We start from the raw sequence: 57,671 nt of genomic DNA on the forward strand, positions 1-57,671 counted from the left end.
TAATATCGCATGTAAACGGAATGAATAGGATAGCAGCCTCTTGGGAGTGCCTTGGGTGGATACGACCCAAGGTACCTTTTTTAGTGTACCCTACCATGACGCGAACGACACCCTCAGAGGACTGAAAACTACTTTGAAAATGAGTGCTTGGGTGGGTGTATCGCTTTGCGCTTGGGTTCGATGAAGGTCGTCCCGCCCGGATTCTTAATAGAGGTTGCGGAACGACCTTCAACTCACCTCTGCGCTGCAAAGCGATACAACCCACCCAAAAGATACTCCGTTGCATAAGGCAGCTTAAATCTCTCTTCCCGCACAAGAAACTTTTCATCCTCTGATGGCGCCGCTTGCGGTAGATACCCAACAAACCACAATTTTTTCAAAAGTAGGATCGAGGACACCATTGCAGGAAGGTCGTTTGTGTGCGACAATGGGTTGATAGAAATGAGTGTTATAGATTTGCTAGTTTGTTCCTCTTTTTTTTTGAGCGTGGACGTTTGCTATCATCATTGATAGGAAGACATAGTAAACATGAGACTATATTGAAATAAAGGGGTTCACTGATCGTGGGACGTTATTTTGGAACAGATGGTGTTCGCGGCGTTGCGAACACGGAACTGACTCCTGAATTAGCTTATCGTTTAGGACGCGCAGGGGCCTATGTGTTGACCCGTTCGCAGAAACATGCGCGCATTGTGGTAGGAAAAGATACACGCATCTCGGGGGATCTGCTCGAGTCTGCACTGATTGCGGGCATGCTGTCCGTGGGAGCGATTGCGATCCGGGTAGGTGTGGTCTCTACACCGGGAGTCGCTTATCTCACCCGTGCATTGGAGGCGGATGCGGGTGTGATGATTTCCGCTTCGCACAATCCAGTCGCCGATAACGGGATCAAGTTTTTCGGTGGCGACGGGTTCAAGCTGCTTGATTCTGTAGAAGAAGAGATCGAGAAGCTGCTGGATGCGGAAGTCGATACCCTTCCCCGTCCGACTGGGAAAGATGTGGGGCGGATCGAGGAACGCATCGACGCGGTGAAACTGTATACCGATTACTTAGGAAAGACTGTCAAAAACCGGTTTAACGGTTTGAAAATCGTCTTGGACTGCGCAAATGGAGCGGCTTCAGCGATCGCTCCACAAGTGTTCTGCAACCTTGGTGCAGAAGTGATCTCCATTCATGCGGAACCGAACGGGGTGAACATCAATGTCAAGTGTGGTTCGACTCATCCTGAAATCGTGCGTGAAGCTGTTCTAGCCAACAGGGCAGATCTGGGGCTTTCATTCGACGGGGATGCCGATCGGCTGATCGCGGTTGATGAGCAAGGTCATATCGTCGATGGTGACTATATCATGCTGATCTTGGCGAAAGCGTTGAAGGAAGCGGGCAAACTGACAGCAAACACGCTTGTGGCAACGGTGATGAGCAATTTCGGTTTTGTAAAGGCTGCGAAAGAACTGGGAATCGATCTGGTTCGCACGGCTGTCGGGGATCGCTATGTAATGGAAGCCATGATCAACGGGGGCTATGTCATCGGCGGAGAGCAATCCGGGCATATCATTTTACTCGATCACAATACGACAGGGGACGGTTTGTTGACAGCCGTTCAATTGGCATCGATCATGGTCGAGAAGAAACAACCGCTCTCGAAACTGCGCGAGATCATGCGTTCCTATCCCCAGGTGCTCGTTAACGTGCGGGTGGCTTCCAAAGAAGGCTGGGAGCAGAAACCGGCGATCCGGCAGGTCATCGCAGACGTGGAGGCGAAGCTCGGCAACGATGGCCGCGTACTGGTTCGTCCGTCGGGTACGGAGCCGTTGATTCGCGTGATGGCAGAAGGTTCGGATGAAGAATTGGTGCGCTCCTACGTAGAACAGATCGCGGAAGTCGTCCGCAGGGAACAAGGAGCGAGCTGATTCCAGCCGCTCCTTCCACTCCTCACTTGTGATGCATAAGATACCGATAAGGGGGTGATGTCAAGGAGAGGAGAATGTAAAGGGCAATCAGTGATGAATAAGACGAAATTGGAAATGGGAGAGAAAGGGGCTGTTTGGATCGAACGAACGAAAAGAACATGTTTACAAAGAAGGAGATGCAAGATTTGGAAGTTTTCGTATGAAGGATCGAAGTTTTTTCGGTCTAGCGCCAGGCCTGCGAGTGAGAGTCTTGCAGGTGACGCGGAGGAGGTTGGCGAATGTTCGGCGGGTGCCTCCCGGCGGTTTCCCCCTGCCGCAAGAGTTGTCTGAAAACCACTGGGTGACCGGTGGGACAAGGACGCTCAGGGGTCGATACGGAATGGGAACTCGCGCCACGTGTGTTTGTATAGGCAAGTCCGATGATGTGGGCGAGCGGGGTTTGTATTGCCTTTTTTCTTATGAAGTGAAGGGAACCGGATTTCAATCCATTTTAATAAGAACGGATCTTACGGCTTAAAAACGTGTTCTCCCGATGATTTGAACATCCTTTTGCAAGGATCGTTTGGAGGGAGTCACGTTTAGTACTCGGAATTCAACAAAAAACGAAAGGCGGCCTGTTTAGGAACGGTCTTGCGGCCGCTTAGACGCTTAAGGAGGATATACTTCTGTGTGTGGAATTGTTGGATATATCGGCTTTCGTCCAGCTCAGGACGTTTTGATCAAAGGGCTTAGCAAATTGGAGTATCGGGGATACGATTCGGCAGGTATTGCCGTTTTTGACAATGGTGACCTGCATGTGGAAAAATCAGTAGGCCGTTTGGCTGTATTGGAAGAACAAATTGATGGAACGATTCCTGGATTTCTGGGAATCGGCCATACACGCTGGGCAACCCATGGACGTCCTTCCGATGATAATGCACACCCACATACCGATTGCAGCGGAAGATTTGTCGTCGTGCATAACGGTATCATTGAAAACTATCTCAAGTTGCGGGAAGAATTGATCGCCAAAGGGCACACGTTCCAGTCGGAAACTGATACGGAAGTGGTCGCTCATTTGATCGAAGAACTGTATGACGGCGATCTCTTCAATACGACGATCCGTTTATTGGAGAAGATCGAAGGTGCTTACGCGCTCGGCATCATCGCAAGAGATGAACCGGATAAGCTCATCGCCGTGCGCAAAGCATCCCCACTCGTGATCGGTATCGGCGAAGGGGAGAATTTTATCGCTTCCGATATTCCTGCCATACTGGAATATACCCGCGAGACCTATATTCTCGATGACGGGGAAATGGCTGTGCTCACACGCGGCCAAGTGGACGTATACGATTTTGCCGGCAACAAGATTGACAAAGATATTTTCCATGTGACATGGGATACGGTAGCGGCAGAGAAGGGCGGCTATGAGCACTTCATGATCAAAGAGATTCATGAACAGCCGAAAGCGATTAAAGATACGTTAACTTCCCGGATCTCGGAAGACGGACAGCGGGTCGTCTTGAATGAAGTGTCACTCACAAAGGAACAGATGAAGGAGATCGACCGCATACACATCATTGCATGCGGCACCTCTTGGCATGCGGGTATCGTAGGGAAAGCGGCGATCGAACAATTGACTCGTGTCCCTGTCGATGTGGAAATCGCCTCTGAATACCGTTACAGCGACCCGATCATCACCGATAAAACACTCGTGATCGTGATTTCCCAATCGGGCGAAACTGCCGACACATTGGCAGCCATGCGCGAGGCGAAGCGTCTTGGATGTGCGCGCGTGCTCGCCATCACGAACGTGGTGGGTTCCACGATCGCCCGTGAAGCGGATGATGTGATCATCACTTGGGCAGGCCCGGAAATTTCGGTGGCTTCCACAAAGGCATACTCGACACAATTGATCGCTCTTTACCTGTTCGCATGCTACTTTGCACAGGAACGCGAAACCGAAGGGGCGAAGGAAGTACCGGAGATCCTGAATGCACTCAAGAACCTGCCCGCTCAGGCGGAAAAAGTCCTTCAGACCGCACCGGCGATCGAAGCGTTCGCTCGCGCATATGCCGACAAAGAAGATGCGTTCTTCATCGGCCGCGGTCTTGACTATGCCGTGTCGCTGGAAGGAGCGCTCAAACTCAAAGAGATCTCCTATATCCATGCGGAAGCGTATGCGGCTGGCGAGCTGAAGCACGGCACCTTGGCTTTGATCATCGAAGGTGTTCCCGTCATCGCCCTCGCCACACAAGATCATCTGTACGAGAAAATGATCTCCAATATCGTCGAAGTCAAAGCGCGCGGCGCTTACGTTCTCGCCCTCGCATGGCAAGGCGATCAAGAGATTGGCAAAACGGTCGACCAGGTGATCACCATCCCGCGCACCTTGCCGTTCCTGGCTCCCGTGCTTGCCGTGATTCCGTTGCAGTTGCTGGCCTACTATGCATCAGTAGCACGCGGCAACGACGTCGACAAGCCGCGGAATTTGGCAAAGAGCGTGACGGTGGAGTAAAGAAGAGAAATATGGGTGGAATTTTTGTGGTCCGTAACTACGTTTGATCCTGACGATAACTAATATTGAACCCGAATTGTAACTACATTTGATCCTAATATGTTCATCCCGTAGTGGCAGAAACCTTGCTACTACGGGATTTTTATTTTAACAACTCAGGATGGAGGTATATGATACAAACTGTCGAATCATGTATATAAAGTGCAAATTCTGCTTAGTGTACCCGTCAAATAAAAACGGTAAATAGTCAAATACCTTGTTCCCTGGCTAAATAAAACTGTTTCCTGAACACGAGTGAAAATCGGATTGAGTACCCGATACCGCTCGTGTTTTTCTTTTAGAGCAGGGAGAAAGCAGGATTTAGGGGTAAGGGATAAGGGGGCGAAAAGCAGGGATAAAAGCAGGGGTTAAATACAAGGGAGATAGGGCGAAAAGCCCGTCAAATCAAGGGTTTCAAGGGATAAGAGGGAGAGAAAACGTGGGGGAATGATTGAGAAAAAGCGGGAGAATAAGATTGAGAAAAGGCAGGAAGATGGACCCAAACCCCTTAACCCTTGACCCTTATACCTGCCTTTCCACGGAACGTTTTTATTTTCCTAAAAAAAGCGGGGAGTAGGGTAAAACAGGGGTAAGGGAAGGGGGATTCAGACACCGTTTTTATTTGACGACAGAAAATGGAAAAAATCAAGAATGCAGGTGGGACAAGGGATGAGGGGATGGGGGAGGGAAGGTCAGTGTACATTTATTTTTTATGCTTACAACTGGACAGGTCTTTTGGACCTTCCCTGCTTTAGCCGACGAAGTTAGCTGACGGGTAGGATGGCAGAGAAGTGCTTCACTCATCCCTCCTGAAATCCTCAGGATTAACCCCACTTGATTGGTTCCTCCGCTCTTGGCTTTCACCAAGATTAGGCCGTGATTCAATTGTTGATATGATCATACTCCTTATTCAAACAGTATGCACGAGCGTATTTTTCACAAAAAAGACTTATTTTTTACCTCAATCCGTAATTAGACATAATTAAAGATATTCAATCATACAGTATCTCATTTTTTGTTGTATCGCTATCATTGCGGGACGGTAACGAATGGTTGCGGCTGCAGATACTATTCGTTATAATAAACATAAATGAAAATATGGGGAGTGTTGGAGGAGCCTGTCACCTGAGGCTCCTTTTATATTTTTTACCAAAAAATAACGAGGGGGAAAACCATGCATTCTCATTCGGTTGACATTGCGGTTAACTTCCTTAGATCAATGCTTATTTTTCTTTTAACAGGAACTGTTGGAGGAAAAGTAGCTGAAAAAATACGAATTCCTGATGTCGTTCTTTACATTTTAATCGGGATACTGTTGTCTCCATCATGCCTAGGTATTATCGAAATGAAAGCTGATTCGCCATCTTATCAGGTTATCCTCCTGTTTGGAGCCTCATTTATTCTCTTTCATGGCGGGATGATTACACACCTAGACATACTGAAACAGGTGTGGCGCACGATTATACTCCTTTCTACCGTAGGTATGATTGTGACGGCGTTGGTTGTGAGCATTGCTGCCGTTTGGGTTTTCCATATTCCATTTCTACCGGCCTTATTATTGGGGGCTATTCTTGCATCCACAGATCCTGCAGCACTGGTTCCTATTTTCAATAAATTCCCAGTACGACACAAGGTCAGTCAGACTGTAATCACCGAGTCAGCCTTTACCGATGCGACAGGTGCAATCATGACGACTGTCGTTTTCTCCCTGCTTATGATCGGTGGAGGCAGTATCGAATGGGGAAGCATTGGACTCCAATTCGTACGACTTGCCATTGGCGGCATACTGGTCGGCAGCGTAATCGGATGGATCGCCGCCTTCCTCATATCGGAGAATGACCGCGGCCTTCTGCGTGAGTTCACGCCGATGGTCATAGTCATCACCGTGCTAGCCGCCTATCTCGTTGCGGAACGGATTCATGCCAGTGGCTTCATGAGTGTATTCGTGGCCGGGATAATGATCGGCAACGCCGCATGGTTCAAGTTGACCATTCTACCGAAGCAGGAGCATGCGGCACATGATTTCATTGAAGCGCTCGCCTTGAAACTACGGATGCTCATTTTTATCCTCCTGGGGAGCCAAGTTGATTTTAAGGTGCTTCAGGAATACGGATTGCAGAGCCTCCTGATCGTACTTATTTTCATGTTTGTCGCGCGCCCGCTCACCGTACTGCTTTGCCTCTTGCCGGATCGAAAGGCGAAATGGCAGAAGAATGAAGTTTTATTTATGTTCTGGACCCGTGAAACGGGAGTGATCGCGGCGGCTCTGGTTGGTATCGTAGCAAGTTCCGGCTTGTCGGAAGGCAAGTTAATGTCCGCGATCGTCTTTGTGGCGATTCTGTCGACCTTGCTATTACAGGCGAGTACCACACCAGCCGTCGCGAAGAATCTCCGCCTCCTGGAGGAAGAGCATTCGACAACAGTAAAAAACTAGAGTTCCTAAAAAGTAAGAGGATGCAGACGAGTTCAGGCACATCCTCTTACTTTATTTTCTGTGCTTGTACATTGCGTTCCAAGTGCAGCAATTCGCTGCGTGGTCGTTATTTGCTTTTTTTGGAGCAACAATTGGGTAAACTACATGGGATCACCAAGTGAAGGGAGAGCGTTTACGCGATGATGCATAGTCATTGGCTTCATCCTCTTCTCGTTATCACCGCTGTCGTGGCGATCCTGTTTGCCATCTTCAAATTTAGCGGTTTGAAGCGAATTATCATCGGACGGCCGTTGCGAATACTCCTATGGAAGAAACACTTCGTGCACTTGATGACCTTCAAGCGCAAGGTAAGATTCTCTATCCAGCGGTAAGCAATTGGGCAGCCTGGCAAATTGCCAAGGCATTAGGAATTTCTGCAAAAGAACAACTTGCTCGATTTGAATTAATACAACCAATGTATAACTTGGTGAAACGTCAAGCTGAGGTCGAAATTTTGCCCCTCGCCGTTTCCGAACAACTTGGAGTCATTTCCTATAGTCCTTTAGGAGGCGGACTCCTTACAGGAAAATATGGGGTGAATAAACGACCAGAGCAAGGACGGTTGGTTGAAGATAAAAGATATAAGGATCGCTATGCGGATGAAATGAATTTTATTGTAGCTGACCGATTTAACGCCTATGCTGCGAAACATGGCATACACCCCGCAACGCTTGCAGTTGCCTGGGTGATGTCCCATCCTGCAATTACAGCACCTATTATCGGGGCAAGAAATTTAGAACAGCTTGAGGATTCGCTCGCTGCTATCGATGTGGATATGACTCCACAATGGCGTGATGAAATATTGTTACTCCTGCGCCTGCAACGGACCGTACAGAAACGCTACTGCCGATGTGGACATGCCTCCATAACTGGATTGTCCAGCGGACACCCTTACGTGCCCGCTTTTCATGTCTAAAATCGCCGTACCTCTTGTTGAAATGAAGGAGGCATAAATTCAAGATTGCCAATGAGATGATTTGTATGAATATTCACTCCTCAGCAGCGGCTGTTGTGGTTGGGCAGGTTAGCGAAAGATGACTTGATTAACTGTGAGAGCCGATATTATAGATTCACCTTTAACAAAAATCCAGGGTGTTTGCCATGACATGAGATGGGAAGGCATTTTATTCGGTGTGCCCGGCATGGGCGTTGTCTATAGGGTGGAAGTCCCGAATGGCGAAGGTAGCAGTAGCCATAGCTCAAGGCAAGGGTGTCCGCCGCGAGGCGGAATCTGAAGGAAGCTGGCGGCAAACCTCCGGCCTGAGGAACACGAACTTCATATAAGGCTAGCGATCGTTGGATGAGTCTGCCGAACAAGACGAAGTCCTTGCTACCGAAGGCGATCGAGAGTAAATGAAGCAGGTAGATGGAGGGAAAGACAGCGCTCTTACCCGGGGAGGCCTGCCGGCGCGCCGATTCAATTGGTAACCCGTACCGCGAGGTACGGCTGAACCGGCAGGAGTCAGCAGAGGCCATAGTACCTATAAGGAGACGTCTAAACAGGGAAGGGCCGAACATGATTGTGAGGGTTGTTCATGGCTAGTTCGAGAGAAGAACAAAGAAAGCAGAAAATCCCGAAGGGGAGCTATCTTCAGGAGGAAGCAGTGAATCTGCGGGGGACTGGAGAAGCGCCGAGTTCTCCTCCGGCACGACCCAAGAACCAACCCGCGAAGTACGTCAGGATTTCCTGATGGAGCAAGTGGTAAACCGCGAGAATATGCTCATGGCCCTGCACCGTGTCGAGAGAAACAAAGGAGCGGCAGGAGTTGACGGAATGGAGATAAAATCCCTTCGACCATTCTTGCTCGACAACTGGACGCATATCCGAAACCAACTTCTCAACGGAACCTATCAACCGAAACCGGTCCGTCGAGTCGAAATCCCGAAACCAGACGGAGGAATACGGTTGCTAGGAATTCCAACGGTGCTGGACCGCTTGATCCAGCAGGCTCTTCTACAAGTCTTAACCCCGATCTTTGATCCCACGTTCTCGTCGCAGAGCTACGGCTTTCGCCCAGGGCGCAAAGCGCATATGGCCGTGAAACAAGCCCAGTCCTACATACGAGAAGGATACCGATATGTAGTAGACATGGACTTAGAGAAGTTCTTTGATCGAGTGAACCACGACATCCTTATGGCGAAGCTTGCGAGAAAGATCATGGACAAACGCATTCTACGACTGATTCGTCGTTACCTACAGGCGGGAGTGATGATCAACGGATGTTGTGTAGCGACCGAAGAGGGAACGCCGCAAGGCGGCCCATTAAGTCCGCTCCTCGCGAATGTCATGCTGGATGAACTTGATAAAGAACTGACAAAAAGAGGCCATCGATTTGTGCGCTACGCTGATGATTGTGCGCCACGAAGGCGTAGAGCTAGTTGAAAGCTCGAAGGCCATGCTTAATCGAAGATGAGGGTGGGCCCCTCGGAGCCGCCATGCAGGTGGAGGCTTCAAACCACCGTAAGCTGCTATGGTCAAAAGCCATGGTAGTGAGCGTTACGGAAAAGGCGTAGCATGACTTCGTCAGGTGTGTGCCAATGGAGACGAACACAAGTGAACCACTGATAAAGTGTCGAAAGCGTAAGGATGTCATCAAAACCGGGAGGGAGTCGTTAGCCCGGGATAAGTCTGGAGGATACCTGCTTACTGTCCAGATGGTGGCCGACATGGAGGTGGCGTGAACGTGGCACAGGCTTCGATTAGGAACGTGGGAACCTGCATTTCGATGTTAAGGGAAAACTCCAAGTGGAAGAAACGCAAGGACGAAAGTACCAATGCGATATGCAGGGGCGGAACAACCCGTAGTAGTCATGAAACTTCGTAATGGAAGCGGAGCGAAGGGGTTGTGTTATCCAGTTTTGAACAGTGGTCAACCGCAAGGGAGGAGCCAATGAGCAAAACAAAGTCTTACGAAATCTCCAAACATGTAGTACTCGAAGCGTTCCAAAGAGTAAAAGCCAACGGAGGAGCAGCCGGAGTAGACAACGTCAGCCTGGAGAAGTTCGAGTCAAATCTGAAAAATAACCTTTATAAGATTTGGAACAGAATGTCGTCCGGGAGCTACTTTCCACCCCCCGGTGAAGGCGGTAGAAATACCCAAGAAAACGGGAGGTACGCGCATTCTCGGAATACCCACTGTGGCGGACCGAGTAGCGCAAATGGTCGTTAAAATCCATTTCGAGCCGAAGGTGGAGCCACACTTTCACCCGGATTCCTATGGATATCGACCAGGAAAGTCGGCAGCAGATGCACTTGCAGTTACTCGAAAAAGATGTTGGAAGTATGATTGGGTGTTAGAATTTGACATCAAGGGGTTGTTCGACAACATTGACCACGAACTATTGATGAAGGCCGTCCGCAAACACACGGACAATCCATGGGTGATTCTCTACATTGAGAGATGGCTAAAGGCACCATTTGAGATGCCAGATGGAACCGTTGTGGAGCGGACAAAGGGCACACCGCAAGGCGGTGTAATAAGTCCTGTACTTGCAAATCTGTTTCTTCACTATGCGTTTGACAAATGGATGCGAAGATTAAGAATGTGCCTGCTAAAACAATGGAAGGAACCGAAGACAAGAAGAAGGAATCTGATTGCCCTAGGAATCCCAGAGGAGCAAGCGGTTCTGATAAGCGGATCACGAAAAGGTTACTGGAGACTCTCCAGGACACCGCAATTAAATAAAGCCCTTGGCCTCACCTATTGGCGGAAACAAGGACTTACAAGCTTAGTCGATAGACTTGACATACTTCGTTCCACAACATGAACCGCCGTATACCGAACGGTACGTACGGTGGTGTGAGGAGACGGGGGCTAGCCGCCCCCTCTTACTCGATTCCTATGGTCGTATTGCGCTCTCAGGCGCTTGATATCCTTTTTAGGTGAATAACCAAACATGCGGGAATATTCACGGCTGAATTGTGATGGACTTTCATAGCCTACCCGGAATGCGACATCAGCGGCATCTGTTGACTCGGATAATAACAGGCGTCGTGCTTCCTGCAGTCTCAGTTGTTTTTGGAACTGAATCGGGCTCATAGCGGTTACCTCTTTAAAGTGCCTATGAAGCGAAGAAACGCTCATATTCGCTATTTCTGCAAGCTCCTCGATCCGAAAAGACTTATCATAGTTATTCATGATGTATTCGATAACGTCTCTGATTCGATAGGCACTGCTTCCTTCTATTGCAATTTGTGCCAGCGTAACCCCATGCTGCCCTTGCAGAACTCTATAGAGAATTTCCTTCATGAACAGAGGCGCAAGTACCGGGATATCCTTTGGATTTTCCAGCAAACGAACTAACCTGAGTACCGCATCCAACAAAGATGACTCCATCCGGCTGACAAACATAGCTCGCTTAGCATTTTCTTTCGGTTCAACTCGAATTTCGGAATCACTTAAAACCTCTAAGATTTGACCCGGCGTAAATTCAAGTTTGAAACCCATATAAGGAACGTCGGAAGAGGCTTCCGTGACTTGGGCGATAACCGGCAAGTCAACGGATGCAACTAGGTAATCGGCAGGACTGTACTTAAAGCGCTCCTGTGCCAGCCATACCTCCTTCGCTCCTTGAACCACAATGCATAAAGACGGCTTGTAAACTCCGTAACTTGGTTCGGTCACATTCGAGTGACGCATGAAAAATAGAGACGGAATAGCAGTTGCGTGAACACCGTCCCGGACTGAATAACGATCAATGAGTTTGGCGAGCTCATCCTGCTGTTTATATATTCGTTCAGACACAAGATCCACCTCGTTTCTTCGTCCTTGATAGCTCGATTATAGTCCATATTCGTCTGTCGCATAAATGGTGGTGAGAGGATTAGGCAATCATTTGGGACGAATGGGATAACGGTCGCTTTTTCATTTGTTGCATAATAAGGATGCCCGAAGCTGTTCCATAAATTGATTTCCATGCATGTACATTATGTATAGACGGGTGGATATGGGAAAATCGATTCATGTGCATCCGAATCTTTCAATGTTAACAAGAAAGGATTGAGCTGTCTATTATGTGCAATATTCAGAAAAAAGCGATTATGACCCGTGCTCTAAGTGTCCCAAGTGCAAATGCACCATTTGAACGAACCACTATTGAGCGGAGAGAATTACGACCAGACGACGTCTTAATTGATATTAGGTTTTGTGGTATTTGCCACTCCGATATTCACAATGCACACAATGATTGGGGTACCGGAATCTTCCCAATGGTTCCTGGTCACGAAATTGCAGGAGTCGTCACAGCAGTAGGAGCGGAAGTTACAAAATTTTCTGTTGGTGATCGCGTTGGCGTTGGTTGCTTTGTTGACTCCTGCGGAGAATGCGAATACTGCCTCCGTGGTGAGGAGCAATTTTGTACGAAAGGCGTTGTCTTATCATATAATTCATTAGACTACGATGGTAATCTAACATACGGTGGTTATAGCCAGAAAATAGTTGTAAAAGAAAAGTTTGTTGTCCGCATTCCAGACAGTTTGGCTCTGGATGTTGCTAGCCCGCTATTGTGTGCAGGCATCACCACGTACTCTCCTTTGAAACACTGGAACGCCGGTCCTGGTAAAAAGGTTGCCATTGTGGGGATGGGAGGGCTTGGTCACCTAGCGATCCAATTTGCGCATGCCATGGGTGCTGAAGTAACTGTTTTGAGTCGGTCTATGAATAAGAAAGATGAAGCCCTCGGTTTCGGCGCAGATCATTACTTTGCAACCAGTGATCCCGATACATTCACTGCGTTGGCTGGTCGTTTTGACCTCATCTTAAACACAGTGTCAGCCAATCTTGATGTTGATGCGTACTTATCCATGCTTCGCGTGGATGGAACGCTTGTAAATGTCGGTGCACCAAACAAGTCAGATCAATACAATGTATTTTCCTTACTCATGGGTCGTCGTAGCATTGCAGGTTCACTCGTTGGTGGAATTCGGGAAACGCAAGAGATGCTCGATTTCGCCGCAGAGCACGGCATTACCCCTCAAATTGAGGTAATACGTGCTGACCAAGTCGACGAAGCCTATGAGCGTGTTCTCCGTAGCGATGTACGTTATCGATTCGTGATTGACATATCTACCTTGTAATATTCCCAACAACAGAGGATGTAAATGGGATAAAAATGAGTGACTTGACCCATGTTCTTTAAAAGACAGGAGGATTTCATATGCAAAAAGTAATTTTGAACAATGGTGTTGAGATGCCTATACTCGGCTTTGGTGTTTATCAGATTGAAGATGCAAAGGAATGTGAACAATGCGTTTATGACGCCATTATGACAGGCTATCGTCTGATTGATACCGCTGCCGCTTATCAAAATGAAGAAGCGGTTGGAAGAGCAATCAAACGGAGTGGCGTGCCAAGAGAGGAAATGTTTATTACTACAAAACTCTGGATTCAGGATGCTGGTTATGAGAGCACAAAGAAAGCATTTGCAAAATCACTGGAAAGATTACAATTGGATTATTTGGATTTGTATTTAATTCATCAGCCATTTGGTGATGTGTATGGATCTTGGCGTGCTATGGAGGAATTGTATCGCGAAGGAAAGATCAGGGCAATCGGAGTTAGTAACTTCCAGATGGATCGTCTGGTAGATTTGATGATACACAATGAAGTAATTCCTGCCGTAAACCAGATTGAAACGCACCCTTTCTGCCAGCAAATAGAAAGTTCTAAATTTATGAAAGATAACAATGTTCAGATAGAGTCGTGGGCACCTTTTGCTGAAGGAAGAAATAACATCTTCCAGAATGAAGTTTTAGTATCAATAGCTGAAAAGTATAATAAATCCGTTGCTCAGGTGATTTTACGTTGGTTGACACAAAGAGAAGTCGTTGTGATTCCAAAGTCTGTTCATAAAGAGAGAATCATCGAAAACTTTAATATCTTTGACTTTGAATTAAGCCAAGAGGATATGGAGAGGATTGCTACGTTAGATACGAAAAAGAGCTTGTTCTTTTCACATAACGATCCTGAAATCGTGAAATGGCTCTGTAACCGTAAATTTGATATGTAGTGCTCTTATACAACACAACGAAATGAAGTGCAGAGAAGAGGCAAGCCAATCAGGCTTGTTTTTTTACCCGATTTTGAAAGGGAGTTTTGAATTTGAGTAACGTTTTAATCCTTGGAGCAAACGGCGGAATCGCACGGATTATTTCTAAACGAAACGGATGTCCAGTTGACGCTTTATTTGCGTAACTCGCGCAGACTCAGAAACATGAATTCAAACCGCGTTCGAATCATCGAAGGCGATGTTATGGATATTGAAAAATTAAAAAAAGCCATGATTGGACAGGATGTTGTCTATGCCAATCTAGCTGGCAATCTGGAACCAATGGCAAAAAACATTGTGGAGGCAATGAACGCGACTGGCGCTAAACGGTTAATTTGGATCAGTTCAATGGGAATTTATGATGAAGTCCCAGGAGAAAAGTATGGAAGCATATTAGAACCATATCGAAGGTCAGCGGCTATCATTGAAGCCTCAGACCTCGACTATACGATTTTGAGACCCGGATGGTTTACCAATAAAGATGAAATTGATTACGAGACAACTCAGAAAGGCGAACTATTCAAAGGGCATGAAGTATCGCGTAAGAGTGTTGCAGCCTTGGTTGTTAAGTTAGCTACATCGCCCGAATTGGAAGTTCGTCGCAGCTTGGGAGTGAATAAACCTGTGCATTAATGATTGACGAATATGGGGAAGCCGATTCATGCAGATCCAAAGTTTACAGTGTTTGCAAGAAAGGAACGTGTTAACTATGCCAAACATTCAAGGGAAAGTTGTCATTATTACCGGTGCCTCTAGTGGGATTGGAGAAGCGACTGCAAAAGAACTTGCTTCGAAAGGCGCGAAGTTGGTTCTTGCAGCTCGTCGCGAAGATCGGTTGAAGAAACTGCAAGAAGAAATTCAAAACAAAAGAGGTCAAGCCATTTACAAAGTGACCGATGTGACTTCGTACGAGCAAGTGGAAGAGCTCGCTCAGTATGCTCTTAAAGAGTTTGGAAAAATCGATGTATTAGTCAACAATGCCGGAATCATGCCGCATTCGTTCCTTTATAAGAAAAAAGTGGATGACTGGAACCGAATGATTGACGTCAACATCAAAGGCGTTCTGTATGGCATTGCAGCTGTGCTTCCTTCGATGAGGGAACGGAAAGAAGGACATATTATCAACGTTTCTTCAGTAGCCGGACACGTGGTCGGCGCTGGAAGCACGGTGTATGCCGCAACGAAGTTTGCTGTGCGCGCAATTTCTGAAGGTCTGCGTAAAGAAGAGATTGGCAACAACATACGCTCAACGATCATCTCGCCTGGGGCGGTTGCTACGGAATTAACAAATTCAGTGACAGATCCGGACCTAAAACCTAGCATTGATGAAATTTATAAAGGTGCGATCGATGCCGACAGTATTGCTCGTGCCATTGCTTTTGCAATTGAACAACCATCTGACGTCGCGATTAACGAGATGATCATTCGTCCTACGCGTCAAGAGCGGTAATTTGGCTGTCAACAGAAAGGAAGATAAATCATGCAAAAACGTAAATTGGGAAAAAGTGGACTCGAAGTTTCTGCTATTGGGCTCGGTTGCATGGGAATGAGCTATGGTTATGGTCCTGCTTCGGACAAGAAAGAGATGATTTCGCTGATCCATGCGGCGATTGACCGTGGTGTTACTTTCTTCGACACCGCCGAAGTTTATGGTCCATATGTGAATGAGGAGTTGGTAGGAGAAGCTCTTGCCCCATTCAAGGGAAAGGTGGTCATCGCCACCAAATTCGGTATCAAAATGGTAAATGGCAAGCAGTTGCTTGACAGCAAGCCGAAGCACATTCGGCAGTCCGTCGAAGGCTCGCTCAAACGCCTAAAAGTCGAAGCCATAGACCTATACTACCAGCATCGGGTTGATCCGGAGGTGCCAATCGAAGAGGTAGCGGGAGTCGTGAAAGATCTGATCCAGGAAGGTAAGGTTAAGCATTGGGGGCTTTCGGAGGCAGGAGTGCAAACGATTCGCCGTGCACACGCAGTTCAGCCGCTCACTGCAGTTCAAAGTGAATACTCAATGATGTGGAGAAGCCCTGAAGAAGAACTGCTGCCTACTCTCGAGGAACTCGGAATCGGCTTCGTTCCATTCAGCCCGCTGGGCAAGGGCTTCCTTACCGGAACAATTGATAAGAATGCAACATTCGTTGAATCCGACTTCCGCAGCATTGTTCCTCGCTTCAAACCGGAGAATCTCGAAGCAAATCAAGTTTTGGTCGAACTGATAAAGAAGATTGCTGCAGGGAAAAACGCAACGCCGGCTCAAATCGCACTCGCATGGGTGCTTGCCCAGAAGCCATGGATTGTTCCGATTCCCGGCACGCGCAAATTGGAGCGCCTGGAAGAAAATCTTGGCGCAGTGGACGTTGTGCTGACTCCCGAGGAGCTAAGTGATTTGAACGACGCTCTCTCGAAAATCAAGATTTCGGGAGATCGCTATCCGGCAGGTTCAGAGTACGCAAATAGAACGGGTAAATAACGAGTAATCAGGTTTTGGTTGATTTATTTAAAGCGCGCTACTGTCGATGTGGACATAGATCCACAAGTGGATTGTCCAGCGGACGCCCAAAAGGTTGTCCGCTTTTCATTTGCAAAATCGTGAGGAGTGGGTTGGAGACAATGAGCAACACCTGGAAAATTTACATGCTAACCCTGATCAGCTTCTTGGTTGGCACATCACAATTCGTCATCGTAGGTATTTTGGACAAAGTTGCTGCTTCTGTCGACGTATCAGTATCGGCGGCGGGACAGTTAATCAGCGTATTCCAACGTAATCGGCACGCCAGTCGTCATGGTGGCGACGGCGATGAGACCACATACCGGGCCTTGCTCCACAGTACGACGTAGACGGTCTGCGAGACCCAATGAAGTTCATTGAGATTCTTGAATCCGCTCAATCTACTATTCTATGAAATGACGGGGAAGCTATTATGGAAAGGTTGTTAAAGTCCGAAAGAGACCACAAGTCAAAGTTCGTGGGTGAAGGCTCATAGATTCCTTTTCGTATCGAGTCCGATTGCCAGACTTCGTGAAATCCGTCAGGTGCTGGAGGCCAGCACCCGCTTCAGTCATTAGAGGTGAAAAAACAAGCGGTTCTAATTACAGATCCTCTCTAATAATAACCCCACTTGTTCTGCCATGACATGAGGTGGACAAGGCATTCCATTCGTGATCCACCATTCAACTACCCCTACGTAAGCCGTTCCCATAAATTGAAGAATAACATCTTCATTTAATCCTTCATTTTTTCCTTCTGTTATAGAATCCCCGGACAAATATCAATGATGTCCTCCATGATTTCCTTAAAGTCGTTCTCCCAACATACTGAGTCCGACAATCATCCGCGTAGTTGGATTCGGGAAGAGGTGTTATGTCTCATCCCGAACAGATACAGTCTTTCTTGCTTGTCTCAGTTTGTTTCGAATATAGGAAATCAGCAGCAACAATGAAGGAATGACTGTGAATAATAACGTCAAATAAAAAGGAATGCTTGTTTCGAGCAAATGTACCATGACTTGCAGATTAGGGAGCGACCAGAATGAGAACAAGGTTATTATTAAACCGTACGGAAGAACAAGAGACCGGTAATCGGAAAGGTTCAACCACTGGGCAGTTCCCAAGACTAAGGCATAATAGAACGTATTGATTTTGACGAACGCTCCCGCTACCCACACAGCCATCACAACTGCCTCCAGGTGTTCGAGAAAGTCGGCGATATTCACATAACTGGCGGCATTCATAACCGGATAAACGAGCATGGGAGTCATCTTCCCAAATACGAAAAGAGCCGTTAAATTTGTGATGACCAATGTCAGCAAAATCACAAACACGGTAACGTATCCGTATTTTATCATCCTCAAGCGGTCCGTCACAAAAGAAAGGAAAAAAGTCATCAAAAATACTTCACTGAACCAGGCTTGTGGTGTAGTCGCCCCTATGATGGAGGGCATTATCCCGTGTTCAAAAACCGGAAACATGTTGCTGATCTTCCAATCAGGAAGAAGCATCAGTATCATCAAGAGAAGAGGAAATATGAACAGACCGCTGAACACCTGCGAAGATCTACCTATGACTTCCACACCGCCGCGGACAGCAACGGCACATACAAATGTCAGGCCTCCAATCACCACAACCATCGGGGTGGCTGTGAGAAAGGAACCCACAATAAATTCCGCATATTCCCTAAGTATAATTCCACAAAAATAAACGAAGGAAATAAGATACAAAAAACCAATAACTTTTCCCAGAAATGAACCGAGCATATGTTGGCAATATTGAATGATCGTTTCTCCTGGGTAGAGCTTATGCAATTGTATAGCATCATACACCGTGAAGAAGCCGACGAGGGAAGCCCACACCGGAGACAACCAGAGGTCTTTTCCCGCTATCCTGCTCGTCAATGAAGGAACGATGAGAATGGCGGTCGCTAATACGGTTGCATAAAGTATGATCGCCACCTGAAATGCGGACATCTTCCCTTTCTCAATCATTCTGATCACCCCATCCTGCGTTACATCACCTCAGTCCCCACATGCTGTTCCGTTTATTCCCTTCAATCTCCTCCTTTTTCAGGACCCGGTTTGAGCCCGGGAGACTCCTTGAATTTGTTATACTCGCCTGTCAAGTGTGTTCGTACGTCCATCGCCCACACAGGGGCCCGGACGATCGTATCCAGTATGCTTCTTACTTTCAGTGGTGCAATCGGTTGTAAGTATGGGACTCCGAAAGACCTGATTGAACATACATGAACAACAATGGCAATAATGCCAATCATGATACCAAGTATTCCTAATGTACCCGCAAGGATGATCATCGGGAAGCGCAACATCCGTAAGGCGATCCCTGCAGTAAAACGAGGGATCATAAAAGATGCAATCCCGGTGAGAGCCACCACCATGACCATCGGTGACGAAGCCAGCCCCGCGGAAATCGCTGCTTGTCCGATCACCAAAGCACCGACAATACTGACGGCGGCCCCCACCTGTTTGGGGAGACGCACCCCTGCTTCACGCAGCGCTTCGAACGTAACCTCCATCAGAAAAGCCTCGACGAATGCCGGAAAGGGAACCTCCTCCCGGGAAGCGGCAACGGTGAGCAGAAGTGTCGTGGGTAGCATCTCCTGGTGATAGGAGAGTATGGCAACATAAAGGGAGGGAAGAAGAAGGGAAAGCCCGACGAATAAGAAACGCAACCAACGAATCGCTGTTCCGATCAAAAATCGCTGATGATAATCCTCCGGGGACTGCAAAAGAGAAAAAAAACTGGTCGGAGCAACCAACACAGTTGGACTGCCATCCGTTAAAATCGCTACACGCCCTTCCAGCAGGCTGTAAGTAACAACATCGACCCGTTCCGTATCCAAGAGTGACGGGAAAGGGGAGAAGGGATTGTCTTCGATAAATTCCTCAATTTCCCCACTGTTAAAGACGCCTTGATAATCGATTCGTTTTAATCGATTCATGACTTCCTCAACCAGCGTCTGGTCAACGATACCTTCCACGTAAGCAACAACGACTTTTGTCTGCGTGTACCTTCCGATTTTTAATGATTTCATTTTCAGAGCGGGACTTTTGATTCTTCTCCGCAGAAGGGACATATTGACAACGATCGATTCCGTAAATCCTTCACGAGGTCCGCGCACGACCGATTCGGCTACAGGTTCTTCAATCCTGCGCTTTTCAAACTTGGCCAATGCCAAAGAAATCCCTCGGTCTTCCGTATCCAGCAATAAAACCGAATTTCCTATGGAGATTTGCTCGATACACTCTCCAAAGGTCTTGATTTCTTTGACGTCGGAAACGGGAATTCGCTCGCCATCTAACAGATCGTTTAAACTCACCACAGACTCATGCATGAGCGGGGTGAGTACGTTTTTATCGATCTCTTCCTTATTGCTGAGTCCTTCAATATAAACAAGATAAGCTTTCGTCGTTACACCAATCGCAAACGATCGAAAAACAATATCTTCGCAATCGGTATACATCGAGCGAAGAACTTGCATGTTTTGTTCCACATCGGAATACAGGTTGACATCTTGTTGCGGAAATGGCTTGACTGGTTGCTGGGGTTCCCTTGATCTCCAAAATCGCACTTGCTTCATGAGGAACAGTTCCTTTCTTCCCTTGAACGACTAACTTTTGCACTTGCTATCTATGTAGGATGTGCAAAAAAAATCTATCCATTCCTACCAGGGAATCGAGAGGGTTCATGAGGAGCAATTAAGGATAGGGCATGTTCGACTTGTTCCCTGGGTTTTGAAGGGCTTCCAATCTAAGCCCATGCCTTTGTTTCTTTGTTCGATGAAAATACAGTTTTTGACCAAGAAAATAGAGAATTTGATCGGACGGAAGTAGGTGTATTGAATGTAAAGCACACTTGACACATTCTTGGAAGTAAAGTATCCTTTACGTAAAAGATACTTTACTTGAGGCGGGGTTCGAATGGAACATCGTATTAAAGAGCTCAGAGCAGCATTTGGTTGGACGCAGGAGCAACTATCCGAAATAGTCGGTGTTTCAAGACAGACCATCATTTCCATTGAGAATGGTCGGTATAATCCATCGTTGGAATTGGCTTATAAAATTGCGAAGGCATTTCGATGCAAGATCGAAGATGTATTTATTTTTGAGAAAGGGAGCGATTGAACATGGGTTTGGATCATGCTTTAAGTCTGCTCGGGCTATTGCTTGGAGCTTTAGGAGGCGCCTTCGGGCTATGGTGGGGGCGTAAGCAAGCGGCGCGCAACAGGGGACTTGACGAGAGATATGAAGCCATTACAACCAAATCCCTAGCGACCGCGTGGAAAATTACTTTGGTCTCAATTTATATTCTATTTATTTTATTGATTTGTGGTCTTCAATTGTCTGCCGTTCCTGTCTTAGGAATTCTTTTATTGATTCACATGGCAGGATGGGCGTTTTCAACTATTTACTATAATTTAAAAATTTGAAATAGAGACATAAAACGAAAATAAATAATTTCAATATTTCGTATATGTATCCAACAATAGTTCCTCTTTTTATGATAGGGGGTTGTATCGACGAGTCGGTTTCAAAGCTGATTCGTTTATAAAAGAAAACTCCACTGATAAAATAAAGTTGTTCAAATTAAAAAAGTTGTCCCCGAAATGCATAGATAAAAACAGGATGGATTCCTAATTTTGTCTGTGCTTTTTTCATTTTTTTCTAATTCCCAACACATCCCACGTGTTTCCCTATTCTATCATCGCATCGAAAATTGGACGAAGGGTTTTTCCTTTTTCGGTAAGTGAATATTCCACATGCGGAGGGATTTCAGAAAATATGGTTCGGCTAACAATCCCCTCTTCCTCCAGCTCTTTTAAACGAATAGATAGAGTTCTTGGACTAATACCTTTTAAAGACCGCTGTAACTCCCCAAATCGTCGTGGACCAAAGAATAGGTCCCTTAAAATAAGAAAAGTCCACTTACCTCCAATAACATTCATGGTTTTTTCAATGGGACATTTGGAATGATCATGTTCGTCATACATCTCTGAATCCCCCACTATCAATCTCAATAGTAACTATAAAAAATATCCGTACTTTTGTAGAAATAGTGCATCAATTATTATAGTTTAAAATAGTTCTTTAGTAAATAATGGGGGATGTAAAACATGAAAACAATTGTTTTTGGAGGTACCGGGTTTATTGGAGGCCATGTTGTTGAACAATTACAACTAGCTGGACATCAAGTAACGGCAGCTGTTCGAGACACGAGTGACACAACATTTTTAAAAAGTTTGGGAGTGAATGTCGTTAGGATTGACTTTTCTAATTCTTCAGCTATTGGAAAAGTGATAGAAGGGCATGAAGTCGTTTATAATTGCACAGCGGCTGCGAAGCTGCATACGCAAATCAGCTTAGATGCTCCAGTGGAAATAAAATTGACCAGAACGCTTATTGAAGCTGCTGCTTCACATGGTGCTTCCCGATTTATTCAGTTAAGTACAATCGTAATATATGATTTCCAAAGTAACGAACCGATTGACGAATCCTATACTCCACAACCTGAGTACCCGATACAACGTTTGGGAATCGAAAGGGAAAAAATAATCGAAGAAGCAGGACGAAAAACAGGGATTACAACGATCGTGTTACGCCCGGCAAGCACCATAGGTGTTAGGGATCACTCATCATTTTTCGCAAGACTATTCGCTGCACATGTTAATGACCAATATCCAATGGTAGGAAATGGAGATGTAAAAGTTTCTCTCGTTGATACTCGCGACATTGGACGGGCGATGGTTTGGTTAGGCACTTTTCAAAAGCCCCAACATGACAATGGCATCTACTTACTTAAAGGATTTGATACAACCTGGAAGCAATTAAAAACAGCCATAGACCATGCAACAGGGAAGAATTCCAAAACTATAAATATACCTGAATTTTTAACGGACGAGCAAATGATTGCATATCATTTAACACCGTTCGTATTGAAAACTTTTACAGTGAATAGACTTTGGAATGATAACAAGATACGAAAACTTGGCTTCGACACAAAATATTCGCTGACGGATGCGGTTGAAGCTGCGGTCATAGACTTAATGAATCGGAACCGATACTGAGAGCAGCCAGACATTTTGAGTAACGGGATCAATACTGAAATAATGAAAGAGCAGTCTAAAACATTTTTTTGATACAGCCGACATTATAATCCCCAATATAACCGGAATAAAATTCCACTCTATCATAGAACCATAGATGTCGATGTATTGAAAAGCGCTTTAATGCAGAGGAGATAAAACGATGAATTTACGACGAGTTGATGTTGTATACGCACTTTTATTGGATGAAGAGACGAACCGAATTTTAATGGTACTAAATAAGAATAGTACATGGTCTTTACCGGGAGGGGCAGTTGAAGCAGGTGAAACTCTAAAAGAAGCAACGATAAGAGAAGTTAAGGAAGAAACGGGGTATGACATTACAGTCGGTGATATTGTTGCATTGAACGAAGCTTTTATAGACGGAAATCATGTTTTTTTCATTACTTTTCATGGTCTAATCACTCAACGTCCTAAAGAAATTCCACGAGATGAAAATATCATAAAAGTGGAATGGGTGAATGTGGAGGAAGCAGACCGATTCATGCCATATCACCCAGATGGGATTTCCAAACTTCTCAAAAATTCGGGAGCAAAATACGTCATACAAAAATAACATGGATACGTTGCAATAGTCTTTTTTTGTTCCGCTTACGGGAATCAAGAGTGAAAACAAATCAGATCCCACAGAGAACCCGTATTAGCCTTGCAACGTCTCGTCATGACCTGAAGCGGCAATTACGGGTTCTCTATTTTACGTTTTCAGACTCTACATTCCAGGCGTTAGACTAGATACTTTTATTGATAACGAATCGTTCAGCAAGCCCAAATTAGATTCAACGTTGATTCAAAGCTGCAAAGATCGCCTCTAACGTTTCACGAGGAGCTTCTATTGGAACAAAGTGTCCGATTCCAGGCAAGACCCTCAATGTGAACCGTTCAAAATATTCACCAAGGCGATCAGACCATAGGGAAGGTATGACTGGATCTGCTTCTCCCCAAAGTACGAACGTTGGATGAATGATTTTAGAATCTGCAGACATTGATGTGGATTCCGCAGAACGAGCAGCGTTTCTCGCTTGATAATACGAAATACTTCCCTTTATTGCCCCAGGTTTGGCATACATATCGACGATCGCTTCAAACTCATGTGGACGTATTGCTTCTTTCCGTCCCACCCAATGGTCGTAAAAATGAGCAAGGTATAGACGTACAGTATCACGGTTATAGCCAATGAGTTTTTCTGCCAAAGGTAGGTTGTGTAAATGTTGATACCAAAACTCTCGTTGAGCGGAGGGTTGATACCGTCTTTCTCCAATTCCAGGGTACGGTGGATTACATAAAACCAATGATTCGACCCGATTGGGAGCTTTACGTGCAATTCGTTGGGCGACCGTAGCCCCGATATCATGCGCAACAAGTATTACCTTATTGATCTCAAGGTGATTAAGCAAAGTCAAGATGTCCTCGGCCAAGACCTCAGGCGTATAACCTTCCGTAGGCGGGACGTCCGGTTTATCAGAATTACCGAAACCCCGGAAATCCGGCGCAATCACATCTGCGTTAGCAGAAAGCGTGGGGATGACTCGGCGCCAATCGTACCAAAATCCCGGCCATCCGTGTAAAAGTAAGACTTTCGTACCAGTACCTTGCCGCACATAGTGCAACTGAATACCGTGAGCTCCTGGTCCCTTAGCATGTTGCCAACGAGCATCACTGGGAAGAACATCTATACACTCATCTCTCATAAACATCTACTCCTCAATCAAACTTAAACGTATATCGATATCATTGATTTGATTGTTTATCGATATGCCAAACGCCATCAAAAGAGTTCCCTGTTGCAAAAAAGACATCTGCAAATGACAAGAAACATGATCACATGTATCACAACCAAAAGCGTGCGATACGTCTTCTGTAAAAATTTAATGCCAATCACTTGATGAAAAGAAAATCCATCGATACAAAGAATTATATGTAATAGAAAAGATTTGATGATATGAGGCATCATATCGTCACTATAAAGAGGTTCCAGTGACTGGTACCCCGGAAACTTATTCTCTATTGAACCACCACTTCAACGTTTTCAATCATAAAACTTCCTTTCTTCAGATTTTCTTTAGTTGAGGCTCTTAATTCTACTCGTAAGTCAGCATGTTGAGATTGCTCAAAAGTCAGTTTTGTTTCTCCCATATCAAGAGTTGCTCTTGTTTGGTTGCCGATAAGATTCGGAAAGAGTTTTTCGATATATTCCCATGCATCTGTTGTAAAATGGGATTTGACGATCGCTTCGTGAATTCCAGTTATTCCGTAATCTCTCGAATTTGGTTTCATAAAGTACTTCTTCATGAAATCTAGTTTTTCTTGGCTATCCATTTCAAGAAAAAATATCTGCAAATCGGTTCCAGGAATTTGAGGTGTAAACACCAATCGAAAAGGCAAGGATTTTTTGAAGAGTCCAAAAAACATCTTATATGTAATTCGTTCAGGGGCGCTGGCGGGAATCCCTCGTGCTATTACCTCATTCCGAAAATAATCCAACTGATCGGTCATAAGACAAAGTCCAAAAATACCACGTTTTCCTTGATTATATTTTTCTACCCATTCTTTTCTCCATCCGCCACCATCTCTTGTTTTAATACAAGGGAGTTCCAGATATTGATCCCCTATCCAGATATTCGCCACTTTGAACCCCTTAGTACCTTTTCCTCTTTCTGGATCAAAAGGAAAACCAAGGGGTTCAATTTGATCCTTTAGTGATCTCAACATTTCGAAGTCATCGTCGATATGAACAACAAAATGATCTAAACGGAACATACAATCCCCCATCACAGAAAGGTATGAAATTGATTTCCCCTTTATCTTCACGAAAGACTTAATCTTGTAAACGAAGAGAATTATAGGTTTCCTACACTTCAAATAAGCATGAAGCGATCAGCATTTCTTTTTGGAAACCGAATCTTCAGATTGGTTCATCTCAAGAAAACGGAACCAAGAAGAAACCTGAGATCAATATAGAAATATACAGAATTATCATTGCATGATGTGATTCTGTCAATATTAGTTTGAAATTCCCCAAAAACATCAATCTTTTTTAAAGAAACACAATCTATCTTTAAAAAGGGTTTGCATTTTTTCATAGGTAAGAGGACAGAGGCTAGCCGCCCCTTCCTACTCGATTTAGAAAAATGTAACATTAGATATCAGTAATTCTGCTATGTAAACAGATCTTTGGAATGGCTCATGCTTATTTTCCCCTCGTTCAAAAAAATTTCGAGACAAATATGACTAGACAAATATACGACTCACGATTATCATACACATATGAATATAAATGATAATCATTATCAACGAGGTGCGGAAGAATGGTATTGAGCGAGTGTCGGATTGGGGAAAAGGCTCGGGTCACTGCTTTATTGTTAGGGGAGTCGCGCAGGAAGCGCATCATGGATCTAGGACTCATGCCGGGGACGGAGGTACAAGTGGTACGCAAGGCTCCACTGGGTGATCCGATTGTCGTTCAAGTTCGTGGTTATCAAGTGAGTTTCCGCATGTCGGAAGCACGGTATATTGAGATTTCTGATCTTTAAGAACGAAGGATTTTCGGTTCGAATAGAAAGAAGTGGTTAACATGGTACAAACGATTGCACTAGCAGGAAATCCGAATGCCGGTAAGACATCGTTATTTAACCTCCTGACGGGTACCCGACAATATGTGGGGAACTGGCCGGGCGTCACGGTTGAGAAAAAGGAAGGATGGGTCAAAGGACTTTCTTCCCGTATGTTGATTGACCTTCCCGGTGTTTACAGCCTGTCAGCACAATCGCTCGAAGAAAAAGTGGCGATCTCATACCTTTTACAAGAATCTCCCCATGTGATTTTGAATATTGTCGATGCATCCAATTTGGAGAGAAATCTCTATTTATCCGTACAGCTGTTGGAGATGGGACTGCCGAGCATCGTGGCTTTAAACATGATGGACGTAGCCGTATCACGCGGTTTACAAATTGATGAGAAAAAACTTGCACAAAAGCTTGGTGTGCCCGTGATCCCGATGATTGCCCGCAAAGGAAAAGGGCGCCAACAGCTCTTGGAATGGCTGGAAAAAGAAGAGCCTACGTGCAGCCGTTTGATCGTCCCCTATCCGGAACAGGTGGAGAGAGCAATCAACGAACTGATCGTTTTGCTTGATTCGGCAAAATTGAATCTAAAAGCAAGCGTGAGATGGATAGCCACGATGTGGCTGGAGCGTAATGAGACGATTGAACAAGTGATCCGTCAGAATGTCGATCCTTCCGTCATTGAACGGATGGAACTCGTGCGTCAAAGGCTTGGCGATACGGTCGATCATCAGATTCGCAATGCCCGCTACACCTGGATTGAAACGTTATTACGAGAAGTGACTACGCAAAGGAGAACGGTTGAACGTACATGGAGTGACCGGATCGATAGTTTGATTTTGCATCGTTACCTCGGTATCCCGATTTTTCTATTATTCATGTTCATGATTTTCCAAATCACGTTTAGTTGGATCGGAACATCACTATCCGACCAACTGGATACGTTTATCAGCGGGCCTGTAACAGATTGGCTGCATAATGCCCTGATGAAGATGGGAAGTCCGGACTGGTTCACTCAATTGATGACCGATGGGGTTCTTGCCGGTGTTGGAGCGGTTTTGGTATTTATACCACAGATCGCGATACTCTTCTTGTGTTTGTCCTTTTTAGAAGATTCCGGATACATGGCACGAGCTGCGATCTTGATGGACCGCTTCATGCAGGCGATCGGGTTAAATGGCAAAGCGTTTATTCCTCTCATTCTCGGGTTTGGATGTAATGTGCCTGCAATTATGGCGACGCGTACGTTAGAAGATCACAAAGGGCGTATGGTAACAGCCTTGATCTCTCCTTTCATGTCCTGTTCAGCCCGGCTTTCCGTATACTCGCTGTTCGTGTCCTCTTTCTTTAATAGAGGAAAGGCAGAGGTTGTATTTCTTTTGTATGTAACAGGGATTATCATGGCTATTTTGACCGCATATTTGTTCAAGAAGTTTTTGAAGGCAGACGAAGGTATGTTTGTGATGGAATTGCCTCCGTATCGCGCGCCGATGATCAAGAGTTTGTTCCTCCATACCTGGGATAAGGCGAAAGGGTTTGTACGAAAAGCGGGAACGATCATCTTTGGTATGTCCGTGCTGATCTGGTTTCTCGGAAACTTCTCCTTTCATGGAGTCACGCCGATGAATGAAAGTTTCCTGGCCACGATCGGTGGTCTCATCGCACCACTGTTCGCGCCCATGGGCTTTGCGACATGGCAGGCGGGAGTTTCTTTGATTACAGGCTTCCTTGCAAAAGAAGTCGTGGTATCAACGATGAGCATCGTCTATGGGGCAGGAGATACTGACGGTTCGCTTGGTGCTCTTTTACAGGGCGCGTTTACACCGGCCGCAGCGTTGTCGTTTCTGTTTTTTGTCTTGCTCTATACGCCGTGTGTGTCTACCGTTGCTACGTTAAAACGGGAAACGGGTTCCTGGAAATGGACGTTGATCTCTGTTTTGTATAGTTTCTCACTGGCTTGGATCATCTCATTTTTCGTATATCAAGTCGCTCGATGGATGTTCTAAAATATAGGGAAAGCGGTGAAACGCATGATCTATGTCGTGATCGTAGCCGTACTTGGCTTTGCGGCCTGGCAATTGTTCTCTTTCGTAAAGCGGACAAAAAAAGGATATTGTGCGAGCGGTTGCGGCAGTTGTGCAGCCAGCGGCAATTGTTCCATACAAAAATCCGAGTTGCTTCAGATTGAGGAGTAATAGCGGATAATCCCAGGGAGCATGTTCCTGGGATTTTTCTGTATAAAGATATCCATTCATTTGAATTTACACTTAATTTCACGGGGGATTTCGAGTACAATCAGGTTAAAAAGGCAGCGAGAGCCGTTGATCGCCAAGAAATAATTTCCGTGTGATCGAGGAGGTGTTTCTCATAAGCACCCAACTTGAAGCAACAAATGTCCATGTCGGTTTGAACAAGGGAGCGGTATGGAGTCTAAGCGCCGCACATTTGATGAATGACTTAATGACGGTTGGTATTGTGCCTGCCTTGTTGCCGCTATACAAGGAATCCTTTCACTTGTCGTATACGGAGACGGGGCTCATTGTGCTGTTCTCTTATTTCGCTTCTTCCATCATGCAGCCGATTTTTGGTTATTTGACCGACCGAAAGCCTCTCGTCTGGCTGCTCCCCTTGGGAGTTTTCTTGTCAAATCTCGGTTTGGCCCTGACAGGAGTGGCGCCCTCTTTCGCGTGGTTGCTGTTTTTTATCACGTTATCGGGACTCGGTTCCGGTGCTTTTCATCCGGAAGCGTCTCGTGGCACACATTTGGCCGCAGGTAAAGCCAAAGGGTTTGCGCAGGCGATTTTTCAGGTGGGGGGCAACGCCGGGCAAGCGTTAGGTCCTTTGATGCTCCCATTGTTCCTCCTGCATACGGGAACTCAAGGACTTGTATGGTTCACGCTTATGGCAATCTTCGCCTTTTTTATTACATGGCGATTGCTGCCATGGTATCGGAGCAGAATCGAGCAGGAGCAGAGAAAAAAACGTCAGATCGAAGGGCGAAACCGTACGTCCGCCGTGATTTTATTGGTATTGGTCGTGATTCTTCGCTCTTGGTGTCAAATTGGTGTCGCGGGATTTCTTCCATTTTTCTACACCCATCATCAGATTCCGTTATCCCGTGCCGAGTTGTATACTTTTCTATTTTTGGGAGCTGGGGCTGTTGCCACATTTATAGGAGGCACTCTTTCGGATCGGATCGGGAAAAAACGTTTGATGGTGGCTTCCATGGTTTTATCCATCCCGTTTGCTTTGATTTTTCCACGGGTCAACGGATCTCTCGCTGCAGTGACTTTGCTTGCTTTTGGCTTTACCGTACTGTCCTCATTTGCTGTGACGGTTGTTTATGCGCAAATGTTGTTACCAAGAAACATCGGTCTGGCCTCCGGGCTGATGATTGGTTTTGGTGTTGGTGCAGGGGGAATCGGAGCCACTTTTTTGGGATGGATGGCTGATCAGTTCGGGGTACCCGTCATTTTCAATCTCATTGTCATCTTGCCTGTCCTTGCATCATTGATCTCACTTTGGCTCCCCAACGACAGAGAACTTGATTTGCGTACATAGTCTGAACAGTTTTCCGTGTAAAGTTCTATCAAAAGCGTTCGTTTCTAGACAAAGTTCAATTGGGGTAGGAATCTCTTTCCTGCCCTATTTTTTCCTTCGTTTTTCCCTTATTCGATGAAAGAGGGTTACCGGTTCATTGAATGTCATATTTTTATAATTGAAAATTATATGTTATTTTGGTTGTATATCCCATCGACAACTGCGGTGAGAAGGTGAACGTTTCAAAAAACGAGGCCGGAATTTATTGATCAGCAGGCTTGTTATGGATTCGGTTTATGAACGTCCATTTCAATCACATGGGAGGAACGAGATTGTGACAGCGGTGTTGGAAGTCGAAAATCTTTCAAAGGCGTATGGGAGCAAGCAGGCTTTACGGAACGTGTCGTTTTCAGTGGAGGCGGGCACCTGTTTTGGTTTGCTCGGGCCGAACGGGGCCGGAAAATCGACGACGATGAAAATCATCACGGGGATCATAGATCGTGACGACGGCACCGTCACCGTTCTAGGACACGACTCCAAACGGGAACGCGAAGAGATTCGCAAAAAGGTGGGTTACGTCCCACAGGAGATCACGCTCTACGAAAAATTGAGCGCCTTTGATAATCTCGTCTTTTTCGGGGAGCTCTACGGCGTGAGAGGGCCGGTATTGAAGAAGCGTATCGACGAGGTTTTGGAGCTAGTGGGCCTGGCCGACCGTGCCAAAGATGCGGTCGGTACGTTCTCCGGCGGGTTGAAGCGGCGCATCAATATCGCGGCGGCTCTTTTGCACAAGCCGAAATTGATCATCCTTGATGAGCCGACAGTCGGTATAGACCCGCAGTCGCGGAACCATATTTTCAACATGATCCGCGAACTGAAAGAAGAGGGTGTGACGGTTGTATACTCCACACACTACATGGAAGAGGCCGAGGCGCTGTGCGATCACATCGCGATCATCGATCACGGCCAGGTGATCGCGCAGGGGAGTCTGGAAGAGTTGCTGGATAACTACGGCCGCAAATCTGTGTATGTGGAGGCAGAAGGCTGGAGCGAACTTCCTCAACTTCCCCATGTAAAACAAATTAAAGAAGAAAAACGCGGCTGGATGATTGAAACCGACCATCTTCTCGAAACAATGAACAGCATCACGAGGGCGGCACTTGAACAGGATATCATCGTTCACCAGCTTGAAATCAAGCGCCCTTCTTTGGAAACGGTGTTTCTGTCTTTGACCGGAACCTCGCTGCGAGACTGATAGCGCCTGTTAACGCCGCGGCTACAACATGGGGAACCATTTGAAATGGGAGGTACAGAACCTTGATGAGAACGATCATTCGCAAGGAAATTCGATTGATGATCCGGGAAAAAGGCAACTTTTTCTGGCTCTTCCTGCTGCCGATTCTATTCATCGTCATGTTCGCATCCATCTTTGGCCACGCGGAAGATACGATCACCATTCACTATGTTGACGAGGACCGAACGCAGGTATCAAAGAATTTCCTTGACGGAATTGCCAGGATCAAAGGGATTGACTTACAAACAGACGACACCCTCTCTCTCGACCAGCAGATCCAAAAAATAAAGGATGGCAAAATGAGCGCATTGCTCGTCGTGCCCAAAGGCTTTTCCGAAGCACTCACGTCAGGGAAGAGTCAGGCGATCATCGAATTATATCGTGATCCAACTGCTGATCAGACAGTCGCTCCGATACAGGCCGTGTTGCAAAATATGGCCAATATCTATCGCGACGAAAAATTGGCGAGCGCGTTAAAGAGGCTCGGGAAATCGGAACCTGAGGTTCGGCAGATCATGATGCCTCCGATCACCATGAAGGAAATCAGCGAAAATGTTTCAAAGGTGGATATGATTTCTCAAGTTGTGCCTGGCTACACCGTCATGTTTGCTTTCTTTATCATGATTTCGATGACGCGTAGTTTCATAAAGGAAAAAGAATCGGGCATGCTCGCGCGGTTGCGAAGTACACCGCTCAAGCCATTGTCTTATCTCGGAGGTATGTGGGCATCCAGTATGCTCGTCGTCCTTCTTCAATGCGGCACATTGCTGACGTTCGGGCATTTTGTCTATAAGTTACATGTAGGGGATGTTTTCGCCATCGTTTTGATCGTGCTTGGGCTGGCCATTTGCACCACAGGGCTAGGTTTGGCACTCTCCATGTGGGTGCGTAACGAAAATCAGGGAGTGGGGGTCACCCAGCTCATCACAATGGGGGGGCGCCGTGGTAGGCGGATTATGGTTCCCGTTTGACTTTCTTCCGAAAGCTGCACAGATGGTCGGGAAGTTTACGCCGCAGTACTGGGCCCAGCATGGTATGCAAGATGTGATGGTTCGCGGGGCGCATCTGGGAGATATCTGGCCGACATTGATTGTGCTGTTCGGTTTCGGGGCTGCAGGAATGATACTTGCGCTGTATCGTTTTCCAAGATTTTTGCTTTCCGCGGTGAATGAATAAACGGGAAAACAGAAAGGCTGCCGAAAAATCGTTCGGCAGCCTCTTGTAGGTTTCACGATTCCGTTTTGTTATATACGAGCACATGCCTCGTGTTCATCATCTGCACTACTCCGGTTTATTTCCGGCGGGCCCACCTTCCGAAAATGGAGTGGAGATCCCTTTATAGTTCACCATGACACACATCCCGGCGGCGTGGTATAGATTATGGCAATGGAACATCCACAACCCTGGATTATTGGCCTCAAAAACGATATCGTATGATTCGCCCGGCAACACATTGAGGGTATCCAGGTATATGGGACTGCCTGTTAAAGGTTTGCCATTCCGCGTCAGGACTCGAAACATGTGACCGTGCAGATGCATGGGATGAATCAGCGTACTCTCGTTCGTCATGTGAACTTTAACGATATCTCCTTTGTTCACTTCAATCGGCGGAAGATCATGACCGACTTTCCCGTTAATCGTAGCCGCATCTAATTTCATATCATACTGAACGGTAGGATTCGTGTTCATCGTCGTATCAGCTTTTGGGCTCCCGTATTTGGAGAAATCGAACCACGGGTACTCCATCGGGTTTCCATCCATTTGGACGGATGACCCATTCCCGAATGTAGCGGAGATCATTTGCCGTTCTCTTGCGGAAGGGTCTGCATCGACAAGTTTGACCGAGCCGTTTTGAGGCATTCGGAAAACGAGATCGTAGCGCTGCCCGCCACCGATGGGCAACAGTGTTTGGCTAATCGTTGTAGCACCGTTGATGTCATGGCCGTCGAGGGCTATGACTTGGAAGGGTGCCCCAACGGTTACCAAGTGTGTCATGTTCCCCGCGTTGATCAGGCGCAGACGCACCCATTCTCCAGGTTTCGCATCGAAATGCAGACCTTCACTCGTACTGTTAGCGGTGTAAACGTCGTACATCGAAATCATGTCAAGCAAAGCCATTTCTTGTTTGGCGTTCGGAACCATCGACGGCTTGTTCATGTCAGACGGCTGCTCAACGCCCATATGCCGATCGCTCGGATTCATCGTGTTCGCGCCATGATCACCAGCCATTTCATTGCTATTTTTGTTTTCGTCAGGTTGGTTCCCGGTCATCCATTCGTGAAGCGTGATGGTATAGTCTCTGTCAACGTGCACAGTTTCTTTTTTGGGTTCAACGATAAAAGCACCATAAAGACCTCTTCCCACTTGAGTGGCACTGTCTTGGTGGGAATGATACCAGTACGTACCCGGTTGGTCAGCGATGAAGCTATAGGTGAATGTTTCTCCGGGTTTCACCGCGTCTTGCGTGATTCCTGCAACTCCATCTTGGGAGGCTGGCACATGCACCCCATGCCAATGAATAGTGACGCCCACGGGAAGCTTGTTCGTCAGATGAACGACAACGCGATCCCCTTGTTGCACTCGGATCTCGGGCCCTGGGGCCGTACCGTTAAACGTCCAAGCGGTCATCGTTTTTCCATGGCCCAGATCGAGTTTGGTAACCTCTGCTGTCAGGTTGAACGTTTTCACCGGTGCATTCGTTTCAGGGGCGACCAATTTTGTAACAGGTATTGCATTGGGATCATGTGTTCCCATATCGTGATGCATTTGATTTGCTCCCATATCATGATGCATTTGATTTGTATGATTATATTGCCAGTAAGAGATTCCGCCTGCCAAGAGGACTACACAGAGCAACAAGCTTAGCCAAATCTTCGTTCTTCGTTTCATGTCAGGTCCTCCTAGTTATCTTGAATGGAGTGGCTATACATAAACTATATACTAGATAGCTTCCTATGGGGTTGTAAGATTGTAACAATATCATGAATAAGTAGCGGACGAGAGGTGATAGAGCCGGTATCCGATGGAGAGGAACGAAAAAACCAAGACGCCCTTACATCAGCGTCTTGGTTTGAGACATACGATTCTTATTCCGATCTGCCATTCAGTCAAACAGTATAACCTTCCGTTCTTCATGGCTCCGGATTGCGCATTCGATAATTTTGATCGTGTTGCGCGCGTCTTCCGGTGAGACAGGAACCGGTTTGCCATACTTGATGGCTTCCACCATACCTTCGTAGAACGCTTGGTATCGGCCCGGCAATGTTTTCACCTTACCTTTGACGGTGATCCCCTGGTTGTCAAACGTAAGTTCACCGTAGTATGCTTCCTGATCTTCCCCCCATCCGGGGTCACCCGGGCGATGGCCTTTCTTCAGCGCTTCTTCTTGCGAGTCGAAGCCGTATTTGATGAAGCTTCCCTTATCCCCGTGAAGTTGAAAACGCGGTCCGTGTTCCCGCACGAGGGAACCTGAGTGTAAAATGGCTTGGAAACGTCCGTAATCCAGTTCAATATGGAAATAATCGATGGTTTTCGCTTGCGGCCGCTGTGCTTTCAGCTCAGCGCGAACCGATTGGGGAAGGCCAAAGAGGACGAGTGCCTGGTCGATGAGATGGGATCCCAAGTCGTACAACGTTCCCGCGCCTTCTTGATCACTCTCTTTCCATCGGTTCTGAACGACCGGACGAAAACGATCGTAATGTGACTCGTAGAGAGAGATTTCACCGAGCAAGCCTGTTTGCAAGAGCTGCCGAATCGTTAAAAAATCGTTGTCCCAGCGGCGGTTCTGATACACGCTCAGCAACACATTTCGTTCCTTTGCAAGGGCGATCAGCTCGTCTGCTTCATGGCTAGAGATAACGAACGGCTTTTCGACAACCACGTGTTTGTGAGCCGAAAGTGCTTTTTTGGCAAATTCGTAGTGGGTCGTATTCGGTGTTGTAATGATCACGAGCGAGATCTCCTTCATTTCGAGCAATTGATCGACTGTCGGAACGACTTCGACATGCGGAAAATCCCTGTGAACTTTGTCGGGGTTAGAAGATACAATCGCCGAAAGTTTCAGATCATTGACGGTTTCGATGATCGGTGCGTGAAAGACGGATCCCGAGAACCCGTATCCCACCAATCCTACGTGAATAGTCATGTAGATATCCTCCTCTCCATTGATAGAAGCCCCAATCAATGAAACTGTATAAGATTACCTACCATTATATCTTCAACGAGATCAGCTTCAAGAGCAAAGATACCGAATGGAAGATTCGTATGCTAAGAGGATGAAAAAGGCATTTTCCAAAAAATATACGTTCTGCCCATTCACAGTATCATTGGCGGATTTCCCATTGAATATATTTCCCTAAAGCAAGGGAAGGGGGATTTCTCTTGAACAAATGGAAAACGACAGCGTGCTTCCTGGCGTTTTTGACGACTTCGTTTTTAACCGCTTCGGCTCCTACTTTTGCTCAAGCTGCATCCTCCAAGCGAGTTCAGTTGATCTGTGATCAGAAAACGATCGGTCAAGGGGGAACCGCTTCTTTTCACATCATCTATCACAATGTGCAGAACAAAAAGTTCTCTAACGTATTTCTGCAAATTCATGTGCCGGACGGTTTGGACGTCGATGTGGATGATCTTGACGGTGGGTTTTGGAACGCGGCCAATCGCTTGTTGATCTGGAACTTGCAAAACGTGAATGAAAGCGAGGCACGCTTGATTCATTTTCAGCTCAGCGTCCCTCCAGGCAGTAAAGATGGTACGGTGTATACGATGACTTGCATCGGTGATGAGGATGGGCACAGAATAGAAACTTCTGGAGTCACACTGCAAATGGGTGAGGAGATTCATCAGCCTTTCTTTTTGGGTTTTCCAGACGGGAATTTCCACCCCACTTCCTATCTCACCCGTGCGGAGTCTGCTGCCGTCATCACTAATCTCTTACATTTGCAGAACGATCCATCACCTGAGCGCCCATATACCGATGTACCGCGTAACCATTGGGCCGCCAGGTATATCGATGAGGTGACGAATGCAGGAGTCATGCGCGGGTATGATGACGGGTCGTTCCACCCGGATGATCCGATAACACGAGCCGAACTCGTTACCGTGTTATTACAATTGCGCGGAATAGAAGCAGTACCGGTCAGGGGATTCATGGATACGCAACACCATTGGGCGAGAGACGCAATGGCGACAGGAAAAGCCTTGGGCTTTTTCAGTGGTACAGGCAACAACAAATTCGCTCCCGATGAACCCGTAGAGAGACAAGCGGCGGCCGTCTTTTTCGATGTGACGCAGTTCCGAGGCCCGCTGATTGACGGTGATATCCCCGTCGTACAGCATTTCCCCGATGTTCCGCGCACGGCCTGGTCATTCGGATGGGTGGAAGAATCGGCGAAAACGGCACATGAATCGGTGGGAAAAGGAAGGAGCGAGTTTCTGCTCCGATACGTTGGGAAGTAAGGGATTGAAGATTTTTGCGATCACTTTCAACTTATTAGGAAAGTATAAATTGTGGTATAATTTTCTAAACGCAATTTATACTTTCCGGACGTCTTTACGGTTGGCACAAATAACAAAGTGGCCTTTGGGAGGGTGTATCGCTTTGCTGCGCAGAGATGAGTGGAAGGTCGTTCCGCAACCTTTGTTGAGAATCCGAGTGGAAAGCTCTTCATCAAACCCAAGCGGCAAAGCGAACTCCCAAGCATGAATTTTCATGGTAGCCCTCCATGCCGCAAGCTGCGCCATCAGAAGATGAAAAGTGACATTGGGTGGGCGTAATGCTTTGCGTGAGACAGCGACTTTGGAGGTCGTCTCGCGACATCTGAACATTGTTCCGTGCGAGACGACCTCCACGGAGCGCGAACGCAAAGCATACGCCCGCCAAACTACACATTTTCAAGGTAGCCCTTCATGCCGCAAGCTGCGCCATCAGAGGATGAAATGTTTCTTGTGAGGGAAGAAGTATAAGGCTATCTCAAGAAACGGAGTGGCTCTTGGGGGGGGTTGTATCGCTTTGCGGCGCAGAGGTGAGTTGAAGGTCGTTCCGCAACCTTTGTTGAGAATCCGAGTGGAAAGCTCTTCATCGAACCCAAGCGCAAAGCGATACACCCACCCAAGCACTCATTTTCAAAGTAGAAGAAACTTCATTGGTCAAAAGGAGCCCGTTATGTACCGGATCATGATCGTGGAAGATGATGACAAAATCGCGGGAATTTTGCAAGCGTATATCCTGAAATACGGATACGAAGTGATTCGCGCGAAAAAATACCGTGAACTGAAAGAAGAGTTCATTGCAAATAACCCGGATTTGGTGATGCTAGATATCAACCTCCCATATTTTGACGGTTTCTACTGGTGCCGTCAGATCCGTACGGTCTCTACAGTCCCCATCATCTTCATTTCCGCACGCACGGGGGAAATGGACCAGGTCTTAGCCATTGAGAATGGGGGCGACGATTATATCACAAAGCCGTTTCATCTCGATCTGGTGATGGCGAAAATTAAAAGTGTACTGCGAAGGGCGTATGGTGAATACGCGATACAGGATGCAAACAGGGATGTAATCGATGTGAACGGTCTTAAGTTGTACATAACAAAAAACCAATTGGAATGGAATGGGAAGCGGACAGATCTGAGTAAGAACGAGTGTCTCCTGATCGAAAATCTAATGGTCAAAGCTGGTGAAATCGTTTCCCGAGAACATCTGCTCGAAGCGCTATGGGACGATATTCATTTCGTAGATGACAACACGCTGACTGTAAATGTGGCGAGGGTACGAAAAAAATTGGAGGAATTAGGTATTTGCAAAGCGGCTCTCGAAACCATACGAGGACAGGGATACCGTTTGAACCACGTCTGGGGAGAAACGGATGTATGACCGATCGGACAGGATTTGAGAAATATGACAGGAGAAATCATTCATGAGAGAAAAAAACGGATATGAACTGGGGTTCGTACATTTTCTCTTAGATCGAGTGCCGTATATCACGGCTTTTTTTGTATCTTTCGTTTTGGTTTTCATCGTCTCGTTCTTTGCTTTACGATTCAACCATCACGATTTGGGATGGAACAACATCGTATATATGCTGATCTTGGCAACGGTGATCCTTGGCCTGTCGCTTTTGTTTGATTACATCAGGCAGAAGGAGTTTTATCATCAGATCAATCGTGTGATGACAGATGATCAAGCGGGTCTTGAAGCGGTCGTTCATTTGCGGACCGGCACGACGCATGAACAACGAGCTTTGCAAAAGATTCTTCACGAGCAGCATAAAACGTTTATGGACAAGCTGTACGGCTACCGGCAACAACAGGAGCAACATCACCATTTCACCAATCAATGGGTACATCAAATGAAAACGCCGGTTTCCGTCATTGATCTCCTCGTTCAACAGGGAGAACAGATCAGTTCTGTTGTGGAGGCACGGAATCTGTTCCGCAGTATACGCGAGGAGAATGAGCGATTAATGAGAGGACTGGACATGATCTTACAAATGGCCCGGTTGGAAAAGTTTGAGTTGGATGTGCATATCGAAAGCGTAGGGCTGATACCAATCATTCGTCACGTGATCAACCTACACAAAAAAGAATTCATCCGCTGGTCAATCTATCCCAAAATCATCGGTCAAGAAACGTGTGTGGAAACAGACAGGAAATGGATCGCATTTGTGTTCAACCAACTGGTCAGCAATGCGATTAAATACTCAAAAACAAAACCGGGGAACAAGCAATTGCTCTTTCTCGTTGATCGTGTGGGGGAAACCTGTCGTGTGCGTGTGAAGGATGAAGGGATCGGTATCGCTCCGCAGGATCTTCCGCGCGTGTTCGACGCGTTTTTTACCGGTGAAAACGGGCGCCTCACCTCAGAGTCAAGCGGTATTGGATTGTTCTTGGTCAAGCAAGTATGCGATCGTCTGGGACATCGAATCGAAATGGATTCGCAACCGGATAAGGGGACGACGGTGACTCTAACATTTTCGTCCGACTCCTTGTATCGGATCCCCAAGTAAGCACTTTCCCATGCAGTAAGCAGCCAAATCAGATAAATGTGACAAAATTGTAAGCTTCGCCTTTTCTCTTGTAAGAGGAATCGATGGGTTCGATTGTTCCTCCTTTTTATACTAAGGCTATAAGGATGTAACACGCTATTTAAGAATTGTTGGTAGGAGGAAACAACGATGAGTGTGTTGAAAGCGCATGCGGTAAGTAAGATTTACGGTTCGAAAGGACAAATGACGTATAAGGCGTTGGAAAATATTCACTTGGAGGTTCAAAAAGGAGAGTTTGTAGGTATCATGGGTCCTTCCGGCAGCGGAAAAACAACCCTGCTCAACATTCTCTCGACCATCGATAAACCGACATCCGGGCACATTGAAATCAATGGCACGAATCCTTCTATGTTGAAAAATAAACAGCTGGCTTTCTTCAGGCGCAGGGAGATCGGGTTCATTTTTCAGGACTTCAATCTGTTGGACACGTTATCGATCAAGGAGAATATTCTCTTGCCGCTCGTTTTGGAAAATGTAAACGTGCGAGAAATGGAGTCGCGTTTACGGGAAAGCGCGCAACTGCTCAATATCGAGTCGATTCTCGAAAAACGAACCTACGAGGTATCGGGAGGACAGAAACAGCGGGCTGCGATCGCGCGCGCGATGATTCACCGGCCTTCTATCCTGTTTGCTGATGAATTGACAGGAAACCTCGATTCAAAATCTGCCAAGGACGTCATGGAGTCGTTACAGGATCTTAACGAACAACTGCATGCGACCATCCTGATGGTGACCCATGATCCATTTGCCGCGAGTTATTGCAGACGAATCATTTTTATCAAAGACGGGAAGTTTTTCTCGGAAATCCGCCGGGGGAATAACCGCCAGGCCTTTTTCCAACAGATTTTGGACGCATTGAGCGTGTTGGGAGGAAGTATCAATGAAATTTCACCAACTCGCGCTTAAAAATGTACGAGGCAACTGGCACCGCTACAGTGCGTTTTTCTTGAGCAGCGTCTTTTCGGTGATGATTTTTTACATGTACGCGGCGTTTCTTTTCCATCCGGATGTCGTCAACGGTCAGATGGTGGCAGCCAAGAAAGTGGCTCAGGGATTGGTGATCTGTGAGTATATCATCATGATTTTCTCGTTTTTCTTTGTGTTGTACTCGATCTCTGCGTTCCTGAAATCCCGTAAAAAAGAGTTCGGATTATTGAAGCTGTTCGGGATGACAACCGGCCAAATCAAGCGTTTAGTCATCTTGGAAAACACATGCATCAGTTTGCTGGCGATCGTTACGGGAATTGGATTCGGGGTCTTGTTCAGTAAGTTGTTCTTCATGGCTCTCTCCACTTTGCTCGGTGTTACCAGTCCGATTCGATTTGCCGTTCCGCCCAAAGCGGTTCTATTTACGGCGGCAGGATTTGTTGTCTTGTTCCAGGTCATAACGCTTGTGACTTTAATACAGGTGGGAAGGTCGGAGATTATTGAATTACTCCATGAAGCGAGAAAACCGAAACGATTCCCGGTGTTCTCCAAATGGCTGGTTCTGCTGTCCGTGGTTTGTCTTGGCTCAGGATACTCAATGGCCTATATCATGAACATAAGGAACTTGATGTTATTCATGCTTCCTGTCGTATTTTTGGTGATTCTGGGCACTTACTTTCTGTTTACACAAAGCAGTGTGGCGCTGTTGCGCCGATTGCAACGCAACCGCTCTGTGTATTACCGGAATACCAATTTGATCACCATCTCGCAATTGGTCTTCAAGATGAAAGACAATGCCCGAATCCTGTTTATGGTTTCTATTCTGAGCGCTGTCGTTTTGACGGCTTCGGGTACGATCTATTGTTTTTTTCAAGGGTTAGTCGGGCAATTGACGAAAAGCGCGCCGCAAACTTTCAGTTTCGTGGAGAAAGGATTGCATCAACATCAACTGATCGATCCTCGGAAGGTAGAAGATATTTTACAAAAAGATCGTGTAGGGATCGAGTATAAAGTGGAATGGATCGGCATCCCCGTTCCCCTTGAATTAGGGAGAAATCATTGGAAGACCACGGGTCTGATCATTTCCGAAGGGGAATACAACGAACAGGCGAAACGGTTAAACCTGAAGGAACGGCACTTGGAGGAAGGGCATGCGATTTCTGTGTACCCTTACGGGAGTGGGGGATTCACTCTATTTGAAAAAGGGAGTACATTCAAGACTTCACTCGGTAAGCAACCGCTCAAATTAACCATCGACGAGGAAATCAGTGAGACCGTCGTGAATCCTGTCGCTGAAGCCACGTATCTGTTCGTCGTGAACAACACGGAATACAAGCAACTCATGAGCCAGCTGCCTGATCAAGAGAAAGTTACGGTCTATGGGTACGAACTGAAAAATTGGAAATCCACAAATGAAACAGTCAAGAAGATCGAGCAGGCCATTCCAGACCAACAAAAAGAGAGATTCTATTCTCGGGTGCAATCTTACCTGGATATGCGGCAATTTACTTCCTTGACATTATTCATCGGTATTTTTGTCAGCTTCCTGTTCTTTCTCGCTTCAGGCAGCATGATTTACTTCAAACTGTTCACAGAAATGCAGGACGATCAGAACCAATTCAGGGCGTTGACAAGGATCGGTATGACCGAACAGGAAATCCGACGCATCGTCTCCGCCCAAGTCGCAATCCTGTTTTTCGTTCCTTGTATCGTCGGGATCATCCATATGATGTTTGCCATGAAGTCACTCGGGAATCTGTTGTCGTCCAATGTCATACCTTATGCGTTTGTCGTCATCTTGATCTTTATCGTCATGCAATCCCTCTATTTCTTCGCCGCGCGTCGGACCTACATGAAGAAGATTTTGCAAGAGACTGTATAGAAATGAAAGAAAATCGGGGGAGTCTTCAAACCACCCCCGATTTTTCTATTAATGCATCGTGTCCCAAAGCTGCTTTCCGATCAAAAGAACCGTCACACCAATGAAAAGCGGCCGTATATAACCGGCTCCTTTGCGAATGGCTACACGTGAACCGACAAGAGCGCCCGCAATCATGGCGCCTCCCATGGGAATCCCGTACTTGTAATTCACAGCACCCAAGATCATAAAGGTAATGAGACTTGCGATATTGCTCGCAAAGTTTAACGCTTTTGCGTTTCCAGCCGCGGTAACAAAATCGAACCCGAGCATCAGGAATGCAAAGATCAGAAATGAACCTGTCCCCGGACCGAAGAATCCGTCGTAAAATCCGATGGCGAAAGACACGATCGCGCTGAGGATGGCGGTTTTTTTGGTAACTCCTTGATAGGAGGAGATTTCTCCCCAGTCTTTCTTGATCAGTGTATAGATCGTCACCCCGATCAAAAGGATGATGACCATCGGTTTCATGAAAGAAGACGGGATGAGTCTTACGGTAAAAGTTCCAAGTACAGACCCTGCCAGTGATAGCGGGAAAAGATATTTCACAAGCTGAAAGTTGATTTTTCCCGATTTCAAAAAGGAAATCGTACTCGTAAGCGAAGACATGGTCCCCGCCAGTTTGTTCGTTCCCAATGCGACAACAGGCGGCAAACCGGCGAATAAAAGGGCTGGAAGAGAAACCAATCCTCCGCCGCCTACAACAGAATCAATAAAAGAAGCCAGAAATCCCGCGACGATTAAAAAAGTTAGCATATGTAATGGTCTCCTCTCCAGTCCTTTCTGCAATATTCTTCTTATAAAAATTACGATACTCTATTCTCAACGAATAAACGAAACGGGCGATCCGCCCGTTTCGTTTATTTCGATGCCAGAAGGTCGCAAAATGCTTTGGCGTAAACCGGGAGATCGGGCGGACGGCGGCTGGAAACGATATGGCCGTCGATCACGACCGGTTCATCGATCCAGGAAGCGCCCGCGTTTTCCATATCGTCACGAATGCCTGGGGTTGATGTGACTTTTCTGCCTTTGAGGATTTTGGCAGAAATGAGAACCCAACCTGCGTGGCAGATATGTCCGATTGGTTTACCGGCAGCGTCCATCTCGCGAATCAATTGAAGAACCTTATCATAACGGCGAAGTTTATCGGGAGCCCAACCTCCGGGAACCAAAATGCCGTCGTAATCTTCACTGCGTACATCACCGAATGAAAAATCGGCCGTAGCGGGGACTCCGTATTTTCCGTGATACGTTTTTCCTTTTTCCGGACCTACCAAGTGGACGATGGCACCTTCTTCACGTGCCCGATAAATGGGGTACCATAATTCCAGATCTTCAAACTCTTCATCAACCAGACAGATGATGCGTTTGCCTTCTAATCTCAACCCGTTCACCTCCTTGGATCACCTTCTCCATTGGAGTGGTTCGAAATGGATCCCCCTCTATTATATTTTACGGAAGGCGTAGCGAATAGCTTCAAAATGATCTTTATCGGCGGCGGTCTCGTCTTTTTGATCTATTTGGGATGGCCCACTTGGAACAGCAAACGGGATACGAACAACAAAGAGACCGCGCGACCGTTCTCTCCTCGTAAGCAAATCGAGTTTGAGAGTTCTCGGATATTCGTTGGAGCATCTGTATTCGGTTACGCTTTGTTTGCACTCGTGAGTGAGCCGATTTCGGGGTGGTAAAATAGAAGGCCGTACCATCTAGGGTACGGACCGGCGTTTCAAGAAAGAATGTTTTTAGGACTTTTTTTCGTGGTTCACGTTTCTTTCTTTTGATTTTACATGTACTGTAAGTATGAATAGGTATTGCGAGTTCTATTACGGAGTTGAAAAGAAGAATTAGAAAAGCTTCCTGCCACGATCAGCGGAAAGATAACGAATGTTTTCAACGATTTCTTGGTCATCGAACGATGTTCGATGTGTGGTCCATATGTTCCCACAAATAGTACCCTAAAACAAGGAACATGATGCAAATACCAAGTAAAAGGATATACAATTTTTTTGCAGACATTTGATCACCTCAAAAAGGACTGGAATTCTTCATTCATTGTGCTACGGAAGGCGTACGGACTTTTTCCAAATTACATTTTCTGCGACTTCTCACAGAAAACCAAATGAGTGCGATGACGATCAAACTTCCGGATCCAAAAATAGACGGCGTTGACCAGACCGTTAATCATCGCAAGGCACATAAAATGTCACCCCATGTATAGATTTCCCCTGATTCAAACCTCTATCCCCTGTCTGGTTTCTTGAATTCATTGTTCCATGAACGAACGGGTTCTATCCTTACAGCTATGAAAAAAGAAGTGAAAGAGAGCATGATGATGATCAACAGAAATATCTATGTTATAGGACTTATTTTTGTTTGCACTTGTTCGAACAGGGGAATTGAGATGTATGATCAGACGTGATATGATAGCTTCTGTCGCCGCGATGAGCGGTGACGAGGAGAGAAACAGAAATTACCACTTGCAAAATAGATTGCAAGATGGTATATTGGAAAAGTCGCTTTTGCGACGGTCGCTCTTTGAAAACTGAATCGTGTAGGGAGCTAGGATACTTGATTTTGTCGGCTCTTCGGAGCGTGACATACAATCTTTCTTCGAGAGTTTGATCCTGGCTCAGGACGAACGCTGGCGGCGTGCCTAATACATGCAAGTCGCGCGGATGGAGAGGAGCTTGCTCTTCGAAGTCAGCGGCGGACGGGTGAGTAACACGTGGGCAACCTGCCTGGCAGACGGGGATAACGCTTGGAAACGAGTGCTAATACCCGATACGCTCTTCACGGGCATCCGTGAGGAGGGAAAGGCGCTTCACGGCGTCACTGCCAGATGGGCCCGCGGCGCATTAGCTGGTTGGTGAGGTAACGGCTCACCAAGGCGACGATGCGTAGCCGACCTGAGAGGGTGACCGGCCACACTGGGACTGAGACACGGCCCAGACTCCTACGGGAGGCAGCAGTAGGGAATCTTCCGCAATGGGCGCAAGCCTGACGGAGCAACGCCGCGTGAGTGATGAAGGTCTTCGGATTGTAAAACTCTGTCTTCCGGGACGAACCGATAGGTGAGGCAATGCTCCTATCCTGACGGTACCGGAGGAGGAAGCCCCGGCTAACTACGTGCCAGCAGCCGCGGTAATACGTAGGGGGCAAGCGTTGTCCGGATTCACTGGGCGTAAAGCGCGCGCAGACGGCTTTCTGCGTCCGGGGTGAAAACCCGGGGCTCAACCCCGGGACGGCCTTGGATACGGGAGAGCTTGAGGGTCGGAGAGGCAAGGGGAATTCCACGTGTAGCGGTGAAATGCGTAGAGATGTGGAGGAACACCTGTGGCGAAGGCGCCTTGCTGGCCGATTCCTGACGTTGAGGCGCGAAAGCGTGGGGAGCAAACAGGATTAGATACCCTGGTAGTCCACGCCGTAAACGATGAGTGCTAGGTGTTCGTGGGCTCATACCCATGAGTGCCGAAGCTAACGCATGAAGCACTCCGCCTGGGGAGTACGGTCGCAAGACTGAAACTCAAAGGAATTGACGGGGGCCCGCACAAGCAGTGGAGCATGTGGTTTAATTCGAAGCAACGCGAAGAACCTTACCAGGGCTTGACATCCCGCTGACCGGTCTGGAGACAGACCTTCCCTTCGGGGCAGCGGTGACAGGTGGTGCATGGTTGTCGTCAGCTCGTGTCGTGAGATGTTGGGTTAAGTCCCGCAACGAGCGCAACCCTTGTGTTGTGTTGCCAGCATTCAGTTGGGCACTCACAACAGACTGCCGACGACAAGTCGGAGGAAGGCGGGGATGACGTCAAATCATCATGCCCCTTATGTCCTGGGCTACACACGTGCTACAATGGGCGGTACAACGGGATGCGAAACCGCGAGGTGGAGCCAAACCCTGAAAACCGTTCGTAGTTCGGATTGCAGGCTGCAACTCGCCTGCATGAAGCCGGAATTGCTAGTAATCGCGGATCAGCATGCCGCGGTGAATACGTTCCCGGGCCTTGTACACACCGCCCGTCACACCATGGGAGTTGGCAACACCCGAAGTCGGTGGGGTAACCTCTATGAGGAGCCAGCCGCCTAAGGTGGGGCCGATGACTGGGGTGAAGTCGTAACAAGGTAGCCGTATCGGAAGGTGCGGCTGGATCACCTCCTTTCTAAGGATGTTATGACGAGGTTCGGCTCACGCCGAACAATCTCCCTACACGATTTGGTTTTGAGGGAGTGAATCCTTCACTTGCTCCTTGAAAACTGGATAACGAATATGAGAAGACATTGCAAAGGGAACTGCATAGCAGTTTGCAATGGAACTGGAATCAACCGAGTCACTTTGTAGATTAAGCTACGAAGGGCGCACGGAGGATGCCTTGGCGCCAGGTGCCGATGAAGGACGGGGCTAACGCCGATACGCCTCGGGGAGCCGTAAGCAGGCTTTGATCCGGGGATTTCCGAATGGGGCAACCCACCCCGCGTAATGGCGGGGTATCCACTGCTGAATCCATAGGCAGTGAGAAGGTACACCAGGGGAACTGAAACATCTTAGTACCCTGAGGAAAAGAAAACAACAGTGATTCCCTCAGTAGTGGCGAGCGAACGGGGAAGAGCCTAAACCGCATGTGCTTGCACAGGCGGGGTCGTGGGGCGTCTCACATGGAGTTACCAATCCTTTTCGTAAGAGAACGGCTTGGAACGGCCGACCAGAGAGGGTGACAGTCCCGTATCTGAAACGAAGAGGACTCCGAGACGGACCCCGAGTACCGCGGGACACGAGGAATCCCGTGGGAATCCGGGAGGACCACCTCCTAAGGCTAAATACAACCTGGCGACCGATAGTGAACCAGTACCGTGAGGGAAAGGTGAAAAGCACCGCGGGAGCGGAGTGAAAGAGAACCTGAAACCGTGTGCCTACAATCAGTCGGAGGGCGTTTATGCCTGACGGCGTGCCTTTTGTAGAATGAACCGGCGAGTTACGATTGCGTGCGAGGTTAAGGCGGGAAGCCGGAGCCGCAGCGAAAGCGAGTCTGAAGAGGGCTTGAGTACGCAGTCGTAGACCCGAAACCGTGTGATCTATCCCTGTGCAGGATGAAGTGCGGGTAAAGCCGCATGGAGGTCCGAACCCACGCATGTTGAAAAATGCGGGGATGACGTGGGGATAGCGGTGAAATTCCAATCGAACTCGGAGATAGCTGGTTCTCCCCGAAATAGCTTTAGGGCTAGCGTCGGAGCAGAGACATGGAGGTAGAGCACTGATTGGGCTAGGGGCCTTCGCGGGTTACCGAACTCAGTCAAACTCCGAATGCCATGATCTCGGTCTCCGGCAGTCAGACTACGAGTGCTAAGATCCGTGGTCAAAAGGGAAACAGCCCAGACCATCAGCTAAGGTCCCCAAATTCCGGTTAAGTGGGAAACGATGTGGCGGTGCACAGACAACCAGGATGTTGGCTTAGAAGCAGCCACCATTTAAAGAGTGCGTAATAGCTCACTGGTCGAGTGACGCTGCGCGGAAAATGTAACGGGGCTCAAACCGGATACCGAAGCTATGGATGGATCGTTCATCACCGTGGACGTCATGGTGAATGAGACATTTTCTGCGAATGCTTTCCGCAAGGATCCATTCAAAAGCATTCGCCAAAATCGCCCGCTCAAACCGCGGGTGGCCATGAGTCTAGGGTGATGAACGATCCGTGGTAGGGGAGCGTTCTTGTTGCGGTGAAGTCAGACCGTGAGGACTGGTGGAGCGGCAAGAAGTGAGAATGCCGGTATAAGTAGCGAAAAGACAGGTGAGAATCCTGTCCACCGAAAGCCTAAGGGTTCCTGGGGAAGGCTCGTCCGCCCAGGGTTAGTCGGGACCTAAGCCGAGGCCGAAAGGCGTAGGCGATGGACAACAGGTGGAAATTCCTGTACCACCATGCAGCCGTTTGAGCGATGGAGTGACGCAGAAGGATAGGGTGAGCGGACGATTGGATGTCCGTGCAAGCAGCGAGGCTGAGAGGCAGGCAAATCCGTCTCTCGGTAAGGCTGAGCTGTGACGCCGAGCGAATTCAAGTAGCGAAGTCCCTGATTTCACGCTGCCAAGAAAAGCTTCTAGCGAGGCTGCTGGTGCCCGTACCGCAAACCGACACAGGTAGGCGAGGAGAGAATCCTAAGGTGCTCGGAAGAACTCTCGTTAAGGAACTCGGCAAAATGGCCCCGTAACTTCGGGAGAAGGGGCGCTCCGGTAGGGTGATGAGCCCGAGGGAGCCGCAGTGAAAAGGCCCAAGCGACTGTTTAGCAAAAACACAGGTCTCTGCTAAGCCGTAAGGCGACGTATAGGGGCTGACGCCTGCCCGGTGCTGGAAGGTTAAGGGGAAGGGTTAGCGAAAGCGAAGCTCTGAACCGAAGCCCCAGTAAACGGCGGCCGTAACTATAACGGTCCTAAGGTAGCGAAATTCCTTGTCGGGTAAGTTCCGACCCGCACGAATGGCGTAACGACTTGGGCGCTGTCTCGACGAGAGATCCGGTGAAATTGTAATACCTGTGAAGATGCAGGTTACCCGTGGCTAGACGGAAAGACCCCATGGAGCTTGACTGTAGCTTGATATGGAAGATGGGTATCTCATGTACAGGATAGGTGGGAGGCTTGGAAATCAGGGCGCCAGCCTTGGTGGAGCCGCCGTTGGGATACCACCCTTGAGGTACTGATCTTCTAACCTGTGCCCGTGATCCGGGCAAGGGACAATGTCAGGCGGGCAGTTTGACTGGGGCGGTCGCCTCCTAAAAGGTAACGGAGGCGCCCAAGGGTTCCCTCAGCGCGGTTGGAAATCGCGCTTCGAGTGCAAAGGCATAAGGGAGCTTGACTGCGAGACATACAGGTCGAGCAGGGACGAAAGTCGGGCTTAGTGATCCGGCGGTTCCAAGTGGAAGGGCCGTCGCTCAACGGATAAAAGCTACCCTGGGGATAACAGGCTTATCTCCCCCAAGAGTCCACATCGACGGGGAGGTTTGGCACCTCGATGTCGGCTCATCGCATCCTGGGGCTGTAGTTGGTCCCAAGGGTTGGGCTGTTCGCCCATTAAAGCGGTACGCGAGCTGGGTTCAGAACGTCGTGAGACAGTTCGGTCCCTATCTGCCACGGGCGCAGGAAGTTTGAGAGGAGTTGTCCTTAGTACGAGAGGACCGGGATGAACCGACCGCTGGTGTCTCAGTTGTGGTGCCAACCGCATCGCTGAGTAGCTATGTCGGGCCGGGATAAGCGCTGAAAGCATCTAAGCGCGAAGCCCCCCTCAAGATAAGACTTCCCACTCGGTCAACGAGGTAAGACCCCCTGAAGATGACAGGGTGGATAGGCGGGAGGTGTAAGCACCGTGAGGTGTTGAGCTGACCCGTACTAATCGGTCGAGGGCTTAATCTAAACGGTTTACGGTTCCATTCCTCATGTTCGTGTCCAGTTTTCAGGGAGCAATCCCGACAGTCTGGTGATGATAGCGGAGAGGACACACCCGTTCCCATCTCGAACACGGAAGTTAAGCTCTCCAGCGCCGATGGTACTTGGGGCGGGAGCCCCCGGGAGAGTAGGTCGTCGCCAGGCTGAACTCCTACTAGCGGGTAATTGCAGTTGGTAGAGCACTCGCCTGCAACCCGCCGGTCAGAGATTTATCAAAACATGACTGCGAAGCGCTTACCTCCGCCTGAATGAGCCATTCCATGTACATGTAACGAAGGGCAGATTGGAGATGGGCGGTGGTTCAACCGTTATTGATGATTAGGGAGCTGTGGTGTAGAGGCCTAACATGCCTGCCTGTCACGCAGGAGATCGCGGGTTCGAATCCCGTCAGCTCCGCCAAACATGATACCTTAATATACCGGGAAGATTATTCTCTTCCCGGTATTTATTTTTATTTTCTCGAACAAGAGTTAATGACGCAGTACAGTATCCGGCATTTCTCCGAAATGAACGAAAAGTCGGTGGTTTCGTTGATTTTCCGCAACAGATGATCTCAAGAGACAAGATCTCTTCTGACCGTGTCCGGTTGAAACTCCCTGCATGCATTCGTCCTGAACATAGGAGAACCTTTCTTCGTGAACTTTTCCCATTTCAATTCGACAAAAAAGGCGTTGACCTTTTTTGTCAACAGCCTCGTAATAGACGTATGTACACCAAGTCTAAACCCGACCTGATGAGTAAACTTATGATAGTAACTGCCGTAGCTCCTCTGTCAGTTTCTGGACCAACTCCGGTCTTCCGTGAAACTGAGCCGGGGTATTCTGATAGAGCGCGATGCGCCATTTTCCCTCGCGTTTCACTGCGACAATTGTGTGATGAGTATTGAGTTTGGGATCGAGATCCGACTCTCCGGGCGGCATCATGCCTGCCACCGCGCGAAGGATCGCAACTTCAGGACTCAAGAAGCGCACGCTTCGAACTTTAGCCACGTAGGGGGCAGGGGAAGTGAGATAATTGGTAAAGATATCTTGAAGATGCGAAGCAAGCTCTGCCCGTCCTATTAACTCGGTTCCATCGAATCCGATGGTTATGCCATCCTCAGCGAACGGCTCGGCCATGGCCTCGGCACTCCGCTCGTTCCAGCTCTCTAACAGCTGTTGATAGAGAGCACGGACTTTGGTCTCATCAGCAGAAGACGAGGATGCCGGTTGGAATGTTGGGGAGCTCATGTTTAATCCTCCTTATAAATAAAGCGTATTGTGGTCACAATCTTTGAAACAATGGTATCCACCCTTATTATTATGGCATAGATACCAAAACCGTTTCTATCCGAGCGACTCTAGCAGACTGGCTGAGTAGTAGAAGCTGGAAACGGCTCTTTGCAAGACATTGTCAACAGTCTCAACCTGCTTCTTAGCAGGTATTTTTATTTATAATAGAATTTCATCTCCATGTAACTTTCATATAGGTTGTGTACCGTGTTTTTACCTTCCTCTCACAATAAGACGGCACCGCCTTCTTTGGGGACTTTTTCTTAAAGTTGTACACGGCTTACGGAAGAGTAGCCATCTATACGAAGATGGGTGCTGATAGATTCCCGTTGATAGATAGTAGTGGAAATATAGAAAATAAGGCGGCTATCTAGTCCAAGCTATCTGCTTGATACGTATACTTACATTACAAATGAACATCAAGGACAAACGAAAGGGAGTGAAAAAAACCCATGCTTACCACTTGTTCTTTTGCTTATCTTCTCTGGAAAAGTAGATTATGATGAAAGAAGGAGTGAAAAATTGAATGCATGAATTACCGGTACTATTAACTGTACTCTCCTTTTTATGTACGATTTCATTTATTTTCTGCAGACCCCAAGTGAATGAGGCGATACCATCAACTGTTGGTGCATTCGTCGTCCTTCTCAGCGGAAGTGTTTCATTAACCGATTTAGGTAAGATCAGCGAAACCATCGGAGGAGCAGCGATCACCATCATGGCAACGATCGTCATGGCGATCGTATTAGAAAGTTTTGGATTCTTTCATTGGGCTGCTGAGAAACTTGCAGAAAAAGCGAAGGGATCAGGTATACGCCTTTTCTGGTACGTGAACCTTTTTTGTTTTCTCATGACCCTCTTTGTTAATAACGATGGTAGCATCTTAATTACGACACCTATCTTATTGATGCTACTTCATAACTTTAGACTCAGAAACCATCAAAAAATCCCCTATTTATTATCTGGAGCTTTAATCGCAACTGCATCGAGTGCCCCCATTGGAGTGAGTAACATCGTTAACTTGATAGCCTTAAAAATTGTCGGCATGGATCTATATATGCACACGGCGATGATGTTCATTCCCGCTTCACTTGGGCTTGTTTTACTTTTGGTGCTTCTGTTTGTTACCTTCTATCGCGTACTGCCACGTAGATTGCCTACAGTCATTCCAGGTTCCTTGACCCATTCCCCTGCAACAGGTAGTCACCCGTTAAAAGGTGATACGTCACCCATTCCCATGGAGAATCGTACAAAATTCATGCGTAATATCCTCATCTTTGTGTTTTGCGTACGCGTGAGTCTCTTCATAGCCTCCTACTTCCACATTCCCGTTTCATTAGCCGCTGTTGGCGGTTCCCTCGCCCTCCTCACTTGGCGTTGGTATCGTTTAGGCATTTCCCCCGCGGATATGTTGAAAAAAACACCCTGGTATATCCTCGTGTTTGCCTTCAGTATGTATGTGATTATCTATGGCTTGCATAACATCGGATTAACCGATGGGCTCATCCACTTCCTCCAACCGATTGTTTCGGGAAGTTTACTTCATGCAAGTATCATGATGGGGATCCTTGTGTCCGTCCTGTCCAATTTATTCAACAATCATCCTGCTTTGATGGTCGGAACGATTACCTTGACCAGTATGCATCTTGATCCACTTACGCTAAAGATCTCGTATCTCGCAAGCGTGATTGGTAGCGACGTAGGTTCCCTGCTTTTACCGATTGGAACCCTGGCTACCTTGATGTGGATGCATATCCTCAAGAAAGGGAAGGTAAAAATCACCTGGGCTCAATACCTGAAGGTGACTTCGGTGGTCATCCCAATCACTGTGTTATTCACTTTATTGATTCTGGCTTATTGGGTTTCTTGGATTTTCTAATATCTTAGAACCATGTGATCAGGAGGTTTTTTCACATGAGTGATTTTCGTTCATTCGTTGGAAAACAAGTGAATGTAGAAATTTCGGGGAAAAACAGTTGCAAAGGGATCCTCATTGACTTGGGATTCGATATCCTCGTTCTATACAACGGACAACAGTACCTCTATATCCCGTTCGTCCATGTACAGCATCTAGAACTCAATTCATCGCCTGATGATGAAATCGAAAATCCCAATCAAGCACCGTTTGATCATCAATCCGAAAGTATTTCCTATAGGAAAATATTAGAGCATGCTCAGGGACGTTTTGTGGAGATGTATGTGACAGGCAATAAGTCCATCCATGGCTATATAACAAGTCTCATGAATGACTACTTCGTATTCTATTCTCCTGTCTACAAAACGATGTATATTTCCCTGTACCATTTAAAATGGTTAATCCCATATCAGAGTCATGTGGTTCCCTATTCACTAAGTACTCAATCGGTTCCGTTTCATCCTTCTCCTGGCACTTTACCGCAAACAGTAATGGAATTATGTAAAAAATTCGAAGGAAAACTGGTGATCTTCGATCTTGGAGATCATAGCAACAAAACAGGACTTCTTAACAGAATGGATACCAACAACCACATGATCGAATTCGTAATCGCGAATGGTGAAAAAATCTATTGGAATTTGCAACACCTAAAGACGATATCCATTTGTGATTGCTAACGGGATTTAATCAGAATTTTCGGGTTAGTGGAAGGAGAAAACATCTATTGACACGCTATTCACTAAATAAAAAAGAATCCCTCACCATTTTAGCGAGGGAGTCATGATGGGTAATGAAGAAGTTATAATAATTATACGAGTGGAATGAAGAAATGACTACACACACGACTAAACAAAATCATAAAATTACTGACCAGGCATGAGGGAATAAATGTTTTTATGCCACAAAAAAGCCAATTTCCCACTCGATTAAAGGGAGTTGGCTTTTTGTTCTTCGCGAAAGAGCTCGACTTGAACATTCTCCGGTCGCGATCCGTGGCGCCATGCAGTGAACACACATACGGAGTCAACAGGATCCTTTTCTCTGAAAAAGTTTCAGACTTTACCTCCAAAAGCGACGGATCAGTTGATAAAGCGAGATAATGAACAAGGCGTCAAATAAGAGTCCCCAGGGCGAGAAGCCTGTGTGACCGAAACTGCAATAAGTAAGCACCTGCAGGTTGCAGGCGCATATTTATTTGAACGATCGATTTCCCATAGAATACTCGATTCAGTCCGATTTCGGAAAGAGTGGTTCCAATTGTTCGATTGCAGCAACTACGTGCCACTTTCTTTTGTCCAAATAATAGACTAATACATCCAATTCGTCCTGAGTAACACCCCATTCTTTCGGGATGTCTACAACTGCCTCTCGAATTCTTTTCCTACTTAAAGACTGAAGTGTGTCGATCGCATCTTGAAGTCCTTTATGATCGATATAGGGGACAAACCGCGGGTGCATGGAACACCAAATTGGTTTTACATAATCGCAGTTCCGAAGAAGCTTTTTGATCGTCCACCAACCACCGCCAAGACAACATTGGTGATCGATCATATAAAATTTCGGTTTGTTACCGATCGTAACAATCACATTTTTCTTATTCCGGTCAAAATTGTGAACCCAATTATCAAACACGAGCATGCCTGGAGCTTTGTCAAGATTGACGCAACTTGCGATCGCCTCTTCCGTTGCAGCTTGCGTAGGATGGATAAATTGACTACCAAAGTGCAGGCCTGGTTGAACCTTTAAGTCTTGAAGAGGGGGATGGAGGTCAATGATCATTTGCGGAATATAGATAATATGACCCTTCGGCACAGGTAAATCTAACATTTCCGCCAGACGATAGCAGATCAGTTCATTCGGTAAACCTCTTATCCCCTGGGGATTATTCATGAATTTAACAACATACAGGTTTCCATCATCACATTCAAATAATTGGGCTTTGGCTAAACCTGTATCCATTGCTCTTAAATATCGAATAGCAGTTTTCAATGGATTTACCTTCTCACTGTGGTAAATACTTTCGACTAATCATAATTTTATTACAGAAAGTTCTTTTTCTGTAGTTTGTTGCTTTTTTAGATTTAAGCTATTGATTTTGAATTAACTCTCTGACTCGGACTCTGATTCTCGTTCACGTTTTTCTGACTCTGACTCATGTCTTTGAGACTCAGACTCTGACTCATGTCTTTGAGACTCAGACTCTGACTCATGTCTTTGAGACTCAGACTCTGACTCATGTCTTTGAGACTCAGACTCTGATTCATGTCTTTGAGACTCAGACTCTGATTCATGTCTTTGAGACTCAGACTCTGATTCATGTCTTTGAGACTCAGACTCTGATTCATGTCTCTCAAACTCTGACTCTGACTCTGACTTTCTTCTCACAATCACTCTCTCAAACTCTCTCTTCTCTTTTATAAACTCAAATTCTGACTCTGACTCTGACTCTCGCTCTTGTCTCTCTGACTGGGACTCTCGCTCTTGTCTCTCAGATTCCGACTCTCGCTCTTGTCTCTCTGACTGGGACTCTCGCTCTTGTCTCTCAGATTCCGACTCTCGCTCTTGTCTCTCTGACTGGGACTCTTGCTCTTGTCTCTCTGACTCCGACTCTCGCTCACGCTTTTCTGACTCTGACTCATGTCTCTCAAACTCTGACTCTGATTCTGACTCTCGTCTTGACATAAACAAATTCCACTCCATAATCTTAGCTCCTTTTCGATTTTCTTATTTACGATATTAACTAGGAGCTCAAACGGAAACGGATAAATGACATCTATTCACGCTGAAATCTGATTCTTCGGAAATATTGAGCCGTCTATCGATAAGGCAATAAAAAAACCTTCCTGCACAGAAGGTCATTTGAAAGGCAGCGGTTCGATTCCTATGTATTTTAGTAGATGTAAAATCATCTTTTGGTTCTGTGTCTTGTGCTGCGTGAACTTTTTTGATCATGTTCTTTTTCAATTGGATCCCGGCGCATAAACTGCGTCAGTCCAGCTTTGGCGGCTATTCGGAAGATTCCACGGATCTCCTCGCGATTCAACTTCTTCATACGAATCACCTCTTCTGTCTCAAACTATCATATTTGCAAGAATCATGATTTGCGGCGGTACATATCCTGATGCTTTTACCTCATTGTTGGATGACCTCGAACTTTAAGGACTTCCGTTCATCGATCGGGATAGGCAAACTGTACAAACTTCATGAGTGAAAACATATGTTTGATATATAGTAAAAATTAAACGACTCGTCGGAGGGGGAAGATCATGGGAACTGCTCCTAGCTTTTATCTCGCGTTCATCGCCGGAATCCTGTCATTCATCTCGCCGTGTTGTTTGCCGTTGTATCCTTCCTACATTTCCTATATTACGGGAATCACATTGGAAGAAATGAAAAGTGAAGATCGGCGAAGGAAGGCTCGTAACAAGGCGCTTGGACACGCATTGTTCTTCGTTCTCGGCTTTTCGTTCATCTTTATTTCCTTGGGGATGTCAGCGAGTCTGGTGGGCAGACTTTTTGCTGAGTACAAATCTTTCGTACGCCAGGCAGGCGGTCTCTTGATCATTGTCATGGGACTTTTTTTGGCCGGTATGCTCCAACTGGACTTTCTATACAGGCAAAAAAAGTGGCAGTTTCGCGCGAAGCCTGTCGGTTACATCGGGTCGGCTCTTGTGGGTATCAGCTTTGCGGCCGGATGGACCCCATGTGTAGGACCTATACTCGCTTCTGTTCTCGTCCTGGCGGCAACGAACCCTGCGAGCGGTCTCTGGTTCATGTTTTTTTACACGTTGGGCTTTGCCGTTCCCTTCTTATTACTCGCCTATACGCTAGGTTCGATCCGTTGGATCCTCAAATACTCCGAAGTGATCAGCAAGATCGGCGGCTGGCTATTGGTCATAATGGGTATGTTCTTGTTCACCGGCTGGATCAACAATTTGACCTCATGGTTCATTCGTATGTTTGGCGGGTTTATCGGAATATGAAATGCATGAACTGACTTTCGGCGGCATAGACATGTATTTGTCGGCTGGAAGGGGGAGTGCAGGAAGTATGTAAATTTATAAAAAATGAAAACATTTGTTTAGAGTTTCTTCACATGTTTCTCAAACTTTTCTGTTATTCTTTAAACAAATTCAAACATTTTCCCCTGTCCCTACTCAATACATAAAGGGAGGTGAATATTAGCAGGATCTGAACCGTTCATCCTCTCATCGATTTAAGTCGAAAATTGTTGTTTATTGTCTAAAAAAATTATTATTTCAAAGTATTCTTGACGTATTATCCGTATTGTAGATAATAGAACATGTACAGGCGACCTTTTTTTAGCAATCGAGAGAATCTTGTGCCTGTAAAAAAATGACCGGGAGTGTGACGCATATGGAGAACCAAGTAGTGAAAGTGACCGAATTCTGCTTGGAGCAAATGGAAAAGAACACGATTCATGCTTTCGAAACGATGAAACAGTCCGTCGTTTCAACGGCAGATTTCCTGGCATGGGCGCAAGGAGAAGTGCAGAAAGTTGTAGACTTTACGCAGCAAGGAGCAGAAACTTTTGTCGCCCAATTAGACAAGATCAAAGAGCAGCAACTCGCTTTTCAAAAAGATCTTCAAAAACAGGTCAACAGTCTGTTGGAGCTCTTCAAGAAACAAGCCTAGTAGGTGATCAATCATGAGTACAAATTATGCGGATCCGTTTGACGTGTGGAAAACGCTCTATCAAGAGATCGAGCCACAGATCTCCAAATCCCTGCACAATGTGCTCGGAAGCGAAATGTATGCGGCGCTTTCCTCACAGCTCCTAACCACGATGTTGCAGATGGAACAATATTTTAAAAAGAATATCGAACATCTTTTACAAACATATAAAGTACCTTCATTGAAAGATTTTGAGCGGTTAAGTGAACTGGTCGTCGGAATCGAATCGAAAATTGATGCGATCGACGAACGTCTGATTCGCTTGGAACAGGAAGCTGCTCAAACATCCGAATTGAGAGGCACGATGACGGAACTGTCCCAACAATTGGCGGTGCTCAACGAGAGTCTGCAAGCTTTGACGAAAGCATCCGTGGCTGATGCGGAAGCAAAACAAAAACGGGGCCATAAAAATTAGAAAAACCAAGATGAGTAAAGTTTGATCAGAAACTCATGCGAGTGAACGTGTGTGAAATTTGGAACAAATGTGCACGTGACGAGCA

At 46.8% G+C, this 57,671-nt stretch carries 47 protein-coding genes, 1 tRNA gene, 3 rRNA genes, 5 pseudogenes and 1 riboswitch (1 of these 57 only partly in view); of the genes and pseudogenes, 40 read left to right on the forward strand and 16 right to left on the reverse strand.

The annotated features are described in order from the left end of the window. The 7 genes and pseudogenes from DNHGIG_RS08740 to DNHGIG_RS21180 all read left to right on the forward strand — a co-directional run. Positions 1–3, forward strand: partial view of a CdaR family protein gene (locus DNHGIG_RS08740; RefSeq protein ID WP_282199302.1) — the end only. 1,209 nt of this gene lie to the left of the window's left edge; 3 of the gene's 1,212 nt are visible here — the last part of the coding sequence; its start codon lies beyond the left edge, outside the window; the stop codon is at positions 1–3. Positions 4–563: 560 nt separating this feature from the next. After that, positions 564–1,910, forward strand: a complete 1,347-nt coding sequence (gene glmM / locus DNHGIG_RS08745; protein ID WP_282199303.1) for a phosphoglucosamine mutase — start codon at positions 564–566, stop codon at positions 1,908–1,910. A 667-nt stretch (positions 1,911–2,577) separates the two neighbouring features. Further along, positions 2,578–4,407: a glutamine--fructose-6-phosphate transaminase (isomerizing) gene (gene glmS, locus DNHGIG_RS08750; protein WP_282199304.1), complete on the forward strand. Its 1,830-nt coding sequence runs from the start codon at positions 2,578–2,580 to the stop codon at positions 4,405–4,407. Between the two features lie 778 nt (positions 4,408–5,185). Beyond that, positions 5,186–5,332, reverse strand: a riboswitch (cyclic di-AMP (ydaO/yuaA leader). A 288-nt stretch (positions 5,333–5,620) separates the two neighbouring features. Further along, positions 5,621–6,880, forward strand: a complete 1,260-nt coding sequence (locus tag DNHGIG_RS08755; RefSeq protein ID WP_282199305.1) for a cation:proton antiporter — start codon at positions 5,621–5,623, stop codon at positions 6,878–6,880. A gap of 304 nt (positions 6,881–7,184) precedes the next feature. After that, positions 7,185–7,835, forward strand: a complete 651-nt coding sequence (locus tag DNHGIG_RS08760) for an aldo/keto reductase (RefSeq protein WP_282199306.1) — start codon at positions 7,185–7,187, stop codon at positions 7,833–7,835. A gap of 774 nt (positions 7,836–8,609) precedes the next feature. After that, positions 8,610–9,275, forward strand: a pseudogene (ltrA, locus tag DNHGIG_RS08765) (group II intron reverse transcriptase/maturase); the annotation flags it as partial. Between the two features lie 782 nt (positions 9,276–10,057). Beyond that, complete coding sequence (locus DNHGIG_RS21180) at positions 10,058–10,687, forward strand: reverse transcriptase domain-containing protein (protein WP_282199307.1); 630 nt, start codon at positions 10,058–10,060, stop codon at positions 10,685–10,687. 47 nt (positions 10,688–10,734) lie between these two features. Here the strand turns inward: DNHGIG_RS21180 and DNHGIG_RS08775 are convergent, their stop codons facing one another. Beyond that, positions 10,735–11,664, reverse strand: a complete 930-nt coding sequence (locus DNHGIG_RS08775) for an AraC family transcriptional regulator (RefSeq protein ID WP_282199308.1) — start codon at positions 11,662–11,664, stop codon at positions 10,735–10,737. A 296-nt stretch (positions 11,665–11,960) separates the two neighbouring features. On the opposite strand from DNHGIG_RS08775, the gene DNHGIG_RS08780 reads away from it, so the two are divergent. The 6 genes and pseudogenes from DNHGIG_RS08780 to DNHGIG_RS08805 form a co-directional block, all read left to right on the forward strand. Continuing rightward, positions 11,961–12,995 carry an NAD(P)-dependent alcohol dehydrogenase gene (locus DNHGIG_RS08780; RefSeq protein ID WP_439647768.1) on the forward strand — a complete coding sequence of 345 codons (1,035 nt, stop codon included), beginning with the start codon at positions 11,961–11,963 and terminating at the stop codon, positions 12,993–12,995. Positions 12,996–13,075: 80 nt separating this feature from the next. Then, positions 13,076–13,927, forward strand: a complete 852-nt coding sequence (locus tag DNHGIG_RS08785) for an aldo/keto reductase (protein ID WP_282199310.1) — start codon at positions 13,076–13,078, stop codon at positions 13,925–13,927. A 92-nt stretch (positions 13,928–14,019) separates the two neighbouring features. Beyond that, positions 14,020–14,599, forward strand: a pseudogene (locus DNHGIG_RS08790) (NAD(P)H-binding protein). Between the two features lie 76 nt (positions 14,600–14,675). Further along, positions 14,676–15,416 (forward strand): SDR family oxidoreductase, encoded by a 741-nt coding sequence (locus tag DNHGIG_RS08795; RefSeq protein ID WP_282201392.1) that lies wholly within the window; start codon positions 14,676–14,678, stop codon positions 15,414–15,416. Positions 15,417–15,446: 30 nt separating this feature from the next. Next, complete coding sequence (locus DNHGIG_RS08800; RefSeq protein WP_282199311.1) at positions 15,447–16,436, forward strand: aldo/keto reductase; 990 nt, start codon at positions 15,447–15,449, stop codon at positions 16,434–16,436. Positions 16,437–16,576: 140 nt separating this feature from the next. Further along, positions 16,577–16,763: pseudogene (locus tag DNHGIG_RS08805) on the forward strand (MFS transporter); the annotation flags it as partial. A 289-nt stretch (positions 16,764–17,052) separates the two neighbouring features. Here DNHGIG_RS08805 and DNHGIG_RS08810 read toward each other — a convergent pair. The 3 genes and pseudogenes from DNHGIG_RS08810 to DNHGIG_RS08820 all read right to left on the reverse strand — a co-directional run. Continuing rightward, a pseudogene (locus DNHGIG_RS08810) lies at positions 17,053–17,217 on the reverse strand (TetR-like C-terminal domain-containing protein); the annotation flags it as partial. A gap of 108 nt (positions 17,218–17,325) precedes the next feature. Beyond that, complete coding sequence (locus DNHGIG_RS08815; RefSeq protein WP_282199312.1) at positions 17,326–18,447, reverse strand: GerAB/ArcD/ProY family transporter; 1,122 nt, start codon at positions 18,445–18,447, stop codon at positions 17,326–17,328. A 62-nt stretch (positions 18,448–18,509) separates the two neighbouring features. Then, positions 18,510–20,057 (reverse strand): spore germination protein, encoded by a 1,548-nt coding sequence (locus DNHGIG_RS08820; protein ID WP_282199313.1) that lies wholly within the window; start codon positions 20,055–20,057, stop codon positions 18,510–18,512. Between the two features lie 340 nt (positions 20,058–20,397). On the opposite strand from DNHGIG_RS08820, the gene DNHGIG_RS08825 reads away from it, so the two are divergent. Together DNHGIG_RS08825 and DNHGIG_RS08830 are read left to right on the forward strand one after the other, a co-directional pair. Then, positions 20,398–20,601 carry a helix-turn-helix transcriptional regulator gene (locus tag DNHGIG_RS08825; protein ID WP_282199314.1) on the forward strand — a complete coding sequence of 68 codons (204 nt, stop codon included), beginning with the start codon at positions 20,398–20,400 and terminating at the stop codon, positions 20,599–20,601. A 2-nt stretch (positions 20,602–20,603) separates the two neighbouring features. After that, positions 20,604–20,906 (forward strand): hypothetical protein, encoded by a 303-nt coding sequence (locus DNHGIG_RS08830; protein WP_282199315.1) that lies wholly within the window; start codon positions 20,604–20,606, stop codon positions 20,904–20,906. A 264-nt stretch (positions 20,907–21,170) separates the two neighbouring features. On the opposite strand, the gene DNHGIG_RS08835 is transcribed toward DNHGIG_RS08830, so the two are convergent. After that, on the reverse strand, positions 21,171–21,467 hold the full coding sequence (locus DNHGIG_RS08835; RefSeq protein WP_282199316.1) for a winged helix-turn-helix transcriptional regulator: 297 nt from the start codon (positions 21,465–21,467) through the stop codon (positions 21,171–21,173). 123 nt (positions 21,468–21,590) lie between these two features. On the opposite strand from DNHGIG_RS08835, the gene DNHGIG_RS08840 reads away from it, so the two are divergent. Together DNHGIG_RS08840 and DNHGIG_RS08845 are read left to right on the forward strand one after the other, a co-directional pair. Beyond that, positions 21,591–22,541, forward strand: a complete 951-nt coding sequence (locus tag DNHGIG_RS08840; protein ID WP_282199317.1) for an NAD-dependent epimerase/dehydratase family protein — start codon at positions 21,591–21,593, stop codon at positions 22,539–22,541. Between the two features lie 181 nt (positions 22,542–22,722). Next, the gene (locus tag DNHGIG_RS08845; protein WP_282199318.1) at positions 22,723–23,136 is read left to right on the forward strand and encodes an NUDIX hydrolase; all 414 of its coding nucleotides are present in this window, start codon (positions 22,723–22,725) and stop codon (positions 23,134–23,136) included. Between the two features lie 220 nt (positions 23,137–23,356). Here the strand turns inward: DNHGIG_RS08845 and DNHGIG_RS08850 are convergent, their stop codons facing one another. Both DNHGIG_RS08850 and DNHGIG_RS08855 read right to left on the reverse strand, forming a co-directional pair. Continuing rightward, positions 23,357–24,268 (reverse strand): alpha/beta fold hydrolase, encoded by a 912-nt coding sequence (locus DNHGIG_RS08850; RefSeq protein WP_282199319.1) that lies wholly within the window; start codon positions 24,266–24,268, stop codon positions 23,357–23,359. A gap of 313 nt (positions 24,269–24,581) precedes the next feature. Continuing rightward, the gene (locus DNHGIG_RS08855; RefSeq protein WP_282199320.1) at positions 24,582–25,337 is read right to left on the reverse strand and encodes a VOC family protein; all 756 of its coding nucleotides are present in this window, start codon (positions 25,335–25,337) and stop codon (positions 24,582–24,584) included. Between the two features lie 548 nt (positions 25,338–25,885). On the opposite strand from DNHGIG_RS08855, the gene DNHGIG_RS08860 reads away from it, so the two are divergent. The 7 genes from DNHGIG_RS08860 (at position 25,886) to DNHGIG_RS08890 (ending at position 32,150) form a co-directional block, all read left to right on the forward strand. Next, positions 25,886–26,110: a FeoA family protein gene (locus DNHGIG_RS08860; protein ID WP_282199321.1), complete on the forward strand. Its 225-nt coding sequence runs from the start codon at positions 25,886–25,888 to the stop codon at positions 26,108–26,110. A 41-nt stretch (positions 26,111–26,151) separates the two neighbouring features. After that, positions 26,152–28,146: a ferrous iron transport protein B gene (gene feoB, locus DNHGIG_RS08865; protein ID WP_282199322.1), complete on the forward strand. Its 1,995-nt coding sequence runs from the start codon at positions 26,152–26,154 to the stop codon at positions 28,144–28,146. A 24-nt stretch (positions 28,147–28,170) separates the two neighbouring features. Next, a complete protein-coding gene (locus DNHGIG_RS08870) occupies positions 28,171–28,335 on the forward strand; it encodes a FeoB-associated Cys-rich membrane protein (protein ID WP_282201393.1) in 165 nt (54 codons plus the stop codon). A 151-nt stretch (positions 28,336–28,486) separates the two neighbouring features. Next, complete coding sequence (locus tag DNHGIG_RS08875; RefSeq protein ID WP_439647731.1) at positions 28,487–29,701, forward strand: MFS transporter; 1,215 nt, start codon at positions 28,487–28,489, stop codon at positions 29,699–29,701. A 313-nt stretch (positions 29,702–30,014) separates the two neighbouring features. Next, positions 30,015–30,935 (forward strand): ABC transporter ATP-binding protein, encoded by a 921-nt coding sequence (locus tag DNHGIG_RS08880; RefSeq protein WP_282199323.1) that lies wholly within the window; start codon positions 30,015–30,017, stop codon positions 30,933–30,935. Between the two features lie 65 nt (positions 30,936–31,000). Further along, a complete protein-coding gene (locus DNHGIG_RS08885; RefSeq protein WP_282199324.1) occupies positions 31,001–31,945 on the forward strand; it encodes an ABC transporter permease in 945 nt (314 codons plus the stop codon). Further along, complete coding sequence (locus tag DNHGIG_RS08890) at positions 31,917–32,150, forward strand: ABC transporter permease (RefSeq protein ID WP_282199325.1); 234 nt, start codon at positions 31,917–31,919, stop codon at positions 32,148–32,150. The genes DNHGIG_RS08885 and DNHGIG_RS08890 overlap by 29 nt, the downstream gene beginning before the upstream one ends. Positions 32,151–32,255: 105 nt before the next feature. On the opposite strand, the gene DNHGIG_RS08895 is transcribed toward DNHGIG_RS08890, so the two are convergent. Together DNHGIG_RS08895 and DNHGIG_RS08900 are read right to left on the reverse strand one after the other, a co-directional pair. Beyond that, positions 32,256–33,863: a multicopper oxidase family protein gene (locus DNHGIG_RS08895; protein WP_282199326.1), complete on the reverse strand. Its 1,608-nt coding sequence runs from the start codon at positions 33,861–33,863 to the stop codon at positions 32,256–32,258. Between the two features lie 214 nt (positions 33,864–34,077). Beyond that, a complete protein-coding gene (locus DNHGIG_RS08900) occupies positions 34,078–35,118 on the reverse strand; it encodes an oxidoreductase (RefSeq protein WP_282199327.1) in 1,041 nt (346 codons plus the stop codon). Between the two features lie 236 nt (positions 35,119–35,354). On the opposite strand from DNHGIG_RS08900, the gene DNHGIG_RS08905 reads away from it, so the two are divergent. Next, the gene (locus DNHGIG_RS08905) at positions 35,355–36,431 is read left to right on the forward strand and encodes an S-layer homology domain-containing protein (protein WP_282199328.1); all 1,077 of its coding nucleotides are present in this window, start codon (positions 35,355–35,357) and stop codon (positions 36,429–36,431) included. Between the two features lie 75 nt (positions 36,432–36,506). Here the strand turns inward: DNHGIG_RS08905 and DNHGIG_RS08910 are convergent, their stop codons facing one another. Then, positions 36,507–36,686, reverse strand: coding sequence for a hypothetical protein (locus tag DNHGIG_RS08910; protein ID WP_282199329.1), 180 nt, complete (start codon positions 36,684–36,686; stop codon positions 36,507–36,509). Between the two features lie 451 nt (positions 36,687–37,137). On the opposite strand from DNHGIG_RS08910, the gene DNHGIG_RS08915 reads away from it, so the two are divergent. From DNHGIG_RS08915 to DNHGIG_RS08930, 4 genes are all read left to right on the forward strand, one after another. Beyond that, entirely contained in the window at positions 37,138–37,848 is a 711-nt protein-coding gene (locus tag DNHGIG_RS08915) for a response regulator transcription factor (RefSeq protein WP_282199330.1), read from the forward strand. Positions 37,849–37,891: 43 nt separating this feature from the next. Further along, on the forward strand, positions 37,892–38,980 hold the full coding sequence (locus tag DNHGIG_RS08920) for a sensor histidine kinase (protein WP_282199331.1): 1,089 nt from the start codon (positions 37,892–37,894) through the stop codon (positions 38,978–38,980). 168 nt (positions 38,981–39,148) lie between these two features. Next, entirely contained in the window at positions 39,149–39,925 is a 777-nt protein-coding gene (locus DNHGIG_RS08925) for an ABC transporter ATP-binding protein (RefSeq protein WP_282199332.1), read from the forward strand. Further along, complete coding sequence (locus DNHGIG_RS08930; protein WP_282199333.1) at positions 39,900–41,828, forward strand: ABC transporter permease; 1,929 nt, start codon at positions 39,900–39,902, stop codon at positions 41,826–41,828. The genes DNHGIG_RS08925 and DNHGIG_RS08930 overlap by 26 nt, the downstream gene beginning before the upstream one ends. Positions 41,829–41,876: 48 nt before the next feature. On the opposite strand, the gene DNHGIG_RS08935 is transcribed toward DNHGIG_RS08930, so the two are convergent. After that, positions 41,877–42,620, reverse strand: a complete 744-nt coding sequence (locus tag DNHGIG_RS08935; RefSeq protein WP_282199334.1) for a sulfite exporter TauE/SafE family protein — start codon at positions 42,618–42,620, stop codon at positions 41,877–41,879. 104 nt (positions 42,621–42,724) lie between these two features. Next, positions 42,725–43,249 carry a type 1 glutamine amidotransferase domain-containing protein gene (locus DNHGIG_RS08940; RefSeq protein WP_282199335.1) on the reverse strand — a complete coding sequence of 175 codons (525 nt, stop codon included), beginning with the start codon at positions 43,247–43,249 and terminating at the stop codon, positions 42,725–42,727. A gap of 45 nt (positions 43,250–43,294) precedes the next feature. Here DNHGIG_RS08940 and DNHGIG_RS08945 point away from each other — a divergent pair, with 45 nt between their 5' ends. The 6 genes from DNHGIG_RS08945 to DNHGIG_RS08970 all read left to right on the forward strand — a co-directional run bounded on the left by DNHGIG_RS08945 (position 43,295) and on the right by DNHGIG_RS08970 (position 49,689). After that, the gene (locus DNHGIG_RS08945) at positions 43,295–43,555 is read left to right on the forward strand and encodes a hypothetical protein (RefSeq protein ID WP_282199336.1); all 261 of its coding nucleotides are present in this window, start codon (positions 43,295–43,297) and stop codon (positions 43,553–43,555) included. Positions 43,556–44,272: 717 nt separating this feature from the next. Beyond that, positions 44,273–44,413, forward strand: coding sequence for a hypothetical protein (locus tag DNHGIG_RS08950; RefSeq protein WP_282199337.1), 141 nt, complete (start codon positions 44,273–44,275; stop codon positions 44,411–44,413). A gap of 60 nt (positions 44,414–44,473) precedes the next feature. Next, positions 44,474–46,024, forward strand: a 16S ribosomal RNA gene (locus DNHGIG_RS08955). A gap of 178 nt (positions 46,025–46,202) precedes the next feature. Continuing rightward, positions 46,203–49,257: ribosomal RNA gene (locus DNHGIG_RS08960) — 23S ribosomal RNA — on the forward strand. 60 nt (positions 49,258–49,317) lie between these two features. Further along, positions 49,318–49,434 (forward strand): 5S ribosomal RNA (gene rrf / locus DNHGIG_RS08965). Together the 16S, 23S and 5S rRNA genes with 1 tRNA gene alongside form the textbook arrangement of a ribosomal RNA operon. A gap of 178 nt (positions 49,435–49,612) precedes the next feature. Next, positions 49,613–49,689 (forward strand) — tRNA-Asp (locus tag DNHGIG_RS08970). Positions 49,690–50,033: 344 nt separating this feature from the next. Here DNHGIG_RS08970 and DNHGIG_RS08975 read toward each other — a convergent pair. Then, entirely contained in the window at positions 50,034–50,519 is a 486-nt protein-coding gene (locus tag DNHGIG_RS08975; RefSeq protein ID WP_282199338.1) for an SgcJ/EcaC family oxidoreductase, read from the reverse strand. A gap of 568 nt (positions 50,520–51,087) precedes the next feature. On the opposite strand from DNHGIG_RS08975, the gene DNHGIG_RS08980 reads away from it, so the two are divergent. Together DNHGIG_RS08980 and DNHGIG_RS08985 are read left to right on the forward strand one after the other, a co-directional pair. Further along, positions 51,088–52,440 (forward strand): arsenic transporter, encoded by a 1,353-nt coding sequence (locus tag DNHGIG_RS08980; RefSeq protein ID WP_282199339.1) that lies wholly within the window; start codon positions 51,088–51,090, stop codon positions 52,438–52,440. A 35-nt stretch (positions 52,441–52,475) separates the two neighbouring features. Then, positions 52,476–53,153, forward strand: a complete 678-nt coding sequence (locus DNHGIG_RS08985; RefSeq protein ID WP_282199340.1) for a YwrJ family protein — start codon at positions 52,476–52,478, stop codon at positions 53,151–53,153. A gap of 249 nt (positions 53,154–53,402) precedes the next feature. On the opposite strand, the pseudogene DNHGIG_RS20970 reads toward DNHGIG_RS08985, so the two are convergent. The 3 genes and pseudogenes from DNHGIG_RS20970 to DNHGIG_RS08995 all read right to left on the reverse strand — a co-directional run. Continuing rightward, positions 53,403–53,510 (reverse strand): annotated as a pseudogene (locus tag DNHGIG_RS20970) (hypothetical protein); the annotation flags it as partial. Positions 53,511–53,703: 193 nt separating this feature from the next. Then, positions 53,704–54,465, reverse strand: a complete 762-nt coding sequence (locus tag DNHGIG_RS08990) for a HipA family kinase (protein WP_282199341.1) — start codon at positions 54,463–54,465, stop codon at positions 53,704–53,706. A gap of 916 nt (positions 54,466–55,381) precedes the next feature. Beyond that, complete coding sequence (locus tag DNHGIG_RS08995; RefSeq protein WP_282199342.1) at positions 55,382–55,528, reverse strand: hypothetical protein; 147 nt, start codon at positions 55,526–55,528, stop codon at positions 55,382–55,384. Positions 55,529–55,742: 214 nt separating this feature from the next. On the opposite strand from DNHGIG_RS08995, the gene DNHGIG_RS09000 reads away from it, so the two are divergent. The 3 genes from DNHGIG_RS09000 (at position 55,743) to DNHGIG_RS09010 (ending at position 57,586) form a co-directional block, all read left to right on the forward strand. Further along, a complete protein-coding gene (locus DNHGIG_RS09000) occupies positions 55,743–56,459 on the forward strand; it encodes a cytochrome c biogenesis CcdA family protein (RefSeq protein WP_282199343.1) in 717 nt (238 codons plus the stop codon). Between the two features lie 394 nt (positions 56,460–56,853). Further along, a complete protein-coding gene (locus tag DNHGIG_RS09005; RefSeq protein WP_282199344.1) occupies positions 56,854–57,132 on the forward strand; it encodes a hypothetical protein in 279 nt (92 codons plus the stop codon). Positions 57,133–57,145: 13 nt separating this feature from the next. After that, positions 57,146–57,586, forward strand: coding sequence for a hypothetical protein (locus DNHGIG_RS09010; RefSeq protein ID WP_282199345.1), 441 nt, complete (start codon positions 57,146–57,148; stop codon positions 57,584–57,586). Positions 57,587–57,671: the final 85 nt, after the last annotated feature.

The organism is Collibacillus ludicampi, from assembly GCF_023705585.1.
Lineage (GTDB): Bacteria > Bacillota > Bacilli > Tumebacillales > BOQE01 > Collibacillus > Collibacillus ludicampi.

Bases quoted from the DNA above. Each gene is read 5' to 3' on its own strand.
- DNHGIG_RS08900 (WP_282199327.1), bottom strand. From the start codon at position 35,118: ATGACTATTCACGTAGGATTGGTGGGATACGGGTTCTCGGGATCCGTC.
- DNHGIG_RS08825 (WP_282199314.1), top strand. From the start codon at position 20,398: ATGGAACATCGTATTAAAGAGCTCAGAGCAGCATTTGGTTGGACGCAG.
- DNHGIG_RS08850 (WP_282199319.1), bottom strand. From the start codon at position 24,268: ATGAGAGATGAGTGTATAGATGTTCTTCCCAGTGATGCTCGTTGGCAA.
- DNHGIG_RS08755 (WP_282199305.1), top strand. From the start codon at position 5,621: ATGCATTCTCATTCGGTTGACATTGCGGTTAACTTCCTTAGATCAATG.
- DNHGIG_RS08995 (WP_282199342.1), bottom strand. From the start codon at position 55,528: ATGAAGAAGTTGAATCGCGAGGAGATCCGTGGAATCTTCCGAATAGCC.
- DNHGIG_RS08910 (WP_282199329.1), bottom strand. From the start codon at position 36,686: ATGAAAATTCATGCTTGGGAGTTCGCTTTGCCGCTTGGGTTTGATGAA.
- DNHGIG_RS09000 (WP_282199343.1), top strand. From the start codon at position 55,743: ATGGGAACTGCTCCTAGCTTTTATCTCGCGTTCATCGCCGGAATCCTG.
- DNHGIG_RS08870 (WP_282201393.1), top strand. From the start codon at position 28,171: ATGATCTATGTCGTGATCGTAGCCGTACTTGGCTTTGCGGCCTGGCAA.
- DNHGIG_RS08860 (WP_282199321.1), top strand. From the start codon at position 25,886: ATGGTATTGAGCGAGTGTCGGATTGGGGAAAAGGCTCGGGTCACTGCT.
- DNHGIG_RS08945 (WP_282199336.1), top strand. From the start codon at position 43,295: ATGGATCCCCCTCTATTATATTTTACGGAAGGCGTAGCGAATAGCTTC.
- DNHGIG_RS08950 (WP_282199337.1), top strand. From the start codon at position 44,273: ATGATCAGACGTGATATGATAGCTTCTGTCGCCGCGATGAGCGGTGAC.
- DNHGIG_RS08935 (WP_282199334.1), bottom strand. From the start codon at position 42,620: ATGCTAACTTTTTTAATCGTCGCGGGATTTCTGGCTTCTTTTATTGAT.
- DNHGIG_RS08835 (WP_282199316.1), bottom strand. From the start codon at position 21,467: ATGTATGACGAACATGATCATTCCAAATGTCCCATTGAAAAAACCATG.
- DNHGIG_RS08845 (WP_282199318.1), top strand. From the start codon at position 22,723: ATGAATTTACGACGAGTTGATGTTGTATACGCACTTTTATTGGATGAA.
- DNHGIG_RS09005 (WP_282199344.1), top strand. From the start codon at position 56,854: ATGGAGAACCAAGTAGTGAAAGTGACCGAATTCTGCTTGGAGCAAATG.
- DNHGIG_RS09010 (WP_282199345.1), top strand. From the start codon at position 57,146: ATGAGTACAAATTATGCGGATCCGTTTGACGTGTGGAAAACGCTCTAT.
- DNHGIG_RS08820 (WP_282199313.1), bottom strand. From the start codon at position 20,057: ATGAAGCAAGTGCGATTTTGGAGATCAAGGGAACCCCAGCAACCAGTC.
- DNHGIG_RS08885 (WP_282199324.1), top strand. From the start codon at position 31,001: ATGAGAACGATCATTCGCAAGGAAATTCGATTGATGATCCGGGAAAAA.
- DNHGIG_RS08855 (WP_282199320.1), bottom strand. From the start codon at position 25,337: ATGTTCCGTTTAGATCATTTTGTTGTTCATATCGACGATGACTTCGAA.
- DNHGIG_RS08925 (WP_282199332.1), top strand. From the start codon at position 39,149: ATGAGTGTGTTGAAAGCGCATGCGGTAAGTAAGATTTACGGTTCGAAA.
- DNHGIG_RS08915 (WP_282199330.1), top strand. From the start codon at position 37,138: ATGTACCGGATCATGATCGTGGAAGATGATGACAAAATCGCGGGAATT.
- DNHGIG_RS08785 (WP_282199310.1), top strand. From the start codon at position 13,076: ATGCAAAAAGTAATTTTGAACAATGGTGTTGAGATGCCTATACTCGGC.
- DNHGIG_RS08895 (WP_282199326.1), bottom strand. From the start codon at position 33,863: ATGAAACGAAGAACGAAGATTTGGCTAAGCTTGTTGCTCTGTGTAGTC.
- DNHGIG_RS08815 (WP_282199312.1), bottom strand. From the start codon at position 18,447: ATGATTGAGAAAGGGAAGATGTCCGCATTTCAGGTGGCGATCATACTT.
- DNHGIG_RS08840 (WP_282199317.1), top strand. From the start codon at position 21,591: ATGAAAACAATTGTTTTTGGAGGTACCGGGTTTATTGGAGGCCATGTT.
- DNHGIG_RS08780 (WP_439647768.1), top strand. From the start codon at position 11,961: ATGACCCGTGCTCTAAGTGTCCCAAGTGCAAATGCACCATTTGAACGA.
- DNHGIG_RS08920 (WP_282199331.1), top strand. From the start codon at position 37,892: ATGAGAGAAAAAAACGGATATGAACTGGGGTTCGTACATTTTCTCTTA.
- DNHGIG_RS08760 (WP_282199306.1), top strand. From the start codon at position 7,185: ATGGAAGAAACACTTCGTGCACTTGATGACCTTCAAGCGCAAGGTAAG.
- DNHGIG_RS08980 (WP_282199339.1), top strand. From the start codon at position 51,088: ATGCATGAATTACCGGTACTATTAACTGTACTCTCCTTTTTATGTACG.
- DNHGIG_RS08795 (WP_282201392.1), top strand. From the start codon at position 14,676: ATGCCAAACATTCAAGGGAAAGTTGTCATTATTACCGGTGCCTCTAGT.
- DNHGIG_RS08930 (WP_282199333.1), top strand. From the start codon at position 39,900: ATGAAATTTCACCAACTCGCGCTTAAAAATGTACGAGGCAACTGGCAC.
- DNHGIG_RS08800 (WP_282199311.1), top strand. From the start codon at position 15,447: ATGCAAAAACGTAAATTGGGAAAAAGTGGACTCGAAGTTTCTGCTATT.
- DNHGIG_RS08985 (WP_282199340.1), top strand. From the start codon at position 52,476: ATGAGTGATTTTCGTTCATTCGTTGGAAAACAAGTGAATGTAGAAATT.
- feoB (WP_282199322.1), top strand. From the start codon at position 26,152: ATGGTACAAACGATTGCACTAGCAGGAAATCCGAATGCCGGTAAGACA.
- DNHGIG_RS08975 (WP_282199338.1), bottom strand. From the start codon at position 50,519: ATGAGCTCCCCAACATTCCAACCGGCATCCTCGTCTTCTGCTGATGAG.
- DNHGIG_RS08830 (WP_282199315.1), top strand. From the start codon at position 20,604: ATGGGTTTGGATCATGCTTTAAGTCTGCTCGGGCTATTGCTTGGAGCT.